This is a genomic window from Streptomyces sp. NPDC003456, assembly GCF_042878735.1.
Classification (GTDB): Bacteria; Actinomycetota; Actinomycetes; order Streptomycetales; family Streptomycetaceae; genus Streptomyces.
The window spans coordinates 1-57,311 of sequence record NZ_JBIAOK010000005.1; the positions used below are offsets into that span (position 1 = coordinate 1).

Annotated in this window: 47 protein-coding genes, 1 tRNA gene and 1 rRNA gene; 32 read left to right on the forward strand and 17 right to left on the reverse strand. The window is 72.0% G+C overall.

Annotated elements, in window-relative coordinates; genetic code table 11:
• The 3 genes from rrf to ACFYWG_RS21075 form a co-directional block, all read left to right on the forward strand.
• Nucleotides 1-91: ribosomal RNA gene (rrf, locus tag ACFYWG_RS21065) — 5S ribosomal RNA — on the forward strand; the annotation flags it as partial.
• A 114-nt stretch (nt 92-205) separates the two neighbouring features.
• Complete coding sequence (locus tag ACFYWG_RS21070; protein ID WP_383503692.1) at nt 206-868, forward strand: DegT/DnrJ/EryC1/StrS family aminotransferase; 663 nt, start codon at nt 206-208, stop codon at nt 866-868.
• Between the two features lie 72 nt (nt 869-940).
• Nucleotides 941-1,016 (forward strand) — tRNA-Thr (locus tag ACFYWG_RS21075).
• Between the two features lie 44 nt (nt 1,017-1,060).
• Here ACFYWG_RS21075 and ACFYWG_RS21080 read toward each other — a convergent pair.
• Nucleotides 1,061-3,814, reverse strand: coding sequence for a SpoIIE family protein phosphatase (locus ACFYWG_RS21080; protein WP_389202809.1), 2,754 nt, complete (start codon nt 3,812-3,814; stop codon nt 1,061-1,063).
• A 379-nt stretch (nt 3,815-4,193) separates the two neighbouring features.
• Here ACFYWG_RS21080 and ACFYWG_RS21085 point away from each other — a divergent pair, with 379 nt between their 5' ends.
• From ACFYWG_RS21085 to ACFYWG_RS21130, 10 genes are all read left to right on the forward strand, one after another.
• Nucleotides 4,194-9,665: a HAMP domain-containing protein gene (locus ACFYWG_RS21085; RefSeq protein WP_389202811.1), complete on the forward strand. Its 5,472-nt coding sequence runs from the start codon at nt 4,194-4,196 to the stop codon at nt 9,663-9,665.
• Between the two features lie 309 nt (nt 9,666-9,974).
• Nucleotides 9,975-10,655 (forward strand): two-component system response regulator, encoded by a 681-nt coding sequence (locus ACFYWG_RS21090; protein ID WP_030853408.1) that lies wholly within the window; start codon nt 9,975-9,977, stop codon nt 10,653-10,655.
• A gap of 128 nt (nt 10,656-10,783) precedes the next feature.
• Nucleotides 10,784-13,546 carry a DNA translocase FtsK gene (locus ACFYWG_RS21095; protein WP_389202813.1) on the forward strand — a complete coding sequence of 921 codons (2,763 nt, stop codon included), beginning with the start codon at nt 10,784-10,786 and terminating at the stop codon, nt 13,544-13,546.
• A 257-nt stretch (nt 13,547-13,803) separates the two neighbouring features.
• Nucleotides 13,804-14,652 (forward strand): helix-turn-helix domain-containing protein, encoded by an 849-nt coding sequence (locus ACFYWG_RS21100; protein WP_383503686.1) that lies wholly within the window; start codon nt 13,804-13,806, stop codon nt 14,650-14,652.
• A 93-nt stretch (nt 14,653-14,745) separates the two neighbouring features.
• Complete coding sequence (gene rimO / locus ACFYWG_RS21105; RefSeq protein WP_383503685.1) at nt 14,746-16,248, forward strand: 30S ribosomal protein S12 methylthiotransferase RimO; 1,503 nt, start codon at nt 14,746-14,748, stop codon at nt 16,246-16,248.
• A gap of 392 nt (nt 16,249-16,640) precedes the next feature.
• On the forward strand, nt 16,641-17,318 hold the full coding sequence (pgsA, locus tag ACFYWG_RS21110; protein WP_383503691.1) for a CDP-diacylglycerol--glycerol-3-phosphate 3-phosphatidyltransferase: 678 nt from the start codon (nt 16,641-16,643) through the stop codon (nt 17,316-17,318).
• A complete protein-coding gene (locus tag ACFYWG_RS21115; protein WP_385417938.1) occupies nt 17,315-17,860 on the forward strand; it encodes a CinA family protein in 546 nt (181 codons plus the stop codon). The genes pgsA and ACFYWG_RS21115 overlap by 4 nt, the downstream gene beginning before the upstream one ends.
• Nucleotides 17,861-17,969: 109 nt before the next feature.
• On the forward strand, nt 17,970-18,350 hold the full coding sequence (locus ACFYWG_RS21120; protein WP_003993396.1) for a helix-turn-helix domain-containing protein: 381 nt from the start codon (nt 17,970-17,972) through the stop codon (nt 18,348-18,350).
• Between the two features lie 236 nt (nt 18,351-18,586).
• Nucleotides 18,587-19,057: a Dps family protein gene (locus ACFYWG_RS21125; protein WP_376327648.1), complete on the forward strand. Its 471-nt coding sequence runs from the start codon at nt 18,587-18,589 to the stop codon at nt 19,055-19,057.
• Between the two features lie 283 nt (nt 19,058-19,340).
• Nucleotides 19,341-19,598, forward strand: coding sequence for a hypothetical protein (locus ACFYWG_RS21130; protein ID WP_383503683.1), 258 nt, complete (start codon nt 19,341-19,343; stop codon nt 19,596-19,598).
• A gap of 73 nt (nt 19,599-19,671) precedes the next feature.
• Here the strand turns inward: ACFYWG_RS21130 and ACFYWG_RS21135 are convergent, their stop codons facing one another.
• A complete protein-coding gene (locus ACFYWG_RS21135) occupies nt 19,672-20,502 on the reverse strand; it encodes an Fpg/Nei family DNA glycosylase (RefSeq protein ID WP_383503682.1) in 831 nt (276 codons plus the stop codon).
• Between the two features lie 28 nt (nt 20,503-20,530).
• Nucleotides 20,531-25,462: an ATP-dependent helicase gene (locus tag ACFYWG_RS21140; protein WP_389202818.1), complete on the reverse strand. Its 4,932-nt coding sequence runs from the start codon at nt 25,460-25,462 to the stop codon at nt 20,531-20,533.
• A gap of 91 nt (nt 25,463-25,553) precedes the next feature.
• On the opposite strand from ACFYWG_RS21140, the gene ACFYWG_RS21145 reads away from it, so the two are divergent.
• From ACFYWG_RS21145 to ACFYWG_RS21155, 3 genes are read left to right on the forward strand one after another with little or no spacing between them, the layout of a single operon-like run.
• The gene (locus ACFYWG_RS21145; protein ID WP_383503680.1) at nt 25,554-26,384 is read left to right on the forward strand and encodes an AraC family transcriptional regulator; all 831 of its coding nucleotides are present in this window, start codon (nt 25,554-25,556) and stop codon (nt 26,382-26,384) included.
• A gap of 50 nt (nt 26,385-26,434) precedes the next feature.
• Nucleotides 26,435-27,169, forward strand: a complete 735-nt coding sequence (locus tag ACFYWG_RS21150; protein ID WP_383503679.1) for an AzlC family ABC transporter permease — start codon at nt 26,435-26,437, stop codon at nt 27,167-27,169.
• Nucleotides 27,166-27,474 (forward strand): AzlD domain-containing protein, encoded by a 309-nt coding sequence (locus ACFYWG_RS21155; RefSeq protein ID WP_376327639.1) that lies wholly within the window; start codon nt 27,166-27,168, stop codon nt 27,472-27,474. Before ACFYWG_RS21150 ends, ACFYWG_RS21155 begins: the two co-directional genes overlap by 4 nt.
• Here the strand turns inward: ACFYWG_RS21155 and ACFYWG_RS21160 are convergent, their stop codons facing one another.
• Nucleotides 27,475-28,419 carry a hypothetical protein gene (locus ACFYWG_RS21160; protein ID WP_389202821.1) on the reverse strand — a complete coding sequence of 315 codons (945 nt, stop codon included), beginning with the start codon at nt 28,417-28,419 and terminating at the stop codon, nt 27,475-27,477. It abuts the gene before it with no gap.
• A gap of 79 nt (nt 28,420-28,498) precedes the next feature.
• Here ACFYWG_RS21160 and ACFYWG_RS21165 point away from each other — a divergent pair, with 79 nt between their 5' ends.
• From ACFYWG_RS21165 to recX, 4 genes are all read left to right on the forward strand, one after another.
• Nucleotides 28,499-28,693 carry a DUF3046 domain-containing protein gene (locus ACFYWG_RS21165; protein ID WP_383503677.1) on the forward strand — a complete coding sequence of 65 codons (195 nt, stop codon included), beginning with the start codon at nt 28,499-28,501 and terminating at the stop codon, nt 28,691-28,693.
• A 179-nt stretch (nt 28,694-28,872) separates the two neighbouring features.
• Nucleotides 28,873-30,144, forward strand: coding sequence for an AI-2E family transporter (locus tag ACFYWG_RS21170; RefSeq protein ID WP_383503676.1), 1,272 nt, complete (start codon nt 28,873-28,875; stop codon nt 30,142-30,144).
• A gap of 288 nt (nt 30,145-30,432) precedes the next feature.
• The gene (gene recA / locus ACFYWG_RS21175) at nt 30,433-31,557 is read left to right on the forward strand and encodes a recombinase RecA (protein ID WP_376327631.1); all 1,125 of its coding nucleotides are present in this window, start codon (nt 30,433-30,435) and stop codon (nt 31,555-31,557) included.
• Nucleotides 31,558-31,560: 3 nt separating this feature from the next.
• Nucleotides 31,561-32,364: a recombination regulator RecX gene (gene recX, locus ACFYWG_RS21180; RefSeq protein WP_389202824.1), complete on the forward strand. Its 804-nt coding sequence runs from the start codon at nt 31,561-31,563 to the stop codon at nt 32,362-32,364.
• 239 nt (nt 32,365-32,603) lie between these two features.
• Here recX and ACFYWG_RS21185 read toward each other — a convergent pair whose 3' ends face one another.
• The 8 genes from ACFYWG_RS21185 to ACFYWG_RS21220 all read right to left on the reverse strand — a co-directional run bounded on the left by ACFYWG_RS21185 (nt 32,604) and on the right by ACFYWG_RS21220 (nt 39,125).
• Nucleotides 32,604-33,017, reverse strand: coding sequence for a rhodanese-like domain-containing protein (locus tag ACFYWG_RS21185; RefSeq protein WP_389202826.1), 414 nt, complete (start codon nt 33,015-33,017; stop codon nt 32,604-32,606).
• Nucleotides 33,014-33,553 carry a cysteine dioxygenase gene (locus ACFYWG_RS21190; protein ID WP_385417912.1) on the reverse strand — a complete coding sequence of 180 codons (540 nt, stop codon included), beginning with the start codon at nt 33,551-33,553 and terminating at the stop codon, nt 33,014-33,016. The genes ACFYWG_RS21185 and ACFYWG_RS21190 overlap by 4 nt, the downstream gene beginning before the upstream one ends.
• A gap of 100 nt (nt 33,554-33,653) precedes the next feature.
• Nucleotides 33,654-33,815 (reverse strand): putative leader peptide, encoded by a 162-nt coding sequence (locus tag ACFYWG_RS21195; RefSeq protein WP_389202828.1) that lies wholly within the window; start codon nt 33,813-33,815, stop codon nt 33,654-33,656.
• Nucleotides 33,816-33,833: 18 nt separating this feature from the next.
• Complete coding sequence (locus ACFYWG_RS21200; RefSeq protein ID WP_389203508.1) at nt 33,834-35,441, reverse strand: FAD-dependent monooxygenase; 1,608 nt, start codon at nt 35,439-35,441, stop codon at nt 33,834-33,836.
• 275 nt (nt 35,442-35,716) lie between these two features.
• The gene (locus tag ACFYWG_RS21205) at nt 35,717-36,625 is read right to left on the reverse strand and encodes an amino acid ABC transporter permease (RefSeq protein ID WP_389202830.1); all 909 of its coding nucleotides are present in this window, start codon (nt 36,623-36,625) and stop codon (nt 35,717-35,719) included.
• On the reverse strand, nt 36,622-37,299 hold the full coding sequence (locus ACFYWG_RS21210; RefSeq protein ID WP_389202832.1) for an amino acid ABC transporter permease: 678 nt from the start codon (nt 37,297-37,299) through the stop codon (nt 36,622-36,624). The genes ACFYWG_RS21205 and ACFYWG_RS21210 overlap by 4 nt, the downstream gene beginning before the upstream one ends.
• 128 nt (nt 37,300-37,427) lie before the next feature.
• Nucleotides 37,428-38,273, reverse strand: a complete 846-nt coding sequence (locus ACFYWG_RS21215) for a glutamate ABC transporter substrate-binding protein (protein ID WP_376327620.1) — start codon at nt 38,271-38,273, stop codon at nt 37,428-37,430.
• Between the two features lie 75 nt (nt 38,274-38,348).
• Nucleotides 38,349-39,125, reverse strand: coding sequence for an amino acid ABC transporter ATP-binding protein (locus tag ACFYWG_RS21220; RefSeq protein ID WP_376327618.1), 777 nt, complete (start codon nt 39,123-39,125; stop codon nt 38,349-38,351).
• Between the two features lie 291 nt (nt 39,126-39,416).
• Between ACFYWG_RS21220 and ACFYWG_RS21225 the strand changes: the two genes are divergently transcribed.
• Both ACFYWG_RS21225 and ACFYWG_RS21230 read left to right on the forward strand, forming a co-directional pair.
• Complete coding sequence (locus tag ACFYWG_RS21225) at nt 39,417-40,103, forward strand: response regulator transcription factor (RefSeq protein WP_376327616.1); 687 nt, start codon at nt 39,417-39,419, stop codon at nt 40,101-40,103.
• Between the two features lie 9 nt (nt 40,104-40,112).
• The gene (locus tag ACFYWG_RS21230; RefSeq protein WP_383503671.1) at nt 40,113-41,519 is read left to right on the forward strand and encodes a sensor histidine kinase; all 1,407 of its coding nucleotides are present in this window, start codon (nt 40,113-40,115) and stop codon (nt 41,517-41,519) included.
• 91 nt (nt 41,520-41,610) lie between these two features.
• Here the strand turns inward: ACFYWG_RS21230 and ACFYWG_RS21235 are convergent, their stop codons facing one another.
• Nucleotides 41,611-42,612, reverse strand: coding sequence for a TAXI family TRAP transporter solute-binding subunit (locus ACFYWG_RS21235; RefSeq protein ID WP_383503670.1), 1,002 nt, complete (start codon nt 42,610-42,612; stop codon nt 41,611-41,613).
• 96 nt (nt 42,613-42,708) lie between these two features.
• On the opposite strand from ACFYWG_RS21235, the gene ACFYWG_RS21240 reads away from it, so the two are divergent.
• Nucleotides 42,709-43,113, forward strand: coding sequence for a MazG nucleotide pyrophosphohydrolase domain-containing protein (locus ACFYWG_RS21240; RefSeq protein WP_389202836.1), 405 nt, complete (start codon nt 42,709-42,711; stop codon nt 43,111-43,113).
• A 56-nt stretch (nt 43,114-43,169) separates the two neighbouring features.
• Here the strand turns inward: ACFYWG_RS21240 and ACFYWG_RS21245 are convergent, their stop codons facing one another.
• Together ACFYWG_RS21245 and ACFYWG_RS21250 are read right to left on the reverse strand one after the other, a co-directional pair.
• Complete coding sequence (locus tag ACFYWG_RS21245) at nt 43,170-44,393, reverse strand: cation:proton antiporter (RefSeq protein ID WP_383503668.1); 1,224 nt, start codon at nt 44,391-44,393, stop codon at nt 43,170-43,172.
• Between the two features lie 4 nt (nt 44,394-44,397).
• On the reverse strand, nt 44,398-44,883 hold the full coding sequence (locus tag ACFYWG_RS21250) for a cation:proton antiporter regulatory subunit (protein WP_376327608.1): 486 nt from the start codon (nt 44,881-44,883) through the stop codon (nt 44,398-44,400).
• Between the two features lie 120 nt (nt 44,884-45,003).
• Between ACFYWG_RS21250 and ACFYWG_RS21255 the strand changes: the two genes are divergently transcribed.
• The 4 genes from ACFYWG_RS21255 (at nt 45,004) to ACFYWG_RS21270 (ending at nt 49,054) form a co-directional block, all read left to right on the forward strand.
• Nucleotides 45,004-46,047 carry a sensor histidine kinase gene (locus ACFYWG_RS21255; RefSeq protein WP_389202838.1) on the forward strand — a complete coding sequence of 348 codons (1,044 nt, stop codon included), beginning with the start codon at nt 45,004-45,006 and terminating at the stop codon, nt 46,045-46,047.
• The gene (locus ACFYWG_RS21260; protein WP_376327605.1) at nt 46,047-46,700 is read left to right on the forward strand and encodes a response regulator; all 654 of its coding nucleotides are present in this window, start codon (nt 46,047-46,049) and stop codon (nt 46,698-46,700) included. Before ACFYWG_RS21255 ends, ACFYWG_RS21260 begins: the two co-directional genes overlap by 1 nt.
• A 62-nt stretch (nt 46,701-46,762) precedes the next feature.
• Nucleotides 46,763-48,280: a tRNA (N6-isopentenyl adenosine(37)-C2)-methylthiotransferase MiaB gene (miaB, locus tag ACFYWG_RS21265; protein ID WP_383503666.1), complete on the forward strand. Its 1,518-nt coding sequence runs from the start codon at nt 46,763-46,765 to the stop codon at nt 48,278-48,280.
• Between the two features lie 60 nt (nt 48,281-48,340).
• Nucleotides 48,341-49,054, forward strand: coding sequence for a class III extradiol dioxygenase subunit B-like domain-containing protein (locus ACFYWG_RS21270; protein WP_385417886.1), 714 nt, complete (start codon nt 48,341-48,343; stop codon nt 49,052-49,054).
• A 283-nt stretch (nt 49,055-49,337) separates the two neighbouring features.
• Here ACFYWG_RS21270 and ACFYWG_RS21275 read toward each other — a convergent pair whose 3' ends face one another.
• Nucleotides 49,338-49,724, reverse strand: coding sequence for an antitoxin (locus ACFYWG_RS21275; protein ID WP_376327600.1), 387 nt, complete (start codon nt 49,722-49,724; stop codon nt 49,338-49,340).
• Nucleotides 49,725-49,750: 26 nt separating this feature from the next.
• On the reverse strand, nt 49,751-50,059 hold the full coding sequence (locus ACFYWG_RS21280) for a hypothetical protein (RefSeq protein ID WP_389202842.1): 309 nt from the start codon (nt 50,057-50,059) through the stop codon (nt 49,751-49,753).
• 182 nt (nt 50,060-50,241) lie between these two features.
• On the opposite strand from ACFYWG_RS21280, the gene miaA reads away from it, so the two are divergent.
• From miaA to ACFYWG_RS21305, 5 genes are all read left to right on the forward strand, one after another.
• Nucleotides 50,242-51,180 carry a tRNA (adenosine(37)-N6)-dimethylallyltransferase MiaA gene (miaA, locus tag ACFYWG_RS21285; RefSeq protein WP_383503662.1) on the forward strand — a complete coding sequence of 313 codons (939 nt, stop codon included), beginning with the start codon at nt 50,242-50,244 and terminating at the stop codon, nt 51,178-51,180.
• Nucleotides 51,181-51,288: 108 nt separating this feature from the next.
• Nucleotides 51,289-51,801, forward strand: coding sequence for a hypothetical protein (locus tag ACFYWG_RS21290; RefSeq protein ID WP_376327596.1), 513 nt, complete (start codon nt 51,289-51,291; stop codon nt 51,799-51,801).
• Between the two features lie 67 nt (nt 51,802-51,868).
• Complete coding sequence (gene dapF, locus ACFYWG_RS21295; RefSeq protein WP_389202845.1) at nt 51,869-52,744, forward strand: diaminopimelate epimerase; 876 nt, start codon at nt 51,869-51,871, stop codon at nt 52,742-52,744.
• Nucleotides 52,745-53,014: 270 nt separating this feature from the next.
• Nucleotides 53,015-55,198, forward strand: coding sequence for a RelA/SpoT family protein (locus ACFYWG_RS21300; RefSeq protein ID WP_385417877.1), 2,184 nt, complete (start codon nt 53,015-53,017; stop codon nt 55,196-55,198).
• 216 nt (nt 55,199-55,414) lie between these two features.
• Complete coding sequence (locus ACFYWG_RS21305) at nt 55,415-57,091, forward strand: M1 family metallopeptidase (protein WP_389202848.1); 1,677 nt, start codon at nt 55,415-55,417, stop codon at nt 57,089-57,091.
• Nucleotides 57,092-57,311 lie beyond the last annotated feature (220 nt).

Sequence of the window (57,311 nt, forward strand, 5' to 3'; positions counted from 1 at the left end):
GCCCGGTTACATTCCGAACCCGGAAGCTAAGCCTTACAGCGCCGATGGTACTGCAGGGGGGACCCTGTGGGAGAGTAGGACGCCGCCGAACAATTCTTATAAGGGTTGGACCCCGGACTTCGGTTCGGGGTCCAACCCTTTTTTGTTGCGTGTCACTTGCAGTTCACGTTGCGCAACGAGCATGCACGGCATGGGTACTGCCGCAATGCTCAGGGCCGCCGGTGTCGGACTCGGTGACGAGGTCGTCGTGCCGGCGTTCGGGAACGTCGAGGTCGCCGAGGCCGTCGCCATGGCCGGAGCCATGCCCGTGTTCGCCGACATAGACCCCGTCACCTACTGCCTCGACGCCGCAGCCGTGGAGGCGGCCGTGACCTCCCGGACCGCGGCCGTCGTCGTGGTGCACCGCTTCGGCCGGCTCGCCGACCTCGGACGGCTGCACCACGTGGGACAGCGGCACGGGCTGCTCGTCCTGGAACAGGGCGAGTCCGAGGCGCCGTACGACGAGATAGCGCAGCGCAGGGAGCGGGCGGCCTATCTGCACGGCAAGTTGAGGGGTGTGCGGACGCCGGACGACGGTGACGGGCACTCCTACCAGCAGTACGTCGTGCGGGTGCCGGGAAACGGGCGGCCGGACCGGGACGCTTTCGCGCGGGCCGTGCGCAGCAGGGGAGTTGAGTGCCGGGTACCGGTGAAGACCCCGGTGCACCGGCTGCCCGAGTTCCGGCGGTGCGTGTCCCTGCCGGAGACCGAGCGGGCCGCTGACGAGACGCTCGCGCTGCCGGTGGACGCAGCCCTCACCAAGCGGGACATGCAGCGGATCGTGTCCGCCTGCAATGCCCTGGGCGGCCTGCTGCAGCCGGCCTTCTGACGTGGTTGGGAGCACGCTTCTGTTCGGGGTATGATCTATTCCGTTGCCGCGGGGGAAACCCCGAAGCGACAGGCCCCTATAGCTCAGTCGGTAGAGCGTCTCCATGGTAAGGAGAAGGTCAACGGTTCGATTCCGTTTGGGGGCTCCAGCACAGAAGGCCCCACCCTCACGGGTGGGGCCTTCTTCGTTTTCCTAGTCCTGCTGGAGGCCGGGGACGCGCATGGCCAGGATCGCCATGTCGTCGGACGGGGCGTCCGAGGCGAAGCGCTCCACTGCCCGCATGATGCGCGCCGCGACCGCTCCGGCCGTCAGGCCCGTGCAGGTCGTCAGGACGTCGGCGAGACCGTCGTCGCCCAGCATGCGGGTGCCCTCGCGGCGTTCGGTGACGCCGTCCGTGACGCACAGCAGGACGTCGCCCGGGTCGAGCGTGACCGTCTCCTCGTAGAGCTCCAGGTCCTCGATGACGCCGAGGAGGGGCTGGGGTTCGGCGGCCGGTTCGACCGTGCCGTCCTGGCGCAGGCGCAGCGGCAGGGGATGGCCGGCGCAGACGACCTTCAGCTCGGCGCTGCCGTCCTCCTGCGGGCGCATCTCGCCGTACAGGAGGGTGAGGAAGCGGCTGCGGGCGCCCTCGTCGAGGATGGCGGAGTTGAGGCGTTCCAGGACCGCCGGGCCGCTCAGGCCTTCGCGGGCGAGGAGGCGCAGGGCGTGGCGGGCCAGGCCCGTGACGGCTGCCGCGTTCGGGCCGGTGCCGCAGACGTCGCCGATGGCGAAGCCGTAGGCGCCGTCGCGGATGGGGAAGACGTCGTAGAAGTCACCGCCGACCTCGTTGCCCTCGCCGGCCGCGCGGTAGATGACCTCGACCTCGACGCCCTCGATGGACGGCAGCTCGGGCGGCAGGAGGCTGCGCTGCAGGGACTGGCTGATCGCCGTGCGCTCGGAGTAGAGGCGGGCGTTGTCCAGGGCCAGGGCGGCTCTGCGCGAGAGGTCCTCGGCGAGTTCCAGGATCTCCTGGCGGAAGTGCTCGTCGGCGGGCTTGCCGAGGGTGAGCATGCCGATGACGCGGTTGCGGGCGACCAGCGGGAGGACGACAGTCTCGCCGCCGACCGCGGAGGCCGTGGCGAGGGTCGGGCCGATGCCGGGGGTGACCTGGCTGCCGGTGCCGCCGCTGAGGCCGAGGCTGCGCATGGAGCTGCGCAGGGCGGCCTGGTGGGCGTTCTCGCCGGGGGTCGACCACACGCGGGCGCCGGGCGTGGGGACCGGGTCGGGCGGGGGGACCTTGGACAGCAGGGACTTGATGCCGTCGATGAGTTCCTCGTCCTCGTGCAGGACGTAGGAGAGGTCGGGATCGGAGGACTGGTCGGCGATCGTGTAGACGGCGCACCAGGTGGCGAGGGTGGGGACGGTCATCTGGGCCATCAGGGCCAGGGTCTGGTCGCGGTCGAGGGTGCCGGCGAGCAGGTCGGAGGCCTCGACCAGGAAGCTGAGGGAGCCGCGGCGCAGCCGCTCCAGCTCGCCCAGGCGTGCCGACTCGACGGCGAGGGCGATGCGGTCGGCGGCGAACTGCAGGCGCAGGGCCTCTTCGTTGGAGTACCGGGCGGGTGCCTCCGCGGCGACGCCGAGGGAGCCGGTGAGGCGGCCCTCGACCTTCAGCGGGACCGTGACGACCGAGCGCATGCCGGTGCCGTTCAGCAGGGGGACCGCGCCGGGGACGGCCGCGAGGTCGTCGTGGACGGCGGGCATGCGGGCCGAGCCGTAGCGGCCGGGGCCCGCCTCGACGGGGACGCGGGCGAAGCGCTGGCGTGCGGAGGGCAGGCCGGTGGAGGCGCGCACCTCCAGTTCCGTCTCGTCGTCGGTGGCGAGCAGCAGGAAGGCGGAGTCGCCGTCGAGCATGTCGCGGGCGCGTTCCACCGTGCGCTGGAGGAGGCCGTCGAGGTCGTCCGGGGCGGGGGAGCCGATGAAGACCTCGAAGGGGTCGGTGCTCTGGCCCTCGGTGCTGCCGGTGCTGTCGGAGGCCGGGACGCGCAAAGGCGTCTGGAGAACGGCCCGTTCGTGGTCGCGTACCAGGAGGCACACGGTTGACGGTTCGCCGCCGGTGTCGCGTACGCGCAGGTGGGAGGCGTAGACGGGGACAACGCGGCCGTCGGCGTCGCGGATGCCGTAGCTGCCCTCCCAGCGGGACAGGCGCAGGGCCTCGGCGATGCCGGTGCTGGTGCCCGGGGTGTGCGGCCAGGCGGCGAAGTCGGTGAGGGGTTTGCCGGTGACCTGCTCGGAGGGGTAGCCGAAGAGGTCCTCGGCGTCCTCGTTCCAGGCGGTGATGTGGCCGGTGCGGTCGATCTGCACGACGGCGACGCGGACCCGGCCGTCGGCCAGCGGGAGCAGCTCGGAGGGGAGGGCCGGTCCGGCGGCCCGGGTGCCGACCGCGCGTGCGGGCAGGTCGAGCTGGAACCAGACGGTCTTGTGGGTGGGGGTGTACTCGACGCCCCAGCGGCCGGCGAGGGCCGCGCACAGCTGCAGGCCGCGGCCGCCCTCGCGGTCGGGGCTGCCCATGTTGACGGCGGTGCCCTGGAGGGGGACCTCGCGTTCGGGGTACCGGTCGGCGACCTCGATGCGGGCGCCCTCGTCGCTGCGCAGGCACAGTACGTCGGCGGAGGTGCCGGCGTGGACGACGGCGTTGGTCACCAGTTCGCTGGTGAGAACGACGGCGTCGTCGACGATGTCGGCGAAACCCCAGCCCTGGAGGGTGTCGCGGACGAACGAGCGGGCGCTCGCGACCGAGCGCCCCACGGGCTCGAAACTGGCGGCCGCGCGCGCGGTGATCACTGAACTCCTCGACCGGTTCTCGTCGTGCTGGGCTGCGGGGCCGTCCGGTTCGTGCCGCTGGTGCGGCAGTGCGCCCGTCGGCCGGGGGTCCGGGGGCTGTTCCCCCGGGATCAGTCCGGTGGTCATGTGTCTGCGGCCGCCCCTCCGATGCCCGCTCGTCTTCGTGCCACCGCCCAGGCCGGACGGACCGGCGTGGCTGGACAGCCGGATGCAAGGTTACTTACCTTCGCGGTCCGAGCGGGTGCCGGTCTGCAGTGTTTCCGTCCGGAGGGTGTGCGGACGATGTGCGAAGCTGCCGAACTGTTATGGCCTGGTTCGGCCGGGGTGAAACACTGGGCAGGCTTCTTGTACGGGTCCGGGCAGGCTGAGTGCCGGAGGCGTACGGCGGGCAGCAGCCCTCTGGGACCGGCCTGCATGCAGGGCGGAGAATACGCAGTAGTAACCGGTACGCCGAGAGTGGAACCCGAGCACAGCAGTGACGGTCGACCCCTGCGGGAGGGACACAGTGGAGTCTGGCGCAGCGACGCGTGGCAAGAGGACGCGCGCGAAAGGCGGACAGTCCCCGAGCATCCAGGGCACAGCGCGCAACGGCACGACCGAGGTGGACACGGCGGCACTGAACAGGCTGCTGTCGGCCCTGGTGTCGATGCGGGACGGCAACTTCCGCAAGCGGCTCACGGTGTCCGGCGACGGCGTGATGTCGGAGATCGCGGCGGTCTTCAACGAGGTGGCCGACCGGAACCTGCATCTGACGGGTGAGCTGTCGCGGGTGCGGCGGATGGTGGGCCGCGAGGGCAAGCTGACCGAGCGGCTGGAGACGGGCGTCTGCGAGGGCTCGTGGGCGACGGCGATCGACAACTCCAACGCCCTGGTGGAGGACCTGGTCCGGCCGGTCTCCGAGGTCAGCCGGGTGCTGTCGGCGGTGGCCGACGGTGATCTGTCGCCGCGCATGGAGCTGCGCACGCACGTGCCGGAGGGGAACGGGCAGCCGCTGCGGGGCGAGTTCCTCAAGGTCGGGCGGACGGTGAACAACCTGGTCGACCAGCTGTCGACGTTCACCGACGAGGTCACGCGCGTGGCCAGTGAGGTGGGCACCGAGGGCAAGCTGGGCGGTCAGGCGCGGCTGCGGGGCATGTCCGGGTCGTGGAAGGACCTCACCGACTCCGTCAACACGATGGCGCACCGGCTGACGGCCCAGGTGCGGGACATCGCGCTGGTGACGACGGCGGTCGCCCGGGGTGATCTGTCGCGGAAGGTCACGGTGCACGTGGCCGGCGAGATGCTGGAGCTGAAGAACACCGTCAACACGATGGTGGACCAGCTGTCGGCGTTCTCCTCCGAGGTGACGCGGGTGGCCCGCGAGGTGGGCACCGAGGGCGCGCTGGGCGGGCAGGCGCAGGTGCCCGGCGTGGACGGGGTGTGGAAGGAGCTCACCGACTCCGTCAACACCATGGCCGGGAACCTCACGGCCCAGGTGCGCGGGATCGCCGAGGTGACGACGGCGGTCGCCAACGGTGATCTGTCGCGGAAGGTGACCGTGCCGGCGCGCGGCGAGGTCGCGCAGCTCGCCGAGACGATCAACCAGATGACCGAGACGCTGCGGATCTTCGCGGACGAGGTCACGCGGGTGGCGAACGAGGTCGGCGCCGAGGGGCGGCTGGGCGGTCAGGCGAACGTGCCGGGCGCGGCGGGGACGTGGAAGGACCTCACCGATTCGGTGAACACGGTCTTCCGGAACCTGACCACGCAGGTGCGGGACATCGCGGCCGTGACGACCGCGGTGGCGAACGGCGACCTCTCGCAGAAGGTCACGGTCGACGTGGCCGGCGAGATGCTGGAGCTGAAGAACACCGTCAACACGATGGTGGACCAGCTGTCCGCCTTCGGTGCCGAAGTGACGCGTGTGGCCCGCGAGGTGGGCGTCGAGGGTGAGCTGGGCGGTCAGGCGCAGGTGCCGGGTGCCGCCGGTACGTGGAAGGACCTGACGGACTCCGTCAACACGGCGTTCCGCAACCTCACCGGTCAGGTGCGCAACATCGCCCAGGTGACGACGGCGGTGGCGAACGGCGACCTGTCGCAGAAGGTGACGGTCGACGTCTCGGGCGAGATGCTCGCCCTGAAGAACACCGTGAACACGATGGTCGACCAGTTGTCGAGCTTCGCGGACCAGGTGACCCGGATGGCCCGGGACGTGGGCACGGAGGGCCGGCTCGGCGGTCAGGCCCGGGTCGACGGCGTGTCGGGCACGTGGAAGGAACTGACCGACTCCGTCAACTCGATGGCCGGCAACCTCACCTCCCAGGTGCGCAACATCGCCCAGGTGACGACGGCCGTGGCCCGGGGCGACCTGTCGCAGAAGATCGACGTGGACGCCCGGGGAGAGATCCTGGAGCTGAAGAACACCATCAACACGATGGTCGACCAGCTGTCGGCCTTCGCGGACCAGGTGACCCGGGTCGCCCGCGAGGTGGGTACGGACGGCCGGCTGGGCGGTCAGGCGCAGGTGCCCGGGGTGGCCGGTGTGTGGCGCGACCTGACCGACTCGGTGAACGGCATGGCCGGCAACCTCACCGCGCAGGTGCGCAACATCGCCCAGGTGGCGACCGCGGTGGCCCGGGGTGACCTGTCGCAGAAGATCACGGTGGACGCCCGGGGCGAGATCCTGGAGCTGAAGAACACCCTGAACACGATGGTGGACCAGCTGTCGTCGTTCGCCCAGGAGGTCACGCGGGTGGCCCGCGAGGTCGGTACGGAGGGCATCCTGGGTGGTCAGGCCGAGGTGCAGGGCGTCTCCGGCACCTGGAAGGACCTCACCCAGTCCGTGAACGGCATGGCGAACAACCTGACCATCCAGGTGCGCAACATCGCCGAGGTCACGACGGCGGTCGCCCGGGGCGATCTGTCGAAGAAGATCACCGTGGACGCCAAGGGCGAGATCCTGGAGCTGGTGACGACCGTCAACACGATGGTCGACCAGCTGTCGTCGTTCGCCGAGCAGGTGACCCGGGTGGCCCGTGAGGTGGGCACCGAGGGCATCCTGGGCGGCCAGGCGCACGTGCCGGGCGTGACGGGCATCTGGAAGGACCTGAGCGACAACGTCAACCTGATGGCCAAGAACCTGACCACGCAGGTGCGCAACATCTCCCAGGTCTCCGCCGCGGTCGCCAACGGCGACCTGACGCGGCAGGTGACCATCGAGGCGCGCGGTGAGGTCGCGCAGCTCGCCGACACCATCAACACGATGGTGAAGACGCTGAGTTCGTTCGCCGAGCAGGTCACCAAGGTGGCCCGCGAGGTGGGCACGGACGGCATCCTGGGCGGCCAGGCCCACGTGCCGGGTGTGGCCGGTACGTGGAAGGACCTCACCGAGTCGGTGAACCAGATGGCGTCGAACCTGACGGGCCAGGTCCGCAACATCGCCATGGTGACCACGGCCATCGCGAAGGGCGATCTGACCAAGAAGATCGACATCGACGCACGCGGCGAGATCCTGGAGCTGAAGACGACCATCAACACGATGGTCGACCAGCTGTCGTCGTTCGCCGAGGAGGTCACGCGCGTGGCCCGCGAGGTGGGCACCGAGGGGCAGCTCGGCGGGCAGGCACGGGTGCGTGACGTCGACGGCACCTGGCGGGACCTGACGGAGTCGGTGAACGAGATGGCCGGGAACCTGACCCGGCAGGTGCGGGCCATCGCGCGGGTGGCGACCGCGGTGACCCGCGGCGATCTGAACCTGAAGATCGACGTGGACGCGTCCGGGGAGATCCAGGAACTCCAGGACTACATCAACAAGATGATCGCGAACCTGCGCGACACCACCATCGCCAACAAGGAGCAGGACTGGCTGAAGGGCAACCTCGCCCGGATCTCCGCCCTGATGCAGGGCCGCCGGGACCTGGAGGACGTGGCCTCGCTGATCATGAGCGAGCTGACCCCGGTGGTCTCGGCCCAGCACGGCGCGTTCTTCCTGGCCATGCCGCTGGTCGACGGCGAGGACGTCAACGCCGCGGACGACGACCAGTACGAGCTGCGGATGGTCGGCTCGTACGGCTACTCGATGGGGTCGATGCCGACGTCGTTCCAGCCGGGTGAGGCGCTGATCGGGACGGCCGCCACGGAGAAGCGCACGATCCTGGTGGAGAACGCCCCCAGCGGCTACCTGAAGATCTCCTCGGGGCTCGGCGAGGCGCCGCCCGCGCAGGTGATCGTGCTCCCGGTGCTGTTCGAGGGGAAGGTCCTCGGGGTCATCGAGCTGGCGTCCTTCACGCCGTTCACGCAGATCCAGAAGGACTTCCTGAACCAGATCGCGGAGATGATCGCGACCAGCGTCAACACCATCTCCGTCAACACCAAGACCGAGCTGCTGCTGGCGCAGTCGCAGGAGCTGACCGAGCAACTGCGGGAGCGGTCGGCGGAGTTGGAGCAGCGGCAGAAGGCCCTCCAGGCGTCCAACGCCGAACTGGAGGAGAAGGCCGAGCTGCTGGCCCAGCAGAACCGCGACATCGAGGTGAAGAACACCGAGATCGAGGAGGCGCGGCAGGTCCTGGAGGAGCGCGCCGAGCAGCTCGCGGTGTCGATGCGCTACAAGAGCGAGTTCCTGGCGAACATGTCCCACGAGCTGCGCACGCCGCTCAACTCGCTGCTGATCCTGGCGAAGTTGCTGGCCGACAACGCCGAGGGGAACCTCTCGCCGAAGCAGGTCGAGTTCGCCGAGACGATCCACGGGGCCGGGTCCGACCTGCTCCAGCTGATCAACGACATCCTGGACCTGTCGAAGGTCGAGGCGGGCAAGATGGACGTCTCCCCGACGCGGATCGCGCTCGTGCAGCTGGTGGACTACGTGGAGGCCACCTTCCGTCCGCTGACGGCCGAGAAGGGCCTGGACCTGTCGGTGCGGGTCTCGCCGGAGCTGCCCGCCACCCTGCACACCGACGAGCAGCGGCTGCTGCAGGTGCTGCGCAACCTGCTGTCGAACGCGGTGAAGTTCACCGACTCGGGGTCGGTGGAGCTGGTGATCAGGCCGGCCCGCGAGGACGTGCCGCAGAAGATCCGGGAGCAGCTGCTGGAGACGGGGTCGCTGACCGATCCGGACGCCCAGCTGATCGCGTTCTCCGTGACCGACACCGGCATCGGCATCGCGTCGAGCAAGATGCGGGTGATCTTCGAGGCGTTCAAGCAGGCCGACGGCACCACCAGCCGCAAGTACGGCGGCACGGGCCTGGGGTTGTCCATCTCGCGGGAGATCGCCCAGCTGCTGGGCGGGGAGATCCACGCGCAGAGCGAGCCGGGACGCGGCTCGACCTTCACGCTCTACCTGCCGCTGCACCCGAGCGAGCTGCCGCCGCAGGGCTACCAGCAGCAGCTGCCCGCCCTGGAGGCCGGCGAGGCGGCGGCCCCCGCGGGCGACGCGGCGCAGCCGTCCCGGACGGAGGCCGAGACGCCGGCGGAGGTGACGTCGTACCGCGAGACGCAGAACGGGCCCGCCGCGCTGTTCCGGCGGCGGCGCAGGGCGCCCGAGCTGCCGTCGCGGCCCGCGCAGCCCGAGCAGTGGGTTCCCGCCGAGCAGGAGCCGGCGCCGAAGCCGCAGCGGGGCATCCGGTTCGGCGGTCAGAAGGTGCTGATCGTCGACGACGACATCCGCAACGTCTTCGCCCTGACCAGCGTCCTGGAGCAGCACGGCCTGTCGGTGCTGTACGCCGAGAACGGCCGTGAGGGCATCGAGGTCCTGGAGCAGCACGACGACGTGGCGGTGGTGCTGATGGACATCATGATGCCGGAGATGGACGGGTACGCGACGACCACGGCGATCCGCAGGATGCCGCAGTTCGCGGGGCTGCCGATCATCGCGCTGACCGCGAAGGCGATGAAGGGCGACCGGGAGAAGGCGATCGAGTCGGGCGCCTCCGACTACGTGACCAAGCCGGTCGACCCCGATCACCTGCTGACGGTGATGGACCAGTGGATGCGCAGCGAGTGAGGACGGGCCCGCCGGGCGCCGGCGGGCCGCGAGGGGAAGGCCCGGTGTGCACGCCGGGCCGCCGACTCGGTGGGCGCGCAGCCGTGTAGAACCGGGAGATCCGGGGAACCTTCAGGTCTCCTGCTGCGTTTCTGCTATGTGCACAGTGACAACACGGTGACAGGGTGTGGCGACGGGCGGGGTGCGGCTACGATGACCGGCACAAGGACGGACGGCGCAAGGGAGTCGTCCCCTGGGGCGGCACCCACCGATGCTTCCCCAGGTCCTGCGGACAGGGGAGGCCCCACGCCGGGGCGAGGAGGGCGGGCCATGGTGCAGAAGGCCAAGATCCTCCTGGTCGATGACCGGCCGGAGAATCTGCTGGCGCTGGAGGCGATCCTCTCTGCGCTCGATCAGACGCTGGTGCGGGCATCGTCCGGGGAGGAAGCGCTCAAGGCGCTGCTCACGGACGACTTCGCGGTCATCCTGCTGGACGTGCAGATGCCGGGCATGGACGGGTTCGAGACGGCCGCGCACATCAAGCGGCGTGAGCGGACCCGGGACATCCCGATCATCTTCCTCACGGCGATCAACCACGGCCCGCACCACACCTTCCGGGGTTATGCGGCGGGCGCGGTCGACTACATCTCCAAGCCGTTCGACCCGTGGGTGCTGCGCGCGAAGGTCTCCGTCTTCGTCGAGCTGTACATGAAGAACTGCCAGCTGCGTGAGCAGGCGTCCCTGCTGCGGCTGCAGTTGGAGGGCAACGGCAAGGACGCGGGCGGCGAGGCCAAGGAGTCGGCCGGCCTCCTGGCGGAACTCTCCGCGCGGCTCGCGGCCGTCGAGGAGCAGGCCGAGGCGCTCACCAAGCAGCTGAACGACGAGTCGACCGACGCCGCCGCGGTGGCCACGGCGGCTCATCTGGAGCGCAAGCTCACGGGGTTGCGGCGGGCGCTGGACGCGCTGGAGCCGGGCACCGGAAGCACCTCATCGGTGTCCTCGCAGAACTGACGCGCGCGCGGGCCGGGTTGCGTCCCGGTGACCGCGCGTCAGCTTCGTGCCTGTCCCGGGAGCGACACGAACGGGTGAAGCGGTGGGCACACGTGTCCCCTGTCGTCTCCACCGGTAACCTCACACCCATGGCCTCACGTCCCTCCGCAGCCAGGAAGCCGCCCGCGAAGAAGGCGGCCGCTTCGGCGAAGGCTCCGGCGAAGAAGGCCGCTGCCCGAAAGGCCCCCGTAAAGAAGGCGCCCGCCCGGAAGGCCGCGGCCAAGAAGGTCGCGCCCAGGCCGGCTCCCAGTCCCACCGGGGGCGTGTACCGGCTCGTGCGCGCCGTGTGGCTCGGCGTGGCGCACGCCGTCGGCGCCGTCTTCCGCGGCATAGGGCAGGGCGCCAAGAACCTCGACCCGGCCCACCGCAAGGACGGCGTCGCCCTGCTGCTGCTCGGCATCGCCCTGATCGTCGCCGCCGGCACCTGGGCCGACCTGAAGGGCCCGGTGGGCGACCTGGTCGAGATCCTGGTGACCGGTGCCTTCGGCCGGCTCGACCTGCTCGTGCCGATACTGCTCGCGGTCGTCGCGGTGCGGTTCATCCGCCACCCGGAGAAGCCCGAGGCCAACGGACGCATCGTCATCGGCCTGTCCGCGCTCGTGATCGGCGTGCTCGGCCAGGTCCACGTCGCCTGCGGCTCACCCGCGCGCGGTGACGGCATGACCGCCATAAGGGACGCCGGCGGCCTCATCGGCTGGGCCATGGCGACGCCGCTGTCGTACGCCATGGGTGACGTGCTCGCGGTGCCGCTGCTGGTGCTGCTGACGATCTTCGGGCTCCTCGTCGTCACCGCCACCCCGGTCAACGCCATCCCGCAGCGGCTGCGGCTGCTCGGGGTGCGGCTCGGCCTCGTCCGGGACCCGGCCGAGTACGACGAGTACGGATACGCCGAGGACGACGAGCGCTACGAGGAGCAGTGGCGCGAGGCGCTGCCCGCGCGCCCGCGCGGCAGGCGTGCGCCGGCGCCCGCGGCGGCGTACGACCCCGACAGCGCGGAGCAGGAGGCCCTCTCGCAGCGCCGGGGCCGCCCCCGCCGCTCGGCGGTGCCGCAGCCCGACATGGACCGGCCCAGGGACGCCGTGGACGTCGCCGCGGCGGCCGCCGCCGCGCTCGACGGCGCGGTGCTGCACGGCATGCCGCCCTCGCCGGTCGTCGCCGACCTCACCCAGGGGGTGCGGGCGGGCGACCAGGAGGCGACCACCCCGACCCCCGTCCCGGCCGCCCGGCCCCAGCAGGTCCAGCCGCAGCCGGACCAGGCCCCGCAGGCCGAGCCGGAACCGCAGAAGCCGAAGGCCGGCGTCCGCGACCTGACCAAGGCGCCCCCCGCCGAGCCCCGCGACCTGCCCCCGCGCGCGGAGCAGCTCCAGCTCTCGGGCGACATCACCTACTCCCTGCCGTCGCTCGACCTGCTGGAGCGCGGCGGCCCGGGCAAGGCCCGCAGCGCCGCCAACGACGCCATAGTGGCCGCGCTGACCACCGTCTTCACCGAGTTCAAGGTCGACGCCAGGGTCACCGGCTTCACGCGCGGGCCGACGGTCACGCGCTACGAGGTGGAACTCGGCCCCGCGGTGAAGGTCGAGCGCATCACCGCGCTGGCCAAGAACATCGCCTACGCCGTCGCCTCCCCGGACGTGCGGATCATCAGCCCGATCCCCGGCAAGTCCGCGGTCGGCATCGAGATCCCCAACACCGACCGGGAGATGGTGAACCTCGGTGACGTGCTGCGCCTCGCCGAGTCCGCGGAGGACGACGACCCGATGCTGGTCGCGTTCGGCAAGGACGTCGAGGGCGGCTACGTCATGCACTCGCTGGCGAAGATGCCGCACATGCTGGTCGCCGGCGCCACCGGCTCCGGCAAGTCGTCCTGCATCAACTGCCTGATCACCTCGATCATGATGCGGGCGACCCCCGAGGACGTGCGGATGATCCTGGTCGACCCCAAGCGGGTCGAGCTGACCGCCTACGAGGGCATCCCGCACCTGATCACGCCGATCATCACCAACCCCAAGCGGGCCGCCGAGGCGCTCCAGTGGGTGGTGCGCGAGATGGACCTGCGCTACGACGACCTCGCCGCGTACGGCTACCGGCACATCGACGACTTCAACAAGGCCGTGCGCGAGGGCAAGGTCAAGCCGCCCGAGGGCAGCGAGCGCGAACTCCAGCCCTACCCCTACCTGCTGGTGATCGTCGACGAGCTGGCCGACCTGATGATGGTCGCGCCCCGCGACGTCGAGGACGCGATCGTGCGCATCACGCAGCTCGCGCGCGCGGCCGGCATCCACCTGGTCCTCGCCACGCAGCGACCCTCGGTGGACGTGGTCACCGGCCTGATCAAGGCCAACGTGCCCTCCCGGCTCGCCTTCGCCACCTCCTCGCTGGCCGACTCGCGCGTCATCCTCGACCAGCCCGGCGCCGAGAAGCTCATCGGCAAGGGCGACGGCCTGTTCCTGCCCATGGGGGCCAACAAGCCCACCCGCATGCAGGGCGCCTTCGTGACGGAGGCCGAGGTCGCGGCGGTCGTGCAGCACTGCAAGGACCAGATGACGCCGGTCTTCCGGGATGACGTCGTGGTGGGCACCAAGCAGAAGAAGGAGATCGACGAGGACATCGGCGACGACCTGGACCTGCTGTGCCAGGCGGCCGAACTGGTCGTCTCCACCCAGTTCGGCTCGACCTCCATGCTCCAGCGCAAACTGCGCGTCGGCTTCGCCAAGGCCGGGCGGCTGATGGACCTCATGGAGTCGCGGAACATCGTCGGACCGAGCGAGGGCTCGAAGGCTCGTGATGTTCTTGTGAAGCCTGACGAACTGGATGGCGTGCTCGCCCTGATCCGGGGGGAGTCTGAAGGGTAGGGAAACGGCGCGCGATGATCGTCGGGCCGTACGGCAATCGGGTGGTCTGATCGTGACTCACCCGTAAGGATCAACGGGCAACCGTTTCCCTTCGTCGTACGTCAAGTTGAGGGAAGCGAAACGCAGCGACCCCACCATCGGACTGTCGGGCCATTCCGATGGCGTACAAAGTGTCACCGCCCGGTTGCCCCACTTTTTTGCACTCCCCCTAGACTGAACCTCCAGCACAGGCGGCTACACGCTCGAAAGGCGCCCCCGTGTCCATCGGCAACTCACCTGAAGACGAGCGTCCGTTCGAAGACGACAGCGTCGCAGCAGATCACGAGGAAGCCCGCCCCTCCATCGGCCACGCCCTGCGGCAGGCCCGTATCGCCGCCGGGCTGACTGTCGACGACGTCAGTAGCGCCACCCGGGTCCGCATGAACATCGTGCACGCGATCGAGGCGGACGACTTCTCGCCCTGCGGCGGGGACGTCTACGCCCGCGGGCACATCAGGACCCTGGCCAAGGCCGTCCACCTCGACCCCGAGCCCCTGCTCGCCCAGTTCGGCGAGGAGCACGGCGGGCGTCCGGCGCCGACCCCGGCGGCCCCCCTCTTCGAGGCGGAGCGCATCCGCCCGGAGCGGCGGGGGCCCAACTGGACCGCGGCCATGGTCGCCGCCATCGTCGCCGTGATCGGTTTCGTCGGCTTCACCATGTTCCAGGGCGGCGACGAAGGCGGCAACGAGGCGAACGTGGCCGAGGGCTCCACGCCCAGCGACTCCGCCTCCCCGACCACCAAGACCAAGAAGCCCGCCGACCCCAGGCCCGAGCCGTCCGACAGCGCCATCGCGGCCGCGCCGCAGGACAAGGTCACCGTCCGCGTGGCCGCCACCGACGGCCGCAGCTGGATCGCGGCCAAGGACCACAACGGCCGGATGCTCTTCGACGGCGTCCTCAAGCAGGGCGACACCAAGACCTTCCAGGACAGCACCAAGGTCCACCTCGTCCTCGGCGACGCCGGCGCGATCGACCTCTTCGTCAACGGCAAGAAGATCGAAGAGGACTTCCAGCCCGGCTCCGTCGAACGCCTGACCTACACGAAGGGCGATCCCGAGGCCGGGTGACCCGTCCGGTAAGCGCACTTCATACGGGGTTGGCCGGGAAACGGCCAACCCCGTCGACGTGGGGTGTCGGCGGGACGAAGTAGTCTTGAGCCCATGCCTGAACGCCGTACCGTCGCACTCGTCACCCTTGGCTGCGCCCGTAACGAGGTGGACTCGGAGGAGCTCGCAGGCCGTTTGGAGGCGGACGGCTGGCAGCTCGTCGAGGACGCCGAGGAAGCCGACGTCGCTGTCGTGAACACCTGCGGCTTCGTCGAAGCCGCCAAGAAGGACTCCGTCGACGCCCTCCTCGAGGCCAACGACCTCAAGGGACACGGCAGAACCCAGGCCGTCGTGGCGGTGGGCTGCATGGCCGAGCGGTACGGCAAGGAACTCGCCGAGGCCCTCCCCGAGGCCGACGGCGTCCTCGGCTTCGACGACTACGCGAACATCTCCGACCGGCTGCAGACCATCCTCAACGGCGGCATCCACGCCTCCCACACCCCGCGCGACCGGCGCAAGCTGCTGCCGATCAGCCCCGCCCAGCGCCAGGAGTCGGCCGCCGACGTCGCGCTGCCCGGGCACGGTCCCGCCGAGCCCGCCGTCGCTCCCGCCGACCTCCCCGAGGGCCTCGCTCCGGCCTCCGGCCCCCGCGCGCCGCTGCGCCGCCGGCTGGACGGCTCCCCGGTCGCCTCGGTGAAGCTCGCCTCGGGCTGCGACCGCCGCTGCTCCTTCTGCGCCATCCCGTCCTTCCGCGGCTCCTTCATCTCCCGCCGCCCCTCGGACGTGCTCAACGAGACGCGCTGGCTGGCCGAGCAGGGCGTCAAGGAGGTGATGCTCGTCTCCGAGAACAACACCTCCTACGGCAAGGACCTGGGCGACATCCGCCTGCTGGAGTCCCTCCTGCCCGAACTGGCCGAGGTCGACGGCATCGAGCGCGTGCGCGTCAGCTACCTCCAGCCGGCCGAGATGCGGCCCGGCCTGATCGACGTGCTGACCTCCACGCCGAAGGTCGCGCCCTACTTCGACCTGTCCTTCCAGCACTCCGCGCCCGGCGTGCTGCGCGCGATGCGCCGCTTCGGCGACACCGACCGCTTCCTGGAACTCCTCGACACCATCCGCAGCAAGGCACCCGAGGCGGGCGTGCGCTCCAACTTCATCGTCGGCTTCCCCGGCGAGAGCGAGGCGGACCTCGCCGAGCTGGAGCGGTTCCTGAACGGCGCGCGGCTGGACGCCATCGGCGTCTTCGGCTACTCCGACGAGGAGGGCACCGAGGCCGCGACCTACGACGGCAAGCTCGCCCAGGACGTCGTCGACGAGCGGCTGGCCCGCGTCTCGCGGCTGGCGGAGGAACTCGTCTCCCAGCGCGCCGAGGAGCGCGTCGGCCAGACGGTGCACGTCCTGGTCGAGTCCGTGGACGAGGAGGAGGGCGTGTACGGGCGCGCGGAGCACCAGGCGCCCGAGACGGACGGCCAGGTGCTGCTCACGAGCGGCGCGGGCCTGAGCATCGGCCGTATGGTCGAGGCGAAGGTGGTCGGCACGGAGGGTGTCGATCTGGTGGCCGAGCCGCTCCAGGGCTCGTTCGCATCGCCTGCGTGGAGTGAGGAGGCGGGCAGATGACCGGTGTCCCGGCAGCCGCGGCGGGTGGTGCCTCCGGCGCGAGCAGGGCAGCGGCCGGTCCGGTGTCCCCGGCCGGCACGGTGTCCGCGGCCTCCGTGGCCTCGGGGACGGTTTCCGGGGCGGTGGCGGGACGCGCGGCGGCCCCGTCGGCCGACGGCGGACCGTCCGGAGCCGGGCACGGTGCGCCCGACGAGGCGGAGCGCGGCGGTACCGCCGGTGCGGCGCCCGGGAGCGGTGAGACGGTCGCCCGCGATGCCGGGGACGACAGTGCCGTCGCCGGTGGCGGTGTCAGCGGCGGTGGTCCGGTGACCGGCAGCGGTGCGGTGAGCGGCGCTCGTAGCGGTGCCGTGGGCGGTGCCCGTGGCGGCGATGCGGTCGTGGGTGATGGCGACGTGCTGGTGGGTGAGACCGACGGCGCCGGGGACAAGGGCGGCGACGGCAGGCCCCCGCGGGGTGCGAAGCTGGCGGCCGCGGCCGTCAACCAGGCCAGCGTCTGGAACATCGCCAACCTGCTGACCATGCTCCGGCTGGTCCTGGTGCCGGCCTTCGTCGCGCTGATGCTCGCCGACGGCGGATACGACCCGGCCTGGCGTTCGCTGGCCTGGGCGGCCTTCGCCATCGCCATGATCACCGACCTCTTCGACGGGCACCTCGCCCGCACCTACAACCTCGTCACGGACTTCGGGAAGATCGCCGATCCCATCGCCGACAAGGCGATCATGGGAGCGGCGCTCATCTGTCTCTCCGCGCTCGGCGATCTGCCCTGGTGGGTCACCGGCGTCATCCTCGGCCGGGAACTCGGCATCACCCTGCTGCGTTTCCTCGTCATCCGCTACGGCGTCATCCCCGCCAGCCGCGGCGGGAAGCTGAAGACCCTCACGCAGGGCGTGGCCGTCGGGATGTACGTACTGGCGCTCACGGGATGGCTGGCCACCCTGAGGTGGTGGGTGATGGCTGCGGCGGTCGTGCTGACCGTGGTGACCGGGCTCGACTATGTGAAACAAGCCATTGTGCTGCGCCGGCGGGGAATCGCGGAGCGCAAGGCCGCGTTGGAGGAGAAGGAAGCGTGAGTTCCACGGCCACCGACGTGGTGCGACTACTCACAGTGAAGGGCGGGACGCTCGCTGTCGCGGAGTCGCTGACCGGTGGCCTCGTGGCGGCGGAGATCACCTCGGTCCCCGGGGCGTCCAAGGTCTTCAGGGGCTCGGTGACCGCCTACGCCACCGACCTCAAGCACCGGATGCTCGGCGTCGACGCCACTCTGCTGGCGGCACAGGGTGCGGTGGATCCGCAGGTCGCGGCCCAGATGGCGGCCGGCGTGCGCGCCGCGCTCGGTGCGGACTGGGGCATCGCGACCACCGGTGTGGCGGGCCCGGAGCCGCAGGACGGCCGGCCCGTGGGGACGGTCTTCGTCGCTGTGGACGGGCCCTTCGGGCCGGATTCCGGTTCTGCCCGCGGCGGAAAAGTGGAGGGTCTGCGGTTGAACGGCGACCGCGAGGAAATTCGTAGAGAGAGTGTACGGAGCGTACTCGCACTGCTCCTGAAGGAGCTTGCGGGCGAACAGACCAGGAATGAGCGGGCACAGGATACGGAACGGAACGGGGGGTTTTGATGTTTGCAGCCCTGAGTGAACACGACATCGCTCCCCGCACGGCCGCGGCGCGAGGCGGTACGGTGGGGCGTAATGGATGCGGCTACGCGGTCCGAGGAGGGAGCCACCGATGATTCTGCTCCGTCGCCTGCTGGGTGACGTGCTGCGTCGGCAGCGCCAGCGCCAGGGCCGTACTCTGCGCGAAGTCTCCTCGTCCGCCCGAGTCTCACTCGGCTATCTCTCCGAGGTGGAGCGGGGGCAGAAGGAGGCTTCCTCCGAGCTGCTCTCCGCCATCTGCGACGCGCTGGACGTACGGATGTCCGAGCTCATGCGGGAAGTGAGCGACGAACTCGCCCTCGCCGAGCTGGCCCAGTCTGCTGCGGCCACCCCCAGCGAGCCTGTGCCCACACCGGTTCGACCGATGCTGGGTTCCGTTTCGGTGACCGGTGTGCCACCGGAACGGGTGACCATCAAGGCGCCTGCCGAGGCGGTGGACGTCGTCGCCGCGTGAGGCTCGACGCTCACCCGGCATGATCGAGGCCCCGGTCGGGCTTCTCCGGAGATCCGGAGAGGCACCGGTCCGGGGTTTCCGCTTGCCCGGGGGCCCGTGACAACGGGCGTGCTCGGCCCCGCCGGCCTCTTTGGTGTCCGGCCCGATCATTCGGCGTCCGTTTTGTGTGCGTTTGCCGGTGGGGCGCGGGGCGGTCATCGTGGAGGGACGGCGGGGGGCAGTTCTCGGAGGTGCGGATGTACGTCGTGAAGAGCCCGTTGTCGGACGCGAACCTGAAGACCGTGTCCGAGGCGCTGCAGGGCGCCCTGGTCGACCTGGTGGATCTCGCCCTCGTGGCCAAGCAGATCCACTGGAACGTGGTGGGGCCGCGCTTCCGTTCCGTCCACCTCCAGCTGGACGAGGTCGTCGACACCGCGCGCACGTACTCCGACACCGTGGCCGAGCGGGCCGCGGCGCTGGGGATCTCGCCCGACGGGCGGGCGGCGACCGTGGCCGTCGGCAGCGGCATCGGCGTCACCCCGGAGGGCTGGGTCGACGACACCACCGCTGTGGGGACGCTCGTCGAGGCGCTGGGCGCGGTGATCGTACGGATGCGGGAGCGGATCGAGACCACCGGCGAGCCCGATCCCGTGAGCCAGGACATCTTCATCAGCATCACGGCGGCCCTGGAGAAGCATCACTGGATGTTCCAGGCCGAGAACGGGTGAACCGGGCCCGCGCCGCGGTGGACGACGGGCCCGGGCGATCCGGTGGGCCTTGCAGGTACAGGGGGGCCGGCCGGCCTTGCGGGGCCGGCCGGCCTTGCGGGGCCGGCGGGCCTGGAGGGGCTGGCCGGGCTCGCGGTGCCGGCGGGCCCGGGGCGTGCTCCGGGCCCGGCGCTGCCCGGCCTGACGGGGTGTGGGGCGCGTTCGTGGCTCCGCAGAGAGTGCCGCCCGCTGCCCGGACTGGTTGCGGCCGAGGCCGCCCGGCGTCGGGGCGGGGGTGGGGGGCATGGCGGGCATAGTGCGCTGGGGGGTGCGCGGGACCGTCCTCGGGTTCGGCGCGGTGTGGTGGTGGGCGGTGCTGCGATTGATGACGCAGGCGGAGGCGGGACTGCTGGAGGCGGCGATCGCAGCCGGGGGGTGGGGGCTGAGCGTGCTGCCGGTGCATTGCGTGCCGAAACGGCGGGCGACGGGGGCGGTGGCCACGGGGCGCTGGCGGGGCCTGTGGGGTACGGGGCGGCGCGGGGTGGACACGGGGCGAGGGTGAGCTGCCGCTGCCGCTGCCGCTGTCTCAGCCGCTCCGGCTGTCGTTCGTGCTGTGCGGTGAGTCCCGCAAGCCGTCACATGGCTCGGCTGCGCCGGTAGGCCGTGGGGACGGTCGGGGACGGGCCCGGCTGGCAGGTGGGGCACCAGTAGGTGGGGCGTTCCCGGGAGCCGTCTCCCTGGTCGGCGAGCCGGATCGAAGTGCCGCAGCGCAGGCAGGGGCGGCGGGCCCGGCCGTAGACGTAGAGATCCTGGCCGCGGCGGCCCGTCGTGACGCGGACCGGGCGCTCGCGGTTGATCTCCAGCAGCTTCTTGGCCAGCTCGGGCAGGTGGGCCGCCCGGTCGGCGGGCAGGTCCCCGGCGGGGAGCCAGGGGGTGACGCCGAGGAGGAAGCACAGCTCGCACTTGTAGACATTGCCGATGCCGGCGAGGTTGCGCTGGTCGAGCAGGGCCTCGCCGAGGGGCCGCGCCGGGTCCCGCAGGACGTTGGCGAGGGCGCGGTCGGGGTCCCAGTCCGGGCCCAGCAGGTCCGGGCCGAGGTGGCCCACCGCACGGGACTCGTCGGAGGTCCGCAGCAGTTCCAGCACGGGGAGGCGGTAGCCCACGGCGGTCCGCTCGGTGGTGCCCAGGATCGCGCGGATCTGGTGTCCCGCCCCGCCGGTCCAGCGCCGGCCGTTCTCGTAGATCTTCCAGGCGCCGTCCATCCTCAGGTGGGAGTGGAGGGTCAGGCCGCCCTCGATGCGGGCCAGGAGGTGCTTGCCGCGAGGGGTGACGTCCAGAACCGTGCGACCGGTGAGGTCGGCCGTGGCGAAGCGGGGCACCCGGAGGTCGCTGCGGACCAGCACTCTGCCCGCGAGGGCGTCGTGCAGCCGCCTCGCGGCCTGCCAGACCGTGTCACCTTCGGGCATGGTTCAAGAGTCGCACGCAGGCGGGGGATCAAACCCTCAGGCGCAGACCGCGGGGCGTCGCGATGAAGCCCGCTCCTTCCAGCAGCGTGCCGACGGGGGACGTGAGGGCCTGGGCGCCGTTGACGCGTTCCACGGTGACCGTGCCGAGGGAGCCCGCCCGGGCGGCCGCGGCGAGGGCCTCGGCCGCGGAGCGCAGCCGGGGGTCGTCGGTGGGCGCGCCGTCCGGGTCGGCGGCCCAGGCGAGCAGGGTCTTGCCGCCGCGCTCCATGTAGAGCGTCAGCTCGCCGTCGACGAGCACCACCAGGGAGCCGGCCTTGCGGCCGGGCTTGTGCCCGGCGCCGGACGGCGGCTCGGGCCACGGGAGGGCGGCGCCGTACGCGTTCGCCGGATCGGCGGCGGCCAGGACGACGGCTCGGGACGTGTCGGGGCGGTCGCGGCGGGCGGAGAACCCGGAACCGTACGGGTTCCCTCCGCCGTTCAGCCAGGGCGGTGTGTCCTGGGCCGGGTGGTCGCGGGGGGACACCCACTCGTCCCGGGCGCGGGGCGCGGTGCCGAAGGGGGCGTCGGACGCGTCGGCGGGACCCGGGAAGCCGTCGAGGCCCGGGTGATCGGTGTGGTCGCCATCGGGGCGGGCGGCGGGGTCGTCGGGGCCGGCGAAGCCGTGGGCGGCGAACATGTCCTGGCCGCCCCCCACGGGCGGGCCGGGCAGGCTCTCGCCCCGGTCGCGGGCGTTGGACACCGCGCGCAGCCGGTCCACGGCACCGTCCATGGCGAACTGGGCGGCACCCAGGCCCTCCACCACATAGCCGCGGCGGGCCTGGCCGCTCTCCTCGAAGACCGACAGGACGCGGTAGATCGCCGAGAAGCCGCCCTCGACGCCCTCGGCGGAGACCGCGCCCCTGGTCACCACGCCGTGCCGGTCGAGGAGGGTGCGGGCGAGGGCGTGGGCCCGGACGGTCGGGTCCGGCTCGTGGGCGGGGAGCAGCGACCAGCGGCCCGCGACCGTCGGCGGGCCGGAGCGGGACGCCGTGCGGGCGGCGGCCGTCAGGGAGCCGTAGCGGCCGCGCGGGACGGCACGCTTGGCGCGGTGGGCTGTGGAACCGGCCGTGCGACCGGAGCCGAGCAGGGAGCGCATGGGGCTGAGCGTGTCGTTCGTCAGGCGGCCCGACCAGGCCAGGTCCCACAGGGCGTCGGCGAGTTGCTGGTCGCCGGCCTCCGGGTGGGTGGTGGCCCGGACCTGGTCGGCGATCTGCCGGAAGAACAGGCCGTAGCCGCCGGAGAGGGTGTCCAGGACGGCCTGGTGCAGCGCGGTCAGCTCCAAGGGGTGCGGGGGCGGCAGGAGCAGCGGCGCCGCGTCCGCGAGGTACAGGGAGACCCAGCCGTCCTTGCCGGGCAGGGAACCCGCCCCGGCCCAGACGATCTCGCCGGCGGCGGTCAGCTCGTCCAGCATGGCCGGCGTGTAGTTCACGACCCGGGACGGCAGGACGAGCTTCTCCAGGGCGGACGCCGGCACGGACGCGCCCTGCAACTGCTCGACCGCGCGCACCAGTCCGTCGACGCCGCGCAGGGAGTGTCCCTTGCCGATGTGCTGCCACTGGGGCAGGAACTGGGCGAGCGCGGCAGGCGGCACCGGCTCCAGCTCGTGGCGCAGGGCGGCCAGGGAGCGGCGGCGCAGGCGGCGCAGCACGGCGGCGTCGCACCACTCCTGGCCGATGCCGGCCGGGTGGAACTCGCCCTGGACGACCCGGCCCGCCGCGGCCAGCCGCTGCAGGGCGCCCTCGGTGACGGCCACGCCCAGCCCGAAGCGGGCCGCCGCCGTCGCGGAGGTGAACGGGCCGTGGGTGCGGGCATAGCGGGCCAGGAGGTCGCCGAGGGGGTCCTTGACGGGCTCGGTGAAGGCCTCCGGGACGCCGACGGGCAGGGCCGTGCCCAGGGCGTCCCGCAGACGGCCCGCGTCCTCGATCCCCGCCCAGTGGTCGGCTCCGGCGATCCTGACGCGGATGACGCGGCGCGCGCCGGCCAGCTCCTGCGCCCACCGGGGTTCGGCGCCCCGCTCGGCGAGCTCCGCGTCCGTGAGCGGACCCAGCATGCGCAGCAGGTCCGCGACGCCCTCGGCGTCCTTGACCCGGCGGTCCTCGGTGAGCCACTGCAGCTCACGCTCCAGCTCGGTGAGGACCTCCGCGTCGAGCAGTTCGCGCAGCTCCGCCTGGCCCAGCAGCTCGGCCAGCAGCCGCGAGTCCAGCGACAGGGCGGCGGCGCGGCGCTCGGCGAGCGGGGAGTCGCCCTCGTACAGGAACTGGGCGACGTAGCCGAAGAGCAGGGAGCGGGCGAAGGGGGACGGCTCGGGGGTGGTCACCTCGACGAGGCGGACCTTGCGGGACTCCAGGTCGCCCATCAGCTCGACCAGTCCGGGGACGTCGAAGACGTCCTGCAGGCACTCGCGGACCGCCTCGAGGACGATCGGGAAGGAGCCGAACTCGCTCGCCACCTGCAGCAGCTGGGACGCGCGCTGCCGCTGCTGCCACAGCGGCGTGCGCTTGCCCGGGTTGCGGCGCGGCAGCAGCAGCGCGCGGGCGGCGCACTCGCGGAACCGGGAGGCGAAGAGAGCCGAGCTGCCCACCTGGTCGGTGACGACCTGGTCGACCTCGCCCTTGTCGAAGACGACGTCGGCGGCCCCCACGGGTGCCTGCTCGGCGTCGTACTCCCGGCCCGTCCTCGCCGGGTCCTGGTCGAGCAGGTCCAGGCCCATCAGGTCGGCGTCCGGCAGGCGCAGCACGATGCCGTCGTCGGCGTGCATGACCTGGGCGTCCATGCCGTACCGCTCGGACAGCTTGGCGCCGAGTGCGAGCGCCCACGGGGCGTGCACCTGCGCCCCGAAGGGGGAGTGCACCACCACGCGCCAGTCGCCGAGCTCGTCGCGGAACCTCTCCACGACGATCGTCCGGTCGTCCGGGATGTGTCCGCAAGCTTCCCGCTGCTCGGCCAGGTAGGACAGCACGTTGTCCGCCGCCCAGGCGTCCAGACCGGCGGCGAGCAGGCGCAGCCGGGCGTCCTCCTCGGACAGCGAGCCCACCTCGCGCAGGAACGCGCCCACCGCCCGTCCCAGCTCCAGCGGGCGGCCCAGCTGGTCGCCCTTCCAGAAGGGCAGCCGGCCGGGGACACCGGGGGCGGGCGAGACCAGGACGCGGTCGCGGGTGATGTCCTCGATGCGCCAGGAGCTCGTGCCCAGCGTGAAGACGTCCCCGACGCGGGACTCGTAGACCATCTCCTCGTCGAGTTCGCCGACCCGGCCGCCGCCCTTCTTGGGGTCGGAGCCGGCGAGGAACACACCGAACAGGCCGCGGTCCGGGATCGTGCCGCCGGAGGTGACGGCCAGGCGCTGCGCTCCGGGGCGGCCGGTGATCTCGCCGGTGACGCGGTCCCACACCACGCGGGGGCGCAGCTCCGCGAAGGCGTCGGACGGGTAGCGTCCGGCGAGCATGTCGAGGACGGCCGTGAACGCGGACTCGGGGAGCGAGGCGAAGGGGGCGGCCCGGCGGACGGCGGCGAGGAGGTCGTCGAACTGCCAGGTGTCCAGGGACGTCATGGCGACGATCTGCTGGGCGAGGACGTCCAGGGGGTTGGCCGGGACCCTGAGGGACTCGATGGCGCCGGTGCGCATGCGCTCGGTGACCACGGCCGCCTGGACCAGGTCGCCGCGGTACTTGGGGAAGACGACCCCGGTGGAGACCGCGCCCACCTGGTGCCCCGCGCGGCCCACGCGCTGCAGGCCGGAGGCGACCGAGGGCGGCGACTCGACCTGCACCACCAGGTCGACCGCGCCCATGTCGATGCCCAGTTCGAGGCTGGACGTCGCCACCACCGCGGGCAGACGGCCCGCCTTGAGGTCCTCCTCGACCAGGGCGCGCTGCTCCTTGGAGACCGAGCCGTGGTGGGCGCGGGCGATGACCTGCGGTGCGCCCTGGGCGGCGCCCGAGCCGCCCATGAGCGCGGCGGGGGAGTGGTTCTCCTCCAGCGGCTCGCCCGTGGCCCGCTCGTAGGCGATCTCGTTCAGCCGGTTGCACAGGCGCTCCGCGAGGCGGCGGGAGTTCGCGAAGACGATCGTGGAGCGGTGGGACTGGACGAGGTCGGTGATCCGCTCCTCCACGTGGGGCCAGATCGACGGGCGCTCGGCCCCCTCCTGGCCTTCGGCGACCGGGGAGCCGCCCAGCTCGCCCAGGTCCTCGACGGGGACCACCACGGACAGGTCGAACTCCTTGCCCGACTCGGGCTGCACGATCTCCACCTTGCGGCGCGGCGAGAGGAAGCGCGCCACCTCGTCGACCGGGCGGACCGTCGCCGACAGGCCGATGCGCCGGGCGGGCCTCGGCAGGAGCTCGTCCAGCCGCTCCAGGGAGAGCGCCAGGTGGGCGCCGCGCTTGGTGCCGGCGACCGCGTGCACCTCGTCGAGGATCACCGTCTCGACCCCGGCCAGGGCGTCGCGGGTGGCCGATGTCAGCATCAGGAACAGCGACTCCGGTGTCGTGATCAGGATGTCCGGGGGACGGGTCGACAGCGCGCGGCGCTCGGCGGGCGGGGTGTCGCCCGAGCGGATGCCGACCTTCACCTCGGGCTCGGGCAGGCCGAGGCGCACGGACTCCTGGCGGATGCCCGTCAGAGGACTGCGCAGGTTGCGCTCGACGTCCACGGCCAGCGCCTTCAGCGGCGAGACGTACAGCACGCGGCAGCGCTTCCTGGGATCGGCCGGGGGAGGCGTCGAGGCCAGCTGGTCCAGGGCCGCGAGGAAGGCGGCCAGGGTCTTGCCGGAACCGGTGGGGGCGACGACCAGCACGTCCGAGCCCTCGTGGATGGCGTGCCACGCCCCGGCCTGGGCCGTGGTGGGCGCGGAGAAGGCGCCCGTGAACCAGGCGCGGGTCGCGGGGGAGAAGCCGTCCAGGGGTCCGGGTGCAGTGCTGGGCATGCGTCCATCGTGCACCCCGCCACTGACATCCGGCCGGAGGAGGATCAGCGGGGCCGGCCGTCGCAGCGGCCGGCGGCCGGACAATGGTCGTATGAACGAGCGCGCGCGGCACTGGCGGTACGACGAGCTGCCCGGCGTCGATCTGCTGCGGGCCCGCTACGTCCGCAAGACCTTCGTGCGGCACACCCACGAGAACTTCGTGATCGCCGCCATCGCGGACGGGGTGGAGGTCTTCCACCACGGCAGCGGCGACCAGTACGCGGGCGCCGGTGCCCTCGCCCTGGTCAACCCGGACACGCCCCACACCGGCCGGGCCGGGGTGCCCGAGGGCTGGCGGTACGGGGCGGTGTACCCCTCTCCGGAGGTGGTCGCGGAGATCGCCGCCGAGACGACGTCACTGCGGGGGACGCCCGGATTCGTCAGCCCGGTGGTGGACGACCCCTACGCGGTGGGTCTGGTCCACCAGGTGCTGCGGGCGGCCGACGAGGGCAACGCGCTCGCCGCGGACACCCTGCTGCGGGTCGCCGTGACCAGGCTGCTGCGGCTGAACGGGGGGCCCCTGCCGCAGCGGCAGGTGCGGACCGCCGGGGCCCGCGTCGCGGCACGCGCGCGTGCGGTGCTGGAGGCGCGCATGGCGCGGCCGCCGAGCCTGGAGCGGCTGGCCGCCGATCTCGGAACCAGCCCCTTCGCCCTGCTGCGGGCCTTCCGGGACACCTACGGGATGCCACCGCACACCTGGCTCACCGACGCGCGCGTGCGCCGGGCCCGCGGCCTGCTGGACCGGGGGACGGCACCCTCGGAGGTCGCCCTGGCCGTGGGCTTCACCGACCAGCCGCACCTCAACCGGCACTTCAGCCGCATCGTCGGCGTGCCCCCGGGGGCGTACCAGCGGGAGCGCAAGAACGTACAAGACCATCACTGACCCGCGGCCGTAGCGTGCGGGGCGTGGTGGATCGAACGACTCTCGAAGACATGAGGACGGACGGGAAAGCGGCGGACCGGGCCGTCGTACGGGACGCGCTGGGCGTCGGGGTGGCCGTCGGGCTCTCCGGGTTCGCCTTCGGCGTGACCTCGGCCGGCAGCGGACTCACCCTGATGCAGACCTGCGCGCTCAGCCTCCTGGTCTTCACCGGGGCCTCGCAGTTCGCCCTGGTGGGCGCCCTCGCGGCCGGCGGCGCCCCGTTCACGGCCGCCGCCGGGGCCTTCTTCCTCGGCGTGCGCAACGCCTTCTACGGCCTGCGCCTGTCCCAGGTCCTGGCCCTCCCGCGCGCGGTGCGGCCGCTCGCCGCCCAGTGGGTGATCGACGAGACGGCAGCGGTCGCGCTCGCCCAGCCCACCCGGCGCGGCGCGCGCCTCGGGTTCCTGGTGACGGGCCTGACCCTGTACGTCCTGTGGAACCTCACCACGCTGCTCGGCGCCCTCGGTGCCGAGGCCATCGGCGACACCGACGCGTGGGGGCTGGACGCGGCGGGGCCGGCGGTGTTCCTCGCGCTGCTCGCCCCGATGCTCAAGAGCGGCGCGGAGCGGGCCGTCGCCGCACTCGCCGTCCTCCTCGGGCTCGGGCTGCTGCCCGTGCTGCCCGCAGGCGTCCCGGTCCTGCTGGCCGCGCTCGCGGCGCCCACGGTGCTGTGGGCGGAGGGCCGCCGCAGGGGCCGGGGACCCGGCGGCGACCAGGGCCGTGACCAGGGGCGGGGAGGGGCCCTGTGAACGTCTGGATCGCCATCGGAGTGACCGTCCTCGGCTGCTACGCCGTCAAGCTGGCCGGGCTGCTCGTGCCCGCGCACGCCCTGGAGCGGCCCGTCGTCAAGCGGCTCGCCGCCCTGCTGCCCGTCGCCCTGCTCGCCGCCCTCACGGCCCAGCAGACCTTCGCCGACGGGCAGACGCTGGTCCTGGACGCCCGGGCCGCCGGGCTCGGCGCCGCCGCCGTCGCGCTGCTGCTGCGCGCGCCGTTCCTGCTCGTCGTCGCGGCGGCCGTGGTCGTGACCGCGGGGGTACGGGCTCTGGGCGGCTGATCAGCCGATGCGGCGGCCGTACGCGCCGAGCGTGCGCAGCGCCTCGATCGTCACCATGGAACGGGCTTCCAGGGCTGGAGCGGGCGCCCAGTGCCGCCACCGCACCGGCCAGCCGCCGTCCTCCTGCTGCAGGGACGCCAGATGGTCCAGTGAGCGGTCCATCTCCGCGTCGGTGAACCACGCGCGCGCGAGCGAGCGCGGACCGGGCGCGTAGTCGTACGCGAAGTGGTGCTCCCCCGGCGCGTAGCCGGGGGAGACCGGGTAGGCGGCCGGGTCCCCGGGATCGAGCGCCGCCAGCCGGTGCTCGCGCACCAGCCGGCCCAGCCGGTCGGCGGCCGCCTCCGCGCGCGGGCGGTCGGGAACGGAGTCCAGGAAGGCCACAGCGGCCTCGATCTCGTACGGATGTGACTTCTCCAGCGACTCCACCGCCTGCCAGCAGAAGTCGGTCGCCCGGAAGAGCCACGCGTGCCACACCTCGTTGCGGTGCAGCAGACCGACCACCGGACCGGTCGCCAGGAGATCGCCGGGCGGATCGTCCACGACCGGCACGAAGGGCGCCGCCGGGTAGCCCCGCTGACTCGGGTGGACCGCCGGGAGCGCGCCGTCCGGCGTGGAGACGGACGTCAGGTAGCGGCACAGATGTTCCACGCGCTGCCCGGCGCAGTGCCCGACGGCGTCCAGGACGCGCAGCGCGCGGGCCGTGTGCAGCGGCTGGCTGACCGGGCCGCGCAAGTCCGGCTCCAGTGCGTGACCGTACCCGCCGTCCTCGTTGCGGTAGGCATCCAGCGCCGCCACCACCGGCTCGGCGGAAGCGCCCCGGAAGTGGTGGGCGAAGAGGCGCTGCTCGAGCACGCGCGCGGTGAGCCACACGAACCGCTCCGCGCGCGTGACGGGGCTGTGCTGCCGGGCAGTCGGGGGGAGTGCGGACGCTCCTGTATCGGCCATGGGACGACCGTAGGGCGGAAAGCGGTGCCGGGTGGCGGTCCCGGCCCGGGCCCACCCGCAGGGGCGGGATACTGGAGTCATGCGGTTGACGGTCTTCTGGCAGCGGATGGCGGAGCACTTCGGTCCCGGCTACGCCGACACCTTCGCGCGCGACCACGTGATGTCGGAGCTCGGCGGGCGCACGGTGAACGAGGCGCTGGACGCGGGCTGGGACGCCAAGGACGTGTGGCAGGTGATCTGCACGGTGATGGACGTGCCGCGGGAGCGGCGCTGACCTGCTGTGAGGTGACCGGGAGGACCGCCCAGGACGACGCCTCGGGAGGCCCGCCGGTGCCGACGGTCCCCCTGTGAGACGGACGACCGGGACCGGGGGTCCACCCGCGGGATGAGCTGCCGCGCAGGAAGATCGCGGGTGGGCAGACGGCTGTCGGTGGTGTGTACGAGACTTGGTCCGTGGCACCCACTGACGAGTCCGGGCAGGCAGCCCTCCAGTCCTCCGCGTCCGGTACGACGCCGCCGCCCGGCCAGGCCCCGGGCGCGGCCGGGCCGAGCAACCGCATGCCCCGCTGGCTGCCGCGCGCCCTGGTGCTCGCGCTCGCCCTCGTCGCCGCGTTCCAGCTCGGCAGCTGGGCCTTCCACCAGCTCACCGGGCTGCTGATCAACATCCTCATCGCCTTCTTCCTGGCGCTCGCCATCGAGCCCGCGGTGGGCTGGATGGCCGCGCGCGGCATGCGCAGGGGGTTCGCGGCGTTCGTCGTCTTCATCGGTGTGCTGATCGTGGCGGCCGGCTTCGTCACACTGCTCGGATCCATGCTCGCCGGCCAGATCATCAAGATGGTCGAGGGTCTGCCCGACTACCTCGACTCCGTAATCAACTGGGTCAACGCCCACTTCAAGACCGACCTGAAGCGCGTCGACATCCAGGAGGGCCTCCTCCGCTCCGACTGGCTGCGCAACTACGTGCAGAACAGCGCCACGGGTGTCCTGGACGTCTCCGCCCAGGTCATCGGGGGCCTCTTCCAGCTGCTGACGGTCGCGCTCTTCTCGTTCTACTTCGCGGCCGACGGCCCGCGGCTGCGGCGCACCATCTGCTCCGTCCTGCCGCCCGCCCGCCAGGCCGAGGTGCTGCGCGCGTGGGAGATCGCCGTCAACAAGACCGGCGGCTACATCTACTCGCGCGGCCTGATGGCCCTGGTCTCCGGCATAGCCCACTTCGTGCTGCTCCAGGCCCTGGACGTGCCCTACGCGCCCGTGCTCGCCGTGTGGGTGGGCCTGGTGTCGCAGTTCATCCCCACCATCGGCACGTATCTCGCGGGCGCTCTGCCCATGCTGATCGCGTTCACGGTGGACCCCTGGTACGCGCTGTGGGTGCTGATCTTCGTGGTGATCTACCAGCAGTTCGAGAACTACGTGCTGCAGCCCAAGCTCACGTCCAAGACCGTCGACATCCACCCCGCTGTCGCGTTCGGCTCGGTCATCGCCGGGACGGCGCTCCTCGGCGCGGTCGGCGCCCTGATCGCCATCCCCGCCATCGCCACGCTGCAGGCCTTCCTGGGCGCGTACGTGAAGCGGTACGACGTCACGGACGACCCGCGGGTGCAGGGCCACCGCTGGCGGGGAGAGGGGCCGGGCCTGTTCACGCGTGCCAGAGGACTGTGGGGGACCCGGCGCCGTACGGGGACGGAGCGGCACGGCGACGGGGGCCCCGGGGAAAGCTCCTCCTGACGCTCAGCGAAGAGAGCTTCCCGACGCGGTGCGGGCCGCTCGGCATGCCCCAGCGGGACGCCGGGGAACACGAGATGCGGGTGCCGCGTGGTGCGCTTGACACCAAAATCGAACATCCATTCTTATGGACTGCACCGGCAGGGCTCAACGACGGGCGATTCGACGTAGTTTGGGTGGAGAGGTGCCCGAGTTATCCACAGGCCGGACGTGCGTCAGGGCGCATTGTCAGTGGCAGGCGTTAGCGTCTTTGACGTGAAGCGATCGACTCAAGCAAATCGGGTGGAACCCATGGCAGGAACCGACCGCGAGAAGGCGCTGGATGCCGCTCTCGCACAGATTGAACGGCAATTCGGCAAGGGCGCGGTCATGCGCATGGGCGAGCGGTCCAAGGAGCCCATCGAGGTCATCTCGACCGGGTCGACCGCCCTGGACGTGGCTCTCGGCGTGGGCGGCCTCCCGCGCGGCCGCGTCGTGGAGATCTACGGACCGGAGTCCTCCGGTAAGACCACCCTGACCCTGCACGCGGTGGCGAACGCGCAGAAGGCCGGCGGCCAGGTCGCCTTCGTCGACGCGGAGCACGCCCTCGACCCCGAGTACGCGAAGAAGCTCGGCGTCGACATCGACAACCTCATCCTCTCCCAGCCCGACAACGGCGAGCAGGCCCTGGAGATCGTGGACATGCTGGTCCGCTCCGGTGCCCTCGACCTCATCGTCATCGACTCCGTCGCCGCACTCGTGCCGCGCGCGGAGATCGAGGGCGAGATGGGCGACAGCCACGTCGGTCTGCAGGCCCGGCTCATGAGCCAGGCCCTGCGGAAGATCACCAGCGCGCTCAACCAGTCCAAGACCACCGCCATCTTCATCAACCAGCTCCGCGAGAAGATCGGCGTCATGTTCGGCTCCCCGGAGACCACGACCGGTGGCCGCGCGCTGAAGTTCTACGCCTCGGTGCGCATCGACATCCGCCGCATCGAGACCCTGAAGGACGGCACGGAGGCGGTCGGCAACCGCACCCGCTGCAAGGTCGTCAAGAACAAGGTCGCGCCGCCCTTCAAGCAGGCCGAGTTCGACATCCTCTACGGCCAGGGCATCAGCCGCGAGGGCGGCCTGATCGACATGGGTGTGGAGCACGGCTTCGTCCGCAAGGCCGGCGCCTGGTACACGTACGAGGGCGACCAGCTGGGCCAGGGCAAGGAGAACGCCCGCAACTTCCTGAAGGACAACCCCGACCTGGCCAACGAGATCGAGAAGAAGATCAAGGAGAAGCTGGGCGTCGGAGTGCGTCCCGAGGAGCCGGCCGCCGAGCCGGGCACGGACGCGGCGGTCTCCGCTCCGGGCGACGAGGCCCCGGCCGTCCCCGCTCCGGCAGCGGCCAAGAGCAGCAAGTCCAAGGCCGCCGCAGCCAAGAGCTGACCCGTGACACGACGAACCGACTGGGCGGAGTACGAGTACGCCGCCTCCGGTGTCCCCCGGGGGAGGGGCACCGGAGGCGACGCCGGCTCGGCCGGGGAAGCGGAGCACGGGCACGGGAGCGCGCCGTTCGGGGACGACGAGTCGCACGGGGGCGACTCACCCGAGGGCGGCTCTCCTCGGAGCGGCTCGCGTGACGGCGGGCCGCGCGGCCGGCGAGGGCGTCGCCGGCGCGGCTTCGGCGAGACGGCCGGTGCCGAGGACGGAGGCGCCCTCTCCTCGTCGAGGGCGGAGCAGGAGGCGCCTCCGGCGGACCCGGTCGAGCAGGCTCGGGCGATCTGCCTGCGCCTGCTCACCGGGACCCCGCGGACCCGCAAGCAGCTCGCCGACGCCCTGCGCAAGCGGCAGATCCCGGACGACGCGGCCGAGGAAGTGCTGTCGCGGTTCGAAGAGGCCGGCCTCATCGACGACAGCGCCTTCGCGGACGCCTGGGTCGAGTCCCGCCACCACGGCAGAGGCCTCGCCCGGCGTGCGCTCGCCCGGGAACTGCGCACCAAGGGCGTCGACGCGGCCCTGATCGACGAGGCCGTCTCCCAGCTCGACTCGGAGCAGGAGGAGGCGACCGCCCGGGAGCTGGTCGCCCGCAAACTCCGCTCCACCCGGGGCCTCGACCGGGACAAGCGGCTCCGCCGCCTCGCCGGCATGCTCGCCCGCAAGGGCTACCCCGAGGGCATGGCCCTGCGGGTGGTCCGGCAGGCGCTGGAGGAGGAGGGAGAGGACACGGAGTTCCTGGGGGACGAGGGGTACTGAACCGAGGGCTCGGGAGGCAGGCCGCGAGGTCGCAGCAGGGGATGCAGTCCCACAACCGTGACCTCCTCTGGCCGGGCGTCATGTGCCGGGCCGGCGCCGTCAGGGGCTGGCACTCAGCTCAGCCGCACGCCGAGCCACCCACCCGGTGCCCTGGACGACTTCCTGGGGAACCCACCGCCCGCGCAAGCCCAGTCCGGTCGAGTGCCCGGTCCCCTGAATGCCACAGGAAGCTGGGCGCGTCACTCCACCGGAAGCCCGGCGTCCTTCCAGGCCTGGAATCCGCCGACCAGGTCCGTGGCCCGGTGCAGGCCGAGCTGGTGCAGCGAATGGGCCGCCAGGCTGGAGGCGTAGCCCTCGTTGCAGAAGACGACGACGCGCAGGGCGTGACTCGTCGCTTCGGGGAGGCGATGGGAGCCCTGCGGATCGAGCCGCCACTCCAGTTCGTTGCGCTCGACGACGACGGCGCCCGGCACGAGACCGTCCCGTTCGCGCAGGGCCGCATAGCGGATGTCCACCAGCAGGGCGTCCCCCGCCCGGGCGGCCTCGTACGCCTCCTGGGGATCGATCCGCGCGTAACCGGCCCGCACCCGCTCCAGGAACTCGTCGATCCCCACCGGCGGCCGCGCGCCGCTCCCGCCATCGGTAGCACTCACTGCCAGTCCTCCGGTCGTTCGACCTGCTCGAGCCGCAGCACGGGGCCACTTCGACTGTAGCGGCGGATCTGCGGCAGCGGCGGGTAGTAGGCGTGGACGGAGATCGCATGCCGGTCGGTGGACTCGTTCAGCACCTCGTGCACATGGTGCCGGCCGAAGGCGCGGCCCTGGCCGGCAGCGAGCCTGCGCTGCCGGTCCACGCCCTCGCTGAGTTCGAGGGTCTTCCAGCCGTCGGTGGGCAGCCGGGCGGCGAGCGAGTTCTCCCTCAGCTCGCCCGACGCGGTGAGGAAGGCGCCGACGGAGTCGGCGTGGTCGTGCCAGCCGGTGCCCGAGCCCGGCGGCCAGCCGATCAGCCAGGCCTCGCTGCCACCGGGGCCGTCCAGCCGGACCCACGTACGGCCCTCCGGGTCGAGCGGCAGGGACGAGATCAGCTCGCTGTCGGCGGCCGTGCGCCGTACGAAGTCGTAGAGCTCGGCCTGCGTGGGAGCCGAACCGGAGGAGGAGACGGAGGGGTGAGCGGAAGAGGAAACAGACACGGGTGCCGTCCTGGGGGTCCTGGTGAGGGTTCGCGAAGAGGGCACGGCAGCCGACGCGAAGGGGCCGCGGCGCGCGCTCAGGGAAGAGATGGATGCGAAGTCAGCAGGACGGGCGACACACGCAGCCCGCATAGCGGACGAGGTCCATATGGACCCTCCGCCACAGGCGCACACAGGTGTCGGTCACGCACCGGAGTACACCACGGCCGCCCAAGCCGGTCAACTCACTGTCACCATGCGGACGCACGGTGACAGTGAGCACGTCGGACGTGTCCCCGAGTCAGGAAGCCCCGACGGAGGCACCGGATCCGGCCTGGGCCTTCACCGGCCCGCCCACGACGGCCTCGGCCGCGGCGTACAGGTCCTCGGGACGCACCCCGTTCAGTGCGGTGACGAGATGCCCGTCGGGACGCACCAGGAGGACCGTGTGGGCGGCCGCGCCCGGGTAGCTCTCGGCGACCAGCAGCTCGGCGGGGTGCGGCAGTGCGGTCACCGCTGCCGCGAGCCGGGGCATGAGGCCGGCCTTGGCCCAGTGCTTGCGCTCCCACACGCCCGTGCCGGGCGCGACCAGCACGACGAGCAGCGCGCCCCGGCCGAGCCGGTCCCGCAGCCGCACGAAGGTGCCGTCCTCCGCGGTGACCCGCACATCGGTGACGGGCGCCCCGGGCGCCGTGTCGACCGGCGTCTCGCCCTCGAGCTCCCCCGGCGCGAGCGGTGAATCGGCGTACGCGCCCGGCGCGCCCAGCTGGCCGTGCCCCAGATGCCCGTCCGTGAGGAGGGTGTCGTGGCCCTTGGCGGAACCGGGCACGTAGGAACGCAGCCCTCCGCCGCTCCGGAGCACCGGCAGTGCCTGGTCGGCGGCGCGCAGCCGGGCGGCGACGACCGCCCTGCGCTCGCTCTGGTAGCTGTCCAGGAGCGCCTCGTGCGGACCGTGGTGCCAGGCCAGCGCCAGCTTCCAGGCGAGGTTGTCGGCGTCGCGCAGGCCCTCGTCCAGCCCGTGCGTGCCCAGCGCGCCCAGCAGGTGGGCCGCGTCCCCGGCGAGGAAGACGCGGTCGGCGCGCCAGCGCCGGGCCAGGCGGTGGTGGACCGTGTGGACTCCGGTGTCCAGCAGCTCGTACGCCGGGACCGTGCCGCCCGACCAGCCGGCCAGGGTCTCGCGGATGCGGGTCAGCAGCAGCTCGGGGGTGACCAGGTCCTTGCCGGGGGGCAGCAGCCAGTCCAGACGCCAGACGCCGTCCGGCAGCGGGCGGGCGGTGACCTCACCGGCCGAGGGGCCCGACGTGCGCCAGGGCGGCATGCGGTGCAGCAACGCCTCGTCGTGCCAGGGCAGTTCGGTGCGCAGCGCGGCGACGGCGTGACGTTCCACCGCGGTACGGCCCGGGAAGCGGATGTCCTGCAGTTTGCGCACGGTCGAGCGGGGGCCGTCGCAGCCCACGAGGTAACTGCCCCGCCACCAGATGCCCTTGGGGCCGCGGGTGTGGGCGGTGACGCCCGATGGCTCCTGCTCCAGCGCGTCGAGCCGACTCTCGACCGCGATCTTGACGAGCCGCTCGCCCGCGCAGGCCTCGCGCAGGGCGCCGGTCAGCACGTGCTGGGCGAGGTGCACGGGGGAGGGCTCACCGCCGTCGAAGACGACCTCGCGCATCACCTGCTTGCGCCGCATCGACCGCCATCCGGCCCAATGCGTACCGAGGTGGTCCAGGGGGACACCGGAGAGCCGCTCCACGAGGGCGGCGGTGTCCTCACGCAGGACGACGGTCCGCGCGGCACGGGGTTCGTCCTTGCCCGGTCCCTCGTCGAGGACCACGCAGGGCACCTCCTGGCGGGCCAGCGCCAGGGCGAGCGTGAGCCCGACGGGCCCCGCTCCGACCACGATCACCGGATCCACGACGCGGCGCCCCCTGCCCGTGGTGTTGTCCTGGAAGACGTAGGCGAACACGAAGGTGGAGCAGGGTGCACGATCACAGAACGTATGCAACCTATTGCGGGTGCTTGCGTCAAGTGACCGGCGGGTGGTGGCGATCATGCTGTGTCATCGTGAGCAACAAGCTGCCCGTCGTCACCAGCAGCCCATCCGACTCGGCGGAGGTGCACGGTCGGGTTCCCGGAATGCCGATGGCCCGCCGGAGACCGGCAGGCCATCATGAGCGCGGTGGCGGACCGTCAGAACCCGCCGCCGGCTCCTGTGCCGTAGCTGCCGCGCACTTCGGCCGCGTTCAGGTCGTCGACCGTGTCGGCACCGAGAACGGCTCCCGAGCTCCGCTTGCTCCGCCGCAGCCTCTTCTCCAGCCACGAGGCGAAGGACGTGAGGATGAAGTTGAGGATGATGAAGATGATCCCCACCACGATGAAGCTGGGGATGACATTCGCGTAGTTGGCGGCCAGGGTGCTTCGGGTGTTGAGCAGTTCGGTGAACCCGAGCATCACGCCGCCCAGCGCGGTGTCCTTCACGATCACGACCAACTGGCTCACGATCGCGGGCAGCATGGCGGTGACCGCCTGCGGCAGCAGAATGCTCGACATCGTCTGACTCTTGCGCAGGCCGATCGCCATGGCGGCTTCCGACTGCCCCTTGGGCAGGGACAGAATGCCGGCTCGGACGATCTCGGCGAGGACCGAGGCGTTGTAGAGCACCAGGCCGGTCACCACGGCGTACAGCGGCCGCTCGTCGCTCGGGATACCCGTGGAGCGGACGTACAGCTCGTTGGCGAACAGCATCAGCAGCAGCACCGGGATCGCCCGGAAGAACTCGACGACGGCACCGACCGGGATGCGCACCCAGCGGTGGTCCGACATGCGTGCGATGCCGAGGGCGGCGCCGAGGGGAAGGGCGATCACCATGGACAGGGCCGCGGCCTTCAGGGTGTCGGCCAGCCCGGGAAGCAGGTACGTGGTCCAGGCTTCGGACGTGGTGAACGGCTTCCAGAGGGACCACTTGAGCTGGCCCTTGTCGTCCAGCGTCTGCCAGACCCACCACAGCAGCAGGGCGAGCAGGACGGAGAAGACGACCGTGAAGATCACATTCCGCCGCTTGGCCTTCGGGCCAGGGGTGTCGTAAAGAACGGAGGTCATCGCTTTACCGCCAGTCGCTTGCTCAGCCAACCGAGGAAGAGGCCAGTGGGCAGGGTCAGTACCACGAAACCGAAGGCGAAGACCGCGCCGATGAGCACTGTCTGAGCCTCGTTCTCGATCATTTCCTTCATCAGGAGAGCGGCTTCCGCCACGCCGATCGTGGCCGCCACCGTCGTGTTCTTGGTCAACGCGATGAGCACGTTGGCCAGGGGCCCGATCACCGAGCGGAACGCCTGAGGCAGCACGATGAGCCGCAGGACCTGGCTGAAGCTGAGGCCGATGGCCCGGGCCGCTTCCGCCTGACCGACGGGCACGGTGTTGATGCCGGAGCGGATGGCCTCACAGACGAAGGCGGCCGTGTAAGCGACCAGGCCCAGCACCGCGAGCCGGAAGTACTTGAGCTCGAAGTCGTCCGGCGCACCCATCGTCACGCCGAAGATGTCGGCCAGGCCGAGCGACGCGAAGACGATGATGACGGTCAGCGGAATGTTCCGGACGACGTTCACGTAGGCGGTGCCGAAGCCGCGCATGAGCGGGACCGGGCTGACCCGCATGGCCGCCAGGACGGTGCCCCAGATCAGCGAACCGATGGCCGAGAAGACGGTGAGCTGGATGGTGACCCAGAAAGCGCCCAGCAGGGTCGGGTCGTCATAGTCTGAAAGAAAGTCGAACACGATCTCCCGCGCTTCCGGGTGTGTGGCGTAGGGGGCGGACGTAACGCGCCGCCGTCAGAGCAGCGACGGCGGCGCGTCTATGGATGCCCGCAAGGCCTGCGGGCGTCCCGCGTCGGCGGAGTTCCGCGTTACTGGACGATCTGGCCGATCTTCGGGGCGGGCTCGTTCTTGTAGTTCGCCGGGCCGAAGTTCTCCTGGACGGCCTTGTCCCAGGCGCCGTCCTTGACCATCTTCTCCAGGGCGGCGTTGACCTTGTCCAGGGTCGCGGTGTCGCCCTTCTTGACGCCCACGCCGTAGTTCTCGTTGCTCAGCTTCAGGCCGGCGAGCTTGAACTGACCCTTGTACTGCTCCTGCGCGGCGTAACCGGCGAGGATCGAGTCATCGGTGGTCAGGGCGTCCACGGCACCGCTCTGCAGGGCCGACAGGCACTCCGAGTAACCACCGCGCTCGCTGAGCTGGGCCTTCGGGGCGAAGTCCTTCTTGACGTTCTGCGCCGAGGTGGAACCCGCCACCGAGCACAGCTTCTTGTCGTTGAGGTCCGTCGCCTTGGTGATGTCGGAGTCCTTCTTCACCAGCAGGTCCTGGTGGGCCAGCAGGTACGGGCCGGCGAAGTCGACCTTCTGCTTACGCTCGTCGGTGATCGAGTACGTGGCGGCGATCAGCTTGACGTCACCGCGGGACAGCGCGTTCTCACGGTCGGCGCTCTTCGTCTCGACCCACTCGATCTGGTCGGGCTTGTAGCCGAGCTCCTTGGCCACGTACGTCGCCACGTCCACGTCGAAGCCGGAGAAGGAACCGTCGGGCTCCTTCAGGCCCAGACCGGGCTGGTCGTACTTGATGCCGATCTTGATCGTCTTGCCGCCGCCGGAGCCGGAGCCGTTCGAGTCACCGCCGTCGTCACCACCACAGGCCGTGGCGGTGAGAGCGAGGACGAGAGCCGTGGCGGCCGCGGCGGAGACCTTGCGGAGCTTCATGGTGAACATCCTTTGCCGTGAAGAGAAAGAACCGTTGTTGCGGATGAGGCGGAGCGTCGCCGGAGCAACGCGCGCCTAGTGGTGCAGGATCTTCGACAGGAAGTCCTTGGCACGGTCGCTGCGCGGATTGCTGAAGAACTGGTCGGGCGCAGCCTCCTCGACGATTCGGCCGTCCGCCATGAACACCACGCGGTTTGCAGCCGATCGTGCGAAACCCATCTCGTGGGTGACGACGATCATCGTCATGCCGTCGCGGGCGAGCTGCTGCATGACCTCCAGCACCTCGTTGATCATCTCGGGGTCGAGCGCGGAGGTCGGCTCGTCGAAGAGCATCACCTTCGGCTCCATGGCCAGTGCCCGCGCGATCGCCACGCGCTGCTGCTGGCCGCCGGAGAGCTGTGCCGGGTACTTGTCGGCCTGCGCGGCCACACCGACCCGGTCGAGCAGGGAACGGGCCCGGTCCTCGGCCTCCTTCTTGTCCTTCTTGCGGACCTTGATCTGGCCGAGCATCACGTTCTCGAGCACGGTCTTGTGCGCGAAGAGGTTGAAGGACTGGAAGACCATGCCGACGTCGGCGCGCAGCCGGGCCAGCGCCTTGCCCTCGGCGGGCAGGGGCTTGCCGTCGATCGTGATCGAGCCGGAGTCGATCGTCTCCAGCCGGTTGATGGTGCGGCACAGGGTGGACTTGCCGGACCCGGAGGGTCCGATGACCACGACGACTTCACCGCGGGCGATCGTCAGGTCGATGTCCTGGAGTACGTGCAACGCGCCGAAGTGCTTGTTGACGCTCTTCAGGACGACCAGATCGCCGGTCGCGGCCACATCTTCCTTGGCCACCGATACTTCGGTCATCGCTCTCAGGCTCCGTCCTCCTCGGTTTCGGAGGACAGTAGTAACCCCATACGACCTGCGTCATTACATCTGAGGTGAATCTGAGCATCACGATCCGATAGCAATCGGACACATGTCGTAGCTCTTGCGAGCAGCGCTCATACCAGCCGGATAACGGAAGCTCCTCGCCACCGGAACCCTCTTGACGTCGTGCTCATCCATCAGCGTGACTGCACAAGGTGCACGCGCGCGCGTGCACGCGTTTTTTGTACACACCTGGATCGTACGACCAGTGAACCGAAGGGGGCCCGGGTGAGACTGCTGCTCGTCGAGGACGACAACCACGTCGCCGCCGCCCTGTCGGCGGTCCTGGCGCGGCACGGCTTCGACGTGACCCACGCGCGCAGTGGTGAGGAGGCCCTCCAGGCACTCGTCCCCGAGAGCGACGGCTTCGGCGTCGTCCTCCTCGACCTGGGCCTGCCCGACCAGGACGGGTACGAGGTCTGCGGCAAGATCCGCAAGCGCACCGCCACCCCGGTCATCATGGTCACCGCCCGGTCCGACGTGCGCTCGCGCATCCACGGACTGAACCTCGGCGCCGACGACTACGTGGTCAAGCCGTACGACACGGGGGAACTGCTCGCCCGGATCCACGCGGTCAGCCGGCGCACCTCGCACGAGGACACCTCCAGCGGCATCGAGACGGAACTGCGGCTCGGACCCGTGCACATCGAGCTGCCCACGCGCCGGGTCAGCGTGGACGGCTCGGTGGTCCAGCTGACCCGCAAGGAGTTCGACCTGCTGGCCCTCCTCGCGCAGCGGCCCGGCGTTGTCTTCCGCCGGGAGCAGATCATCAGCGAGGTGTGGCGGACCAGCTGGGAGGGGACCGGGCGCACCCTGGAGGTGCACGTCGCGTCCCTGCGGGCCAAGCTGCGCATGCCCGCCCTCATCGAGACCGTGCGCGGGGTCGGCTACCGGCTCGTCGCGCCCGCCGGATAGCGGGGCCGGGTGCGCACACGTCTGCTCCCGCTGCTCATCGTCCTGATGGCGGCCGTGCTGCTCGCCCTCGGGGTGCCCCTGGCCGTCAGCCTGGCCGGGGCGCAGCAGCAGAAGGTCGTCGTCGACCGGATCGACGACACCGCCCGGTTCGCGGCCCTGGCCCAGTTCGTCACCGACTCGCCCGAGGGCACCACCGGGGCCTTCGAGAACGAGCGGCTGGCCACCCTCAGCAGCGAACTGCGCAGCTACCACGAGGTCTACGGCATACGCGCCGGCGTCTTCTACCGCAACGGCAGCGCCATGGCGCAGGCACCGGCACGCTGGTCCCTGCCCGAGGAGGGCGAGGTCCGCGAGGCGTTCGACGAGGCGAAGCTCAGCCGCCGCAGCCACGACCCGCGGCAGGTCTGGCCCTGGCAGCGGCGCAACCTGGTGGTCGCCTCGCCGGTCATCCGGGACGGGGACGTCGTCGCGGTCGTCGTCACCGACTCGCCCACGGATCAGATGCGTTCGCGCACCCTGCACGGCTGGCTGGTCATCGGCGCGGGGGAGTTCGGCGCGATGCTGCTGGCCGTCGGCGCGGCCCTGCGGCTGACCGGCTGGGTGCTCAAACCCGTGCGGGTGCTGGACGCCACCACTCACGACATCGCCACCGGGCGGCTGAAGTCCCGGGTCGCCGCCGCCGGGGGGCCACCGGAACTCCGGCGGCTGGCCCGGTCGTTCAACGAGATGGCGGACAACGTCGAGGACGTGCTGGAGCAGCAGCGTGCCTTCGTCGCCGACGCCTCCCACCAGTTGCGCAACCCCCTCGCGGCGCTGCTGCTGCGCATCGAGCTGCTCTCCTTCGAACTGCCCGAGGGCAACAAGGAGATCGCCTCGGTCCAGGCCGAGGGCAAGCGCCTCGCCCAGGTCCTGGACGATCTCCTCGACCTCGCGCTGGCCGAGCACACCGAGGCCGACCTGGCGGTCACGGACATCGGTGAGCTGACCGCGGAGCGCCTGGCGGCCTGGTCCCCGACCGCCGAGGCCAAGGGCGTCACCCTGGTCGGCGACTGCCCGCCGACCACCGCCTGGGCCGACCCGGTGGCCCTGTCCAGCGCGCTGGACGCGGTCATCGACAACGCGGTGAAGTTCACGCCCGAGGGCGAGACCGTCGAGGTGGCCGTGGCCTCGGAGGGCGGCACCGTCACCGTCTCGGTCAGCGACCACGGCCCCGGCCTCACCGACGAGGAACTCGCCCGGGTCGGCGACCGTTTCTGGCGCAGCGGCCGCCACCAGAACATCAAGGGCTCCGGCCTCGGCCTGTCCATCTCCCGGGCACTGCTCGCGGCCGGCGGCGGCACGATCGCCTACGACCACCACGAGCCGCACGGGTTGCGGGTGACGGTACGCGTGCCCCGGTCGGCCTCGGCGGCCTGACCGGGCTGGGGCCCTGGCGGCCGACCGGGCTGGGGTCCTGCGGCCGACCGGGCCTGACGGACGGGACGCCCGTGGTTCCGTGCGACCGCGCCTACGGTTTGACCGACTGGTAGTACCGCTGCGCACCGGCATGCAGTTGCAGCGGGTCCGTGTAGATCGCCGTGCGCACGTCGACCAGTTGGGCCGAGTGGACGGTCGCGCCGATGCGGTCCCGGCTGTCGAGGACCGTGCGCGTGAGCCACTCGGTGAGCCGGGGATCCACGTCGCTGCGCGTGATCAGCAGGTTGGAGACCGCCAGGGTGGGCACCGGATGGCCGTGCTGGACGGAGGGGTACGCCGACTCCGGCATCTTCGTGGCGCGGTAGTAGCGCGTGGCGCCCCCCTGGTCGTGCAGTGCGGCCACCAGGGTCGCGTCGATCGGCACGAACCGGAAGGCCGACGCCGACTTCTTGGCCAGCCGGCTCAGCCCGTCCGTGGGCAGCCCGCCCGACCAGAAGAACGCGTCCAGGCCGTGTCCCAGCTTCTTGGGCCCGGTGTCGATGCCGTCCGAGGCCGGCTCGATGTCCTTCTCCGGATCGATCTCGGCCGCCCTGAGCACCCCGTTCGCGATCAACCGCACACCGGAGTCCGGCAGCCCTATGGCCACCCGCTTGCCCTTCAGGTCGGCGACCGAGTGGATGTCCGAGTCCGGCGGCACGACGAGCTGCACGTAGTCGTCGTACAGCCGGGCGACCCCGCGCAGCCGGTCGGCACCCGGGCGGTTGTCGTGCATGTACGTGGCGACGGCGTCCGCCGCGGCGATCGCGAAGTCGGCTTCGCCCGACGCCACATCCGCGACGTTCTCCTGGGAACCGGCACTGGTCAGCAGGCGGACCCGCAGCTCGGGCATGTCCTTGTCGATCGCGGTGCGCAGCAGCTCGCCGTACTCGTGGTAGACCCCCGCGCGTGTGCCCGTGCTGAAGTCGATCGTCCCCGACGGCGGCTCCTCGGCCCAGGGCCGCAGCCACCACAGGAGCAGACCGAGGACCACGAGGGCGGCGGTGCCGCCCTGCACGGCCCGGCGCCTGCCGATACGGGGGAGCTTCTGGGACATGCGCGCGATCCTGCCAGCCACGGGGCCTCCCTGACCAGGGAGGGGTGTCACGCGACGCCCCCCGGGGTGTCGGTGCCGGCCACTACAGTCGGCCCCATGAGCTCCTCGCCCGCCGACCTGGTCCGTGAATTCCACCGCGCGTTCGGCCTGGACGTCCGCAGCACCCCGACGGAGGTCGCGCCGGACCTGGCCGCGCACCGGGGTGCGCTGCTGGCGGAGGAGGCCGCCGAGGTGGCCGAGGTGGCGGTGCGGGGTCCGCTGGACAGGCTGGCCCACGAACTGGCGGACGTCGTGTACGTCGCCTACGGCACGGCCCTGGTCCACGGCATCGACCTCGACGCGGTCCTGGCGGAGATCCACCGTTCCAACATGACCAAGATCGGCCCGGGCGGCACGGTCTCCCGCCGCGAGGACGGCAAGGTCCTCAAGGGAGAGCACTACGAGGCACCGGACGTACCGGGTGTGCTGCGCCGGCAGGGGTGGGCACCGGGCGGGGCGTGAGACACCCCGCCGCGGTGACCCGCCGCGCCGGCCGGCGGGACGACCCGCCCCGCTCCTCAGTCGGCGACAGGTGCCTCCGCTTCCGCCTCCGCCCTGCGGGGTGCCGGCTCCGGCTCGCGGGGCTCGCGGCGGCGCGCCCACCAGGACGCCACCGGCTCGGTGTAGCGCGCGGTGAGCGGCCCGAGGACGACCAGGATGAGGACGTACGCCGTGGCCAGCGGGCCGAGGGACGGCTCCACACCGGCCGCGACGGCGAGGCCCGCGATGACGATGGAGAACTCGCCGCGCGCCACGAGCGCGCCCCCCGCCCGCCAGCGGCCCCTGACGGAGATCCCGGCGCGCCGGGCCGCCCAGTAGCCCGTGGCGATCTTCGTCAGCGCCGTGAGGACGGCCAGTCCGAGAGCCGGCAGCAGCACGGGCGGGATGCTCGACGGGTCGGTGTGCAGCCCGAAGAAGACGAAGAAGACGGCCGCGAACAGGTCGCGCAAAGGGCTCAGCAGGGTGTGCGCCCCCTCCGCCACCTCGCCGGACAGCGCGATGCCCACCAGGAAGGCTCCCACGGCGGCCGACACCTGCAGCTGCTGCGCGACGCCCGCGACCAGGATCGTCAGCCCCAGCACGACCAGCAGCAGCTTCTCCGGGTCGTCGCTGGAGACGAACCGCGAGATCACCCGGCCGTAGCGCACGGCCAGGAACAGCACGAGCCCCGCCGCGCCCAGGGCGATCGCCAGGGTCAGGCTGCCGGCCAGCAGCCCGGCCCCCGCGACCAGTGCCGTGACGATCGGCAGGTAGACCGCCATCGCCAGGTCCTCCAGGACCAGCACACTGAGGATCACGGGCGTCTCGCGGTTGCCGACCCGGCCGAGATCGCCGAGCACCTTCGCGATCACGCCGGACGACGAGATCCAGGTGACACCCGCCAGGACGACGGCGGCCACCGGGCCCCACCCGAGCAGCAGCGCCACCGCCGCCCCGGGCAGCGCGTTCAGCGCGCAGTCGACCAGACCCGCCGGGTAGTGCGTCTTGAGGTTGGAGACCAGATCGCTCGCCGTGTACTCCAGGCCCAGCATCAGCAGCAGCAGGATGACGCCGATCTCCGCGCCCGTGGCGATGAACTCCTCGCTCGCGCCCAGCGGCAGCAGACCCCCCTCGCCGAACGCCAGACCGGCCAGGAGGTACAGCGGTATGGGCGACAGCTGGAAACGGCCGGCGAACCGGCCGAGCAGGCCGAGGCCGAGGATGATGGAACCGAACTCGATCAGCAGGACCGCGGAGTGCACCGGCTCACTCCCGCTCGAGTATCGCCGCGGCCGCGTCCACGCCCTCGCGCGTCCCGACGACGATCAGCCGGTCGCCGCCCGCCAGCCGGAAGTCCGGCGCCGGCGACGGAATGGCCTCCGCCCGCCGCAGCACCGCCACGACCGACGCGCCGGTCTCCGTCCGCATCTTCGTGTCGCCCAGCACCCGCCCGTTCCAGCGCGAGGTCGCGGGCACCTCGATCCGCTCGGCCACCAGCCCCAGATCCGTGGTGTACAGCAGGCTGGGGCTGTGGTGGGACGGCTTCAGCGCGTCGATGAGCGAACCCGCCTCGGAGCCGGTCAGCCGCAGGGAGTGCGCGCAGGAGTCCGGGTCGTCGGCCCGGTACACGTTCACCGTGCGCGTGCCGTCGCGGTGCGCCACCACCGACAGATGACGGTGTTCCCGGGTCTCCAGGTCGTACTGGACCCCGATGCCCGGCAGCGGCGTCGCCCTCAGGCGCGGAGCTGACACGTTGCTTCCCCTTGTTCGTCGTATCCGGCTCGGAGCGGATGCGCGTCCCGCCCCGGTGAACCGTGCCGATCATCGGATCGGCCACCTCCGCATGCTGCCATCCGGCCGTACGGTGACGACATGGGTGTCGTGACGGATATACGCCGCGGCCGGTCGTCGGAGAGGCTGGGACGGGCTGTGTCGCACACGAGGGCCGGAAGGAGCGGATCCAGGAGCGTGTCGTTGTTCTGGCGGATCTTCTCGCTCAACGCCGCGGGCCTGGTCGTGGCGACCGCGTTGCTGCTCGGTCCGGTCACCGTGTCCACGCCGGTCCTGCCGGGCGAGGCCCTCGTCCTGCTCGGCGGCCTCGCGGTGCTGCTCACCGGCAACGCCCTCGTGCTGCGCTTCGGCCTCGCCCCGCTGCAGCGGCTGGACCGGGCCATGGCCACCGCCGACCTGCTGCGCCCGGGACACCGCCCGGCGGTCAGCGGCCCGGCGGAGGCGGCCGGTCTGATCACCACCTACAACACGATGCTCGACCGGCTGGAGTCCGAGCGGGCCGCGGGCGCCGCCCGGGCCCTGTCCGCGCAGGAGCGGGAACGGCACCGGATCGCCCGGGAGCTGCACGACGAGGTCGGCCAGACGCTCACCGCCGTCCTCCTCCAGCTCAAGCGGGTCGCCGACCGGGCACCCGAGGACCTGCGCGAGGAGGTCGGCCAGGCGCAGGAGGCGACCCGGTCCGGTCTGGACGAGATCCGCCGGATCGCACGCCGGCTGCGCCCCGGTGTCCTGGAGGAGCTCGGCCTGGCCAGTGCCCTGCGCTCGCTGGCCGGGGAGTTCACGACCCATGGACTGACCGTGACCCATCACGTCACCGGCGACCTGCCCGCCCTCAGCCCGGAAGCGGAACTGGTCGTCTACCGGGTCGCTCAGGAGAGCCTGACCAACACCGCCCGGCACGCCGCCGCCGACCGGGCCGAACTCCGCCTGCAACCGGTCCCCGGCGGGGTCGAACTCCTCGTGCGGGACAACGGCACCGGCCTCGGCGCGGCCGCCGAGGGGGCGGGCATCACCGGCATGCGCGAACGTGCCCTGCTGATCGGCGCCGCCCTCGCACTGGAGCCGGCCCCGGGCCGGGGCACGGACGTGCGGCTCCGCATCCCCGTCACGGAAGGGGCCCGCTGATGCCGACGCCGATCCGCGTCCTGCTCGCCGACGACCACACCCTGGTGCGGCGCGGGGTCCGTCTCATCCTCGACGGGGAACCGGACCTCGAAGTCGTGGCCGAGGCCGGGGACGGGGCGGAAGCCGTCGCCAAGGCCCGGGAGACCCCCGTCGACCTGGCCGTCCTGGACGTGGCGATGCCCCGCATGACCGGCCTCCAGGCGGCCCGCGAACTCTCCCGCCGGCTGCCCGGCCTGCACATCCTCATCCTCACGATGTACGACAACGAGGAGTACTTCTTCGAGGCCCTCAGGGCCGGGGCCAGCGGCTACGTCCTCAAGTCCGTCGCCGACCGCGACCTGGTCGAGGCGTGCCGGGCGGCCGTCCGCGACGAGCCGTTCATCTACCCGGGCGCCGAGCGGGCCCTGGTCCGCTCCTACCTGGAGCGGCTGCGGCGGGGCGACGGCGTGCCGGAGCGCGCCATCACCGAACGCGAGGAGGAGATCCTCAAGCTGGTCGCCGAGGGCCACACCTCCAAGGAGATCGGCGAACTGCTCTTCATCAGCGCCAAGACGGTCGAGCGCCACCGCGCCAACCTGCTGCAGAAGCTCGGCATGCGCGACCGCCTGGAGCTCACCCGGTACGCCATCCGCGCCGGGCTCATCGAGCCCTGAGCCCCGGAGGGGGTTGTCCACAGGCGGCCGAGCCAGGTGTTTGGAGCGCCTACCCTTGTCGCATGAGCAGCATCGACCGGAGCCAGTCAGTGGGCGGCACGCGCACGTACGAGGTACGCACCTACGGGTGCCAGATGAACGTCCACGACTCCGAGCGATTGTCCGGACTGCTGGAGGACGCGGGCTACGTCCGCGCCCCCGAGGGCGCCGACGGCGAGGCCGACGTCGTCGTCTTCAACACCTGCGCGGTCCGGGAGAACGCCGACAACAAGCTGTACGGCAACCTCGGCCACCTCGCGCCGAAGAAGGCCGCCCGTCCCGGGATGCAGATCGCGGTCGGCGGCTGCCTCGCGCAGAAGGACCGCGACACCATCGTGAAGAGGGCGCCCTGGGTGGACGTCGTCTTCGGCACGCACAACATCGGCAAGCTCCCGGTCCTGCTGGAGCGCGCCCGCGTGCAGGAGGAGGCGCAGGTCGAGATCGCCGAGTCGCTGGAGGCCTTCCCCTCGACCCTGCCCACGCGCCGCGAGAGCGCCTACGCGGCCTGGGTGTCGATCTCCGTCGGCTGCAACAACACCTGCACCTTCTGCATCGTCCCGGCCCTGCGCGGCAAGGAGAAGGACCGCCGCCCCGGCGACATCCTCGCCGAGATCGAGGCCCTGGTGGCCGAGGGCGTCTCCGAAGTCACCCTGCTCGGGCAGAACGTCAACGCCTACGGCTCGGACATCGGCGACCGCGAGGCCTTCAGCAAGCTGCTGCGCGCCTGCGGCAGGATCGAGGGGCTGGAGCGCGTGCGCTTCACCTCCCCGCACCCGCGCGACTTCACCGACGACGTCATCGCCGCCATGGCCGAGACGCCGAACGTGATGCCGCAGCTGCACATGCCGCTCCAGTCCGGCTCCGACCCCGTCCTGAAGGCGATGCGCCGCTCCTACCGCCAGGAGCGCTTCCTCGGGATCATCGAGAAGGTCCGCGCCGCCATCCCGCACGCCGCGATCAGCACGGACATCATCGTGGGCTTCCCCGGCGAGACCGAGGAGGACTTCGAGCAGACGCTGCACGTCGTGCGCGAGGCCCGCTTCGCCCAGGCCTACACCTTCCAGTACTCCAAGCGCCCCGGGACCCCGGCCGCCGAGATGGACGGCCAGATCCCGAAGAAGGTCGTCCAGGAGCGCTACGAGCGCCTGGTCGCCCTCCAGGAGGAGATCTCCTGGGAGGAGAACAAGAAGCAGGTCGGCCGCACGCTGGAGCTGATGGTCGCCGAGGGCGAGGGCCGCAAGGACGACAGCACCCACCGCCTGTCCGGCCGCGCCCCCGACAACCGGCTCGTGCACTTCACCAAGCCGGACGAGGAGGTCCGCCCGGGCGACGTCGTCACGGTCGAGATCACCTACGCCGCCCCGCACCACCTCCTCGCCGAGGGCCCGGTCCTCGCCGTGCGCCGCACGCGCGCGGGCGACGCCTGGGAGAAGCGGAACGCGGCCGAGAAGTCCAAGCCCGTGGGCGTGATGCTGGGCCTGCCGAAGATCGGTGCTCCCGAGCCGCTGCCCGTGGCGGCGAGCGGCTGCGGCTGCGACTGACCCCGACGGGAGCGCCGCCGCCCGCGGTGGCGGCGCCTCCCGGGCGTTACCCTGCCGATCATGCTTGTCGCCGCCGCTGCCTGCCCCTGTCCGCCCCTGCTCGTGCCCGAGGTCGCCGCGGGCGCGGCACCGGAACTGGACGCCGCTCGGGCGGCCTGCGTGGACGCGCTGGGCGTGCTCGCCGCCGCCCGCCCCGACCGGCTCGTGGTCGTGGGACCGCAGCAGGGCACCGGTTCCGAGCCGTACGCGGAGGGCACGCCGGGTTCCTTCCGGGGCTTCGGCGTCGCTCTCGATGTCCGGCTGGGACCGGCCGGGGACGCGGAGGGGGAGCGGCGGCTCCCGTACTCCCTGGCCGTGGCGGCCTGGCTGCTGGAACGGACGGGGTGGCGCGACGCGCCCGTCGAAGGACTGGGCGTCGGCGAACAGCTCGCCCCGCAGCGGTGCCTGGACAACGGGCGTGACGTCGCCGCCCGGGCCGGGCGGGTCGCGCTGCTCGTCATGGGCGACGCCAGCGCGTGCCGGACGCTCAAGGCCCCGGGCTACCTCGACGAACGGGCCGCACCCTTCGACGCCGGGGTGGCCCGTGCGCTCGGTACGGCCGACCTGGCCGCCCTCGGCGCCCTGGACACCGGTCTGGCACAGGAGCTGAAGGTGTCCGGCCGGGCCCCGTGGCAGGTGCTGGCGGGCGCGGCCGAGGACGCCGGCCTCGGCGGATCACTGCTGTACGAGGACGCGCCGTACGGAGTCGGGTACCTCGTCGCGACCTGGTCGTAGGCGCGGACGGAGAAGCCGGGGAGAGCCCGGGCGACCGGCGGTCGGCACCTGGGACGTGGCGGCTGGTGAACGGCGGACGGCCGGGAGCGGGGGAGAGCTCCGCGGCCGTCCGGGCTGACTCGCGTGCAGGCGTGCGGGACCTCGCACGAGGCAGCGCGACGCCCGGCTCCACGGCGTGTGCGATGCCTCGCGGATCAGCGCATGGGGCCTTGCGTGCACCTGCCTGCACCGTGCGCCTGGCCCGCATGCCCCCTGCGCGGGTGCTGCGGATGCCGTGCGTGCGTCAGGAGGTGGGCGGGGGTACGTCGTCCGGCGGGGTCCCGCCCGTGTCACGCGGTGGGGCGGTCCGGTGCGCATCCCCAGGCGTGGCGCCCGCGCTCGGCCCCGGAGGGGTGCCCGGCGTCGTCGTCGTTCCCGGCGACGGTGCCGTGCCGCCCGTGGCCCCGGACGGTGTGCCGTCGTCCTTGTGCGTGAGCCTGCCCATGGCGCCCTTGGCCTTACCCGTACCGGAGTGGATCCGGTCGCTGTACTTGCCCTTGGTGCTCTTGTCGACGGCCTCGGCGGCCTTGTCCAGACCGTGGTGGATCTTGCCCTCGTGTCGCTGTGCGAGGTCCGAGACCTTGTCCTTGGCCGGGCCCAGTTTGGCCTTCACGTTGTCCATCAGACCCATGGTTCACCTTCCCTCGCGCGGGGCGGTCACGTACGGGCGCTCTCACCGGCCTCGTTGTCGGCCGCCTTCTCGGTGGACTGCTGCTTGGGGATGTCGACGGCCTCCGGTTCACCGCTGTCGGTGGCCGCCTCGTCGGCCGGCTCGTCCGCCTGCGCCGCCGTGTCCGTGTCCTTCGTCTCCGCGGCGCCGGCCGTCTCCTCCGCCGAAGCGTCGGTGTCCGCCGGAGCGTCGGTCTCCGCTGCGGCCCCTGCCTCAGCCGTGTCGGCCTGAGCCTCGGCGGCAGGCGCTTCCGCCGTGGCCTCCGACCGCCCGAAGAATCGTGCAAAAACGCCCATATCCACTCCATACGTTACTCGTGCGGGCGAAATCCCGCGTTGCCCGGTGCGTCCGTCTGCGCGACCCGGGCCACCGCCTCCGTGATCCGGCGGCAGGAACCTCGCAACGGGCAACGACCCCACGACCACGGCGTCACGTAACTCGTTCGAGAGCCGGCTGCGAGGTTTGCGAGACTGTTCCGGTGAGCAGCGCACCCCCCGCCCCCCGCGTCATCGCCGTCGTCGGACCGACCGCGGCCGGAAAGTCCGATCTGGGCGTCTTCCTGGCCCAGCGTCTCGGCGGCGAGGTCGTCAACGCCGACTCCATGCAGCTCTACCGAGGGATGGACATCGGCACCGCCAAGCTGACGCCCGAGGAGCGCGGCGGAGTCCCGCACCACCTGCTGGACGTCTGGGACGTGACCGAGACGGCATCGGTCGCCGAGTACCAGCGGCTGGCCCGGGAACGCATCGACGCGCTGCTCGCACAGGGCCGTTGGCCGGTCCTGGTCGGCGGCTCGGGGCTGTACGTGCGCGGGGCCGTCGACAACCTGGAGTTCCCGGGCACCGACCCGGAGGTCCGGGCCCGGCTGGAGGAGGAACTCGCGCTGCGCGGCTCCGGCGCGCTGCACGCCCGGCTGGCCGCCGCCGACCCCGAGGCCGCCCGGGCGATCCTGCCGGGCAACGGCCGCCGGATCGTCCGCGCCCTGGAGGTCATCGAGCTCACCGGCAAGCCCTTCACCGCCAACCTCCCGGGCCATGACTCGGTGTACGACACCGTGCAGATCGGCGTCGACGTGGCCCGCCCCGAGCTGGACGAGCGCATCGCGCGCCGCGTCGACCGGATGTGGGAGGCCGGGCTCGTCGACGAGGTACGCGCACTGGAGGCGCAGGGGTTGCGCGACGGGCGTACCGCCTCGCGCGCGCTGGGCTACCAGCAGGTGCTCTCGGCACTCGCCGGGGAGTGCACCATGGAAGAAGCGCGGACCGAGACCGTCCGTGCCACCAAGCGCTTCGCGCGCCGCCAGGATTCGTGGTTCAGGCGCGATCCACGGGTGCACTGGTTGAGTGGGGCGGCGGCGGATCTCACCCGACTTCCGCAGCTCGCACTGTCCTTGGTCGAACGACCGGTTACAGCCTGATCACGTCATGGCATCGGGACGCCCAGGCCGTCATCGGGGCCTTCGACGGCGTGCCATCATCGAGCTTCGATCGACCGAGTTGAGTCCTAGTTGGGAGGGCGCGTGGCGATGGAGGCCGGCCCTCGCGACACCGCACGAAGCACCGACCGCATCACCGCCGAACCGGACGGTGCGGCACTCGGTGACGGCCCGGAGCCGGAGACGGACCGCCTCAGCGACGACGGGCCCGACGAGACGCCGAGCGTGACGGACGACGGCCCCGAGCCCGAGGAGATGTTCGCCGACGAGGTCGAGGTCGAGCTGCGCCCGCAGCGCCGCCTGCGCCTGTGGCAACTCGCCCCGATCGTGGCCCTGGCGGCGCTCGGCTCCCTGATGTTCGCGTTCCCGCTCGCCTTCGACTTTGGTGACAGCGGCGCCGTCATCGCCATGCTCGGGCTGCTGATCTGCTCGACGGCGGCCGGCTGGGGCATGATGGCCGCCCGCCGCGTCGGCTCCACCTGGCCGGGCCTGCCCGCCCGCGGCTCCGGCCGCAGACCCGACTGGCGGGTCGTCCTCGCGTACGCGCTGGTGGTGGCCGCGGTGGTCGTCCTGGCCGTGTGGCGAGTGGCGCGACTGCGGTAGAGCGGCACCGTTCGGGGCCCGGGTCCCACTCCGTCGTGCCCGTCCGGCAGCCCGTACGATCGAGGGCATGAGCACGCGGATCGCCTTCCTCAAGGGGCACGGCACCGAGAACGACTTCGTGATCGTCCCGGACCCCGAGAACGCCGTCGACCTCCCCCCGGCCGCCGTCGCCGCCCTGTGCGACCGCCGCGCGGGCATCGGCGGCGACGGGCTCCTGCACGTCGTGCGCTCCGCCGCCCACCCAGAGGCCCAGGCCATGGCGGCCCGAGCCGAGTGGTTCATGGACTACCGCAACGGCGACGGCTCGGTCGCCGAGATGTGCGGCAACGGCGTGCGCGTGTTCGCCCGCTACCTCCAGCGTGCCGGGCACGTGACCGAGGGCGACCTCGCCGTCGCCACGCGCGGAGGCGTGAAGACCGTGCACCTGGCCAAGAACGGGGACGTCACCGTCGGCATGGGCAAGGCGGTGCTCCCCGAGGGCGACGTCACGGTCAGCGTCGGCGACCGCAGCTGGCCCGCGCGCAACGTCAACATGGGCAACCCGCACGCGGTCGCCTTCGTCGAGGACCTGGCCCACGCGGGCGACCTCCACTCCCCGCCGCCCTTCAGCCCGGCCTCGGCCTACCCGGACGGCGTGAACGTCGAGTTCGTCACCGACCGCGGCCCGCGGCACGTCGCCCTGCGCGTGCACGAGCGCGGCTCCGGCGAGACCCGCTCCTGCGGCACCGGCGCGTGCGCGGTCGCCGTGGCCACCGCCCGCCGCGACGGTGCCGACCCGACGGTCACCGGCACCCCGGTGACCTACACCGTGGACGTGCCCGGCGGCACCCTGGTGATCACCGAGCGCCCGGACGGGGAGATCGAGATGACGGGCCCGGCCGTGATCGTCGCCGAGGGCGAGATCGACGCGGACTGGCTGGAGGCTGCCGCCGCGCGCGCGTGAGACCGCGCGGGCGCCCCGGGCTCGAACGAGCCGTAAAGATCAAGCCAATTGGCGGGAACCGTGCCGTCGCGGCCGTGTCATACAGGGGTGCAAACCTCGCATTCGTCCCTCGAATGGGTGATCAGTTTCACGCTCGGCGAGAGGTGGCCAGCCGGGCGTGGTGGGCTCGGTAGCATCAAGCACCGGCCCGGACGGGGAACCGAAGCCGCCCCCTGAGCCGTGTCCGCCCTGGGGCACCCCGTCCGCCGGTTGACGCAGCCGGAGGTGCCCATGAGTGCGGAGGCCACGAATTCCGTGACCCCAGGCCCGATGCCGGGCGCGGTCTCGGGATCGCTGACGCCGGCGGCGCCGCGCAGAAGGACCCGCCCCCGGATCGATCTGCGCCGCCTCGGCAGAGCGGCCCTGCTGGGTCCCGCCGTCCGCGACCGGCTGCCCGACGCGATCAGCCACGTCGTCGAGGCGCACCGCGCCCACCACCCCGACGCGGACCTCGACCCGCTGCGCCGCGCGTACGTCCTGGCCGAGTCCTCCCACCGCGGCCAGATGCGCAAGAGCGGCGAGCCGTACATCACGCACCCCCTCGCGGTGACCCTGATCCTCGCCGAACTCGGCGCGGAGACCACGACGTTGACCGCCTCGCTGCTGCACGACACCGTCGAGGACACGGACGTGACGCTGGACCAGGTCCGCGACCAGTTCGGCGAGGAGGTCCGCTACCTCGTCGACGGCGTGACCAAGCTGGAGAAGGTCGACTACGGCGCGGCCGCCGAGCCCGAGACCTTCCGCAAGATGCTCGTCGCCACCGGCAACGACGTGCGCGTCATGTCGATCAAACTCGCCGACCGGCTGCACAACATGCGCACCCTGGGCGTCATGCGCCCCGAGAAGCAGGAGCGCATCGCGAAGGTGACACGTGACGTGCTCATCCCGCTCGCCGAACGCCTCGGCGTGCAGGCCCTCAAGACCGAACTGGAGGACCTGGTCTTCGCGATCCTGCACCCCGAGGAGTACGCGCGCACCAGGGAACTGATCGTCCGCAACGCCGACCGGGCGGACGACCCGCTCGCAGAGGTCGCCGACGAGGTGCGCGGCGTGCTCCGGGAGGCGGACATCGCGGCCGACGTCCTCATCCGGCCGCGCCACTTCGTGTCCGTGCACCGGGTCTCCCGCAAACGCGGCCGGCTGCGCGGCTCGGACTTCGGCCGCGTACTGGTCCTGGTGAACGAGGACGCCGACTGCTACGGCGTCCTGGGCGAGCTGCACACGTGCATGACGCCGGTGGTCTCGGAGTTCAAGGACTTCATCGCCGTACCCAAGTTCAACCTGTACCAGTCGCTGCACACGGCCGTCTCCCGGCAGGACGGCCAGGTCGTCGAAGTCCTCATCCGCACGCACCAGATGCACAAGGTCGCCGAGGCCGGTGTCGTCGCCCTCGGCAACCCGTACGCACCCGCCCCGGACGACCCCGCCGACGGGGAACGCGTCGACCCCACCCGGCCCGGCTGGCTGTCCCGGCTCCTCGACTGGCAGGAGGCCGCCCCCGACCCCGACCACTTCTGGTCCACCCTGCGCGAGGACCTCGCCCAGGACCGCGAGATCACCGTCTTCCGCCCCGACGGCGGCACGATCGGCCTGCCGGAGGGCGCCACCTGCGTGGACGCCGCCTACGCGCAGTACGGGGAGGACGCGCACGCCTGCATCGGCGCCCGCGTCAACGGCCGCCTCGCGACACTGAGCACCGTCCTGAAGGACGGCGACACCGTGCAGCTCCTCATGGGCCAGGACCCGGCGTCCGAGCCCTCCCGGGAGTGGCTGGAGCACGCGCACACGCCGGCCGCCCGCATCGCCATCCAGCGGTGGCTGGCCGCCCACCCCGCGCAGGCCGAGACCCAAGAGGGTCAGGCGCAGCCCGCCCAGGACCGGACGGCTGCCCGGCAGGCCGCCGCCGGGGCGAGCGACACCGGCGCGACCGACGCCGTCGGGGGTGCGGGGCGGGGTGCGGGTACGGATGTCCTGTCCGAGCTGCCCGGGGCGAGCGCCCGCCTCGCCCGCTGCTGTACGCCCGTACCGCCCGACGACATCACCGGCTTCGCCGTACGCGGGGGCGCGGTCACCGTGCACCGCGTGGAGTGCGCCGCGGTGGCGCGCATGAAGGACGCGGAGCGTGCGGAGGTGGGCGTGCGCTGGGGCGAGACCGCCGAGTGCCGCGTCACGCTGGTCGCTGAATCGTTCGTCCGTCCGCACCTGCTCGCGGACCTCACGGAGGCCATGGCGCTCGAAGGCGCCGAGATCGTCTCCGCGACCGTCGAGCCGCCGGCCCAGCAGCAGGTGCGCCACACGTACACCGTCCAGCTCCCCGACGCGGCCCACCTGCCCGCCTTGATGCGCGCCATGCGCAACGTGGCCGGGGTCTACGACGTGAGCAGGGCGCAGCCGCAGACGCAGAGCGGTTGATCGGTCCGGCGGCGACCGGATCGCTCGGCGTCCCCGGCCGGGGGCGTCCGACCGAGTAGCGGAAGCCGCGGGCACCGGGCGCTCCGCCGGGTGTGTCCCACGGCTACCGGCCGGTCGGTCCGCAGCGGGCAGCCGGCGCACGGGTCGGTCCCCGGATCGGGTGGGGCGGACGCGCGCCGCCCTCGGCGCGCCGGCGCACGCTGGTAGCGGTGGGTCATGCCCCACACCCCCCACGCCCCCGGACCCGCTCGCCCCCGAGCCGCCCGCACCCGCCGTCGCCGGACTTCCGCCGCGCTCCTCGCCTCCGCCGTCTCTGTCTGCCTCGTCGCCGCGAGCGCCCCCGCCGTACCGCTCGGCGTCGGCGACCGCCTCTTCCCCTACCTGGGCAACCCCGGCTACGACGTCGCCGCGTACGACCTCTCCTTCGTCTATCCCGGCAGCAACAGCGAACCGCTGCGCGCCGTGACCACCATCGACGCCTGGACCACCGCCGACCTCGACCGGATCAACCTGGACTTCGCCCACGGCACCGTCGAGTCGGTCGAGGTGGACGGCGACCCCGCGCAGTTCCGCACCGCCGGCGAGGACCTGGTGATCGCGCCCGAGGACTCCGTGTCGGACGGCAAGTGGGTCCGGATCACCGTGCGGCACACCAGTGATCCCGTGCCCGCCGACGGACGCGAGGGCGGCTGGGTCCGCACCGGGGACGGCCTCGCCATGGCCAACCAGGCGGACGCCGCGCACCTGGTCTTCCCGTGCAACGACCACCCCTCCGACAAGGCCATGTTCACCGTCCGCGTGACCGCGCCCGACGGCTACACGGCCGTCGCCAACGGCCTGCCCGCCGGCACCCACAAGGCGGGCGGTTCCACCACGTGGACGTACCGCACGCACCATCCCATGGCCACCGAGCTCACACAGGTCTCCATCGGCCGCTCCACGGTGCTCCACCGCACCGGCCCGCACGGCCTGCCGATCCGGGACGTCGTGCCCACGCAGTACCGGGCGGCACTGGAGTCCTGGCTGGAGAAGACCCCGGCGCAGATCGCGTGGATGGAGGACAAGGTCGGCCGCTACCCCTTCGAGGTGTACGGCCTGCTGATGGCCGACGCCTCCACCGGCTTCGAACTGGAGACCCAGACGCTCTCCCTCTTCGAGCGGGAGCTGTTCACCGAGCCCGTCTACCCCCCGTGGTACGTCGAGTCGATCATGGTCCACGAGCTGGCCCACCAGTGGTTCGGCAACAGCGTCGGCCCGCGCACCTGGTCCGACCTGTGGCTCAACGAGGGACACGCCACCTGGTACGAGGCGCTGTACGCCGAGGAGAAGGCCGGCAAGCCGCTGCAGGACCGGATGAAGGCGGCGTACGGCGCCTCCGACCGCTGGCGCGCCGCGGGCGGACCGCCCGCTCTTCCCGCGCCACCGGAGCCGGGCCGCAAGATCGGCATCTTCCGGCCCGTCGTCTACGACGGCTCGGCCCTCGTCCTGTACGCCCTGCGCCAGGAGATCGGCCGCCCGGCCTTCGAGCGGCTGCAGCGCGAGTGGGTCGGCCGCCACCAGGACGACACGGCGACGACCGAGGACTTCGTCCGGCTCGCCGCCGAGGTCTCCGGGCGCGACCTGGACGCCTTCTTCCAGGGCTGGCTGTACGGCGAGAAGACCCCGCCGATGCCGGGGCACCCGGACTGGAAGCAGGAGCCGGCCGGGCAGCCGGAGCCGGCCGCGAAGCCCGGGTCGGCTGTGGAGCCGGAGTCGGTCGCGAAGCCGGGGGCGGTTGTCGAGCCGGGGTCGGTTGCGAAGCCGGGGTCGGGCGGGTCGGCTCGAGGGGGAGGGCGTGCCGTGTCGGGTGCGGATCGCCGGGCTTCCGCCGCTCGGCAGGAGCCACTGAGGTGAAGCCCGCTGAGCCGGGCGAGCAGCACCCCGACGGGTAGCCCGTCGGCCCCGGAACCCGCAGGGCGGGCCTTCGAACCCCTCTGATAACCCGGTGACGAGACGACCCGTGCCGTGCGACCATCTTCAGGTCGGCGCGGCACGGATCGCCGGGAATCTCCCGGACCGCCCGTGCGTTGTGGACAGTGACGGCAGAGCGCACCGCACTCCGCCGCAGAAGACG

Bases quoted from the DNA above. Each gene is read 5' to 3' on its own strand.
- ACFYWG_RS21135 (WP_383503682.1), bottom strand. From the start codon at position 20,502: ATGCCCGAAGGTGACACGGTCTGGCAGGCCGCGAGGCGGCTGCACGAC.
- ACFYWG_RS21280 (WP_389202842.1), bottom strand. From the start codon at position 50,059: ATGGGCGTTTTTGCACGATTCTTCGGGCGGTCGGAGGCCACGGCGGAA.
- ACFYWG_RS21130 (WP_383503683.1), top strand. From the start codon at position 19,341: ATGGCGGGCATAGTGCGCTGGGGGGTGCGCGGGACCGTCCTCGGGTTC.
- ACFYWG_RS21290 (WP_376327596.1), top strand. From the start codon at position 51,289: ATGGAGGCCGGCCCTCGCGACACCGCACGAAGCACCGACCGCATCACC.
- ACFYWG_RS21095 (WP_389202813.1), top strand. From the start codon at position 10,784: ATGGCCTCACGTCCCTCCGCAGCCAGGAAGCCGCCCGCGAAGAAGGCG.
- ACFYWG_RS21120 (WP_003993396.1), top strand. From the start codon at position 17,970: ATGATTCTGCTCCGTCGCCTGCTGGGTGACGTGCTGCGTCGGCAGCGC.
- ACFYWG_RS21205 (WP_389202830.1), bottom strand. From the start codon at position 36,625: ATGACCTCCGTTCTTTACGACACCCCTGGCCCGAAGGCCAAGCGGCGG.
- ACFYWG_RS21165 (WP_383503677.1), top strand. From the start codon at position 28,499: ATGCGGTTGACGGTCTTCTGGCAGCGGATGGCGGAGCACTTCGGTCCC.
- ACFYWG_RS21150 (WP_383503679.1), top strand. From the start codon at position 26,435: ATGAGGACGGACGGGAAAGCGGCGGACCGGGCCGTCGTACGGGACGCG.
- dapF (WP_389202845.1), top strand. From the start codon at position 51,869: ATGAGCACGCGGATCGCCTTCCTCAAGGGGCACGGCACCGAGAACGAC.
- ACFYWG_RS21255 (WP_389202838.1), top strand. From the start codon at position 45,004: ATGGGTGTCGTGACGGATATACGCCGCGGCCGGTCGTCGGAGAGGCTG.
- ACFYWG_RS21220 (WP_376327618.1), bottom strand. From the start codon at position 39,125: ATGACCGAAGTATCGGTGGCCAAGGAAGATGTGGCCGCGACCGGCGAT.
- recA (WP_376327631.1), top strand. From the start codon at position 30,433: ATGGCAGGAACCGACCGCGAGAAGGCGCTGGATGCCGCTCTCGCACAG.
- ACFYWG_RS21145 (WP_383503680.1), top strand. From the start codon at position 25,554: ATGAACGAGCGCGCGCGGCACTGGCGGTACGACGAGCTGCCCGGCGTC.
- ACFYWG_RS21090 (WP_030853408.1), top strand. From the start codon at position 9,975: ATGGTGCAGAAGGCCAAGATCCTCCTGGTCGATGACCGGCCGGAGAAT.
- rimO (WP_383503685.1), top strand. From the start codon at position 14,746: ATGCCTGAACGCCGTACCGTCGCACTCGTCACCCTTGGCTGCGCCCGT.
- ACFYWG_RS21235 (WP_383503670.1), bottom strand. From the start codon at position 42,612: ATGTCCCAGAAGCTCCCCCGTATCGGCAGGCGCCGGGCCGTGCAGGGC.
- ACFYWG_RS21080 (WP_389202809.1), bottom strand. From the start codon at position 3,814: ATGACCACCGGACTGATCCCGGGGGAACAGCCCCCGGACCCCCGGCCG.
- ACFYWG_RS21270 (WP_385417886.1), top strand. From the start codon at position 48,341: ATGCTTGTCGCCGCCGCTGCCTGCCCCTGTCCGCCCCTGCTCGTGCCC.
- miaB (WP_383503666.1), top strand. From the start codon at position 46,763: ATGAGCAGCATCGACCGGAGCCAGTCAGTGGGCGGCACGCGCACGTAC.
- ACFYWG_RS21305 (WP_389202848.1), top strand. From the start codon at position 55,415: ATGCCCCACACCCCCCACGCCCCCGGACCCGCTCGCCCCCGAGCCGCC.
- ACFYWG_RS21215 (WP_376327620.1), bottom strand. From the start codon at position 38,273: ATGAAGCTCCGCAAGGTCTCCGCCGCGGCCGCCACGGCTCTCGTCCTC.
- ACFYWG_RS21140 (WP_389202818.1), bottom strand. From the start codon at position 25,462: ATGCCCAGCACTGCACCCGGACCCCTGGACGGCTTCTCCCCCGCGACC.
- ACFYWG_RS21240 (WP_389202836.1), top strand. From the start codon at position 42,709: ATGAGCTCCTCGCCCGCCGACCTGGTCCGTGAATTCCACCGCGCGTTC.
- ACFYWG_RS21300 (WP_385417877.1), top strand. From the start codon at position 53,015: ATGAGTGCGGAGGCCACGAATTCCGTGACCCCAGGCCCGATGCCGGGC.
- ACFYWG_RS21070 (WP_383503692.1), top strand. From the start codon at position 206: ATGCTCAGGGCCGCCGGTGTCGGACTCGGTGACGAGGTCGTCGTGCCG.
- ACFYWG_RS21260 (WP_376327605.1), top strand. From the start codon at position 46,047: ATGCCGACGCCGATCCGCGTCCTGCTCGCCGACGACCACACCCTGGTG.
- ACFYWG_RS21125 (WP_376327648.1), top strand. From the start codon at position 18,587: ATGTACGTCGTGAAGAGCCCGTTGTCGGACGCGAACCTGAAGACCGTG.
- ACFYWG_RS21160 (WP_389202821.1), bottom strand. From the start codon at position 28,419: ATGGCCGATACAGGAGCGTCCGCACTCCCCCCGACTGCCCGGCAGCAC.
- ACFYWG_RS21275 (WP_376327600.1), bottom strand. From the start codon at position 49,724: ATGGGTCTGATGGACAACGTGAAGGCCAAACTGGGCCCGGCCAAGGAC.